The organism is Zhongshania aquimaris (genome assembly GCF_019312595.1).
GTDB lineage: Bacteria > Pseudomonadota > Gammaproteobacteria > Pseudomonadales > Spongiibacteraceae > Spongiibacter > Spongiibacter aquimaris.
The window spans coordinates 287,524-345,194 of record NZ_JAHWDQ010000002.1 but is presented as its reverse complement, the minus strand read 5'-3'; the positions used below and the strand labels follow the sequence as shown (position 1 = coordinate 345,194).

Genomic DNA, 57,671 nt, shown 5'->3' with positions numbered 1-57,671 from the left:
TTTTCGCGTATGTCATTGGCCACAGGGGTATCCATTAACCTGTCGGCAATACAAATTCGCTCCGAAGAATTGATTAGCTATATTGAAACTTTATTTGCAAAACAGGGTTACGATTACTGCCATAATATTCACGTTGAAATCGCGGAGCCACTGGTCTTTGAGAAAGACCCTGTAATACTGGACAATTTAAATCGCTTAACTGATCTTGGCTTTCAATTAACTCTAGACAATTTTGGTAGGGGCAATTCCTCTATCTATGCACTTAAGCGTATAAAATTTTCTACCGTCAAAATAGACCGCGTCTTTCTTGAATCAATGGGGAGCGAAGATTCCCAAGACGCGCAGATTTTAACGGGGCTGATACAGTTATTACATAATTTAGATGTAAAAATTATTTGCGAAGGGGTGGAGTCTCAGGAGTACGTTCACTTCCTGCTAGATCGCGGCTGCGTGCTCGCCCAAGGCTGGCTTTTTTCCGAAGCCATGGCCAAAGGAAAAATCCTGCAGTATCAGCGCCAACTTACCTAACACTACTCCTCTGCGCTGCAAATCGACTATACTCCTAGACAGAATGCCAAATTAGTCGGATTTTCACTTCTTCACTCCGCTAACTTTTAAGAGGTTACAGTGACTAAACAAGGCGCGAATGTCCTTATCGTCGACGATGAACCCGCATCGCTAGAGTCACTGTGCGTGATTCTAGAGCATGGCTGTCAATTATTCTTGGCAGAAACTGCTAAGGCTGGACTTGATTACCTTGCCAAACATAAAATCGACTTAATACTGCTGGACGTAGATCTGCCAGATCAAACCGGATTTAGTGTTTGCAAGCAGATAAAGGAGCACCCCGATACCAAGCATATTCCGGTGATTTTTTTGACAGGTTACGACGGTTTAGTTTTTGAAGCTCAGGCATTTCAAGCTGGCGCCGTTGACTTTATTACTAAACCCGCCAGCCCATACCGCGTATTAATGCGGGTCAATGCCCACCTCAAACCCGAGTATCATATCGAGATGCAAAGCGACAAAAAATAAGCTTAATTCTCGTCTTCTGGTACATCCACATATACTCTCAATATTTTTATTGCCTGCTTAATCGCATCAAAAAGAGGCCTTAGTGAAAGATTAGGGTCCTTAGATGCTTGCTCAATCATTTCGCTGTTTAGTTCGGCCAAGCGGACAGCACCAACCGAAGCAGCGGCACCAGTTAGCCTGTGAAACAGGCGCTGCTGATCGCGGATACTAAGCTCGGGATTATTTTCACAAGACACCAGTTCTTTTTCCATATCCTTAACAAAGGCGACCGCTACCCGTCGGTACGCCTTTTCACCAATATATTGATACATTGGGTTTACTGAGGTGAACTCCGGCATCGCAAACAAGCCGTCAAGAGATAACGCACTGCCACTGCCCACTTCTTTCTTAAAAGATTGCGTTCCAATTTCCGGCGACGCGGAAAGCGGCGTCCAATATTGGAGAATAGTATTAATCAACTTTTCTACATTGATTGGCTTGGCAATATGGGCATTAAATCCCGCAGCGACTGCCTCTTCAATATCACTGTCAAAGGTGGCCGCCGACAGGGCAATAATAGGTAGTTCTGTCTCCGAGTACACTTTACGCATGGCCCTTGCTGCAGTCAGGCCATCCATAACTGGCATCTGAATATCAAGAAACACAATATCAAACTGCTTATTCTGTACCTGTTTAAGCGCCTCCATCCCATCATTCACCATTGTTACGCTCAAACCAAAGCTGCCGAAAAGCTCTTCCAGTAAAACGCGGTTATAGGCATTGTCATCTGCCAGAAGAATTTTAGGTGCACTGGCCCAACTTAACTTCTCGCGCAAAACGCCAATCAGCACCTCTACTAAATCTGATTCAGTTCCAGCAGCTCTAATCAATGAAATTACATTCTTTTTCCCAAGCGCCTCCAGCAAGCGCGACATGGTCACCGGCTTTTGCAGAATTGTGACTCCTGCCAAGTCTGGCGCGCTCAGCACCTCGGCGTGATCGACTTCCAAAGCCATTAATATTTCTTGGGGACGGGCATGGGCCCGAGAGTCAAGGTAGGTATTGATTCGCTGAATTAAGGCGGCGCCATCAGTCTCCGACAGACGCTTTTCCACAATCAAAAGATCGAATTGCTCACCCGAGTCCGCTCGCTCAACAACCGCATAGAACGCAGCCTCGCTGCTGAACAATGCGCTTGTTTTGCATCCCCAATAGGAAAACATTTTATCGAGAACCTCACAGACCCTAGGATTCTCCTCAACAATTAACACCCTTTTTGGCAATTCCGTTCGCAGCTTAACGATCTCGGCACTGAGCTCCGCTACTACCGGCAGCCGCAGAATAAAAGAAAAGCGTGAACCTTCGGTCAACCTACTTTCAACGTGTAACTGGCTATCCATTAACTCAAGCAAATGCCGAGTGATAGATAAGCCCAAGCCGCTACCGCCGTATTTACGCGTTACCGAAACATCCGCCTGTACAAAAGGTTCACATAGCTGGCTTAGTTCCGCCACATCAATACCTATGCCGGTATCCGCCACGCAAAACTGTATTGTGGCGCTATTATCGGACCTTGCTATTAAATCAACACTAACTGTTACACTGCCCTTCGTCGTAAATTTAACCGCATTGCCAATAAGATTATTAAGCAATTGCTGTACGCGTAGTGCATCGCCACTGAAACTCAAACTAGATAGTTCGGGAGCCACCTCAGAAATTAATTCAATGCCCTTTGCTTGCGCCTCATTAGAAAATAGCACCATGGAACTATCAACCAAGGGGTCGATCGACAACTCGCTGCTTTCAAGCTTAATCCGGCCAGATTCTACTCTGCTTAAGTCGAGAATATCGTTAATCAATAACAGTAAGTTCCTCGCCGCGGCGCTTGCAACATCAATATTGCGGCTTAAGTTTTCAGCATCGGGATTACGACGAATAATTTCCAGTAATCCCATAATCGACGTTAAGGGCGTGCGGATTTCGTGGCTCATATTTGCCAAAAAATTCGACTTGTATAAATTGACCTTTTTGACCTCGTCTACCTGAAATTGAAGGTCACTATTCAGCTCGTTGAGCTTGCGATCATAACGATACACATAGACCGCAACGGCAAGAGAAAACAATAGGAGTAGAATCAATATCGGCAGTTGCCCCAGCAGGGCATCACGACTTAGTTTGTGTAAATAACTATCACTCAAATAAGTATGTATATAGTAGGTTTCCTTACCTGTGCTCAACAGGCCATTTAATCTTTCCAGCCTCTCGGTGTCGCTGCGATGCTGATCGACAACATCGTCATCTGCCAGTGCAATCAATTTCTTTAAATGGGCCTCGCGATCAATATTTCGCTTCGGACCCGATAGCCCAAGCAGCGACGCCCATGCGCTATCTGAGTCATCTGTATCGATTAATAAATTGCCAGACGAATCAAGCAAGCGGAACACCACGCCAGCGCTTGCAGATGTATAAATTGCATCAAATATCGACGTCAAATCGACATTTAACACTATGAGCCCCTCCGTGAGCCCATCTTCTTTACGGGTAGGTATGGCCATTCGCAACGTCGGCTGAAATGGCTGCACTATTTTTTCCTGCTCAATATTCAAGTCAATTGGCGAAATATAAATCGCTTCCTCCAACTCACTCATTGCTTCTACATAGTAATAGCGGGAGGATTTGTCCTGTAAAACTTCCGCCGAAATAAACGCCTCACTCGCTCTTCCAGCCCTATCGATTCGGGCTCGTTCCATTCCGTTTTCGTCTATCCAACGAATTTGAGAAATCAATCTATTACTTGAATAATCTAATAAAAATGTTTCTAAAGACTGGCGATCGAGCGACGCATTCGGCTTCAATATCTTCTTGCGGATGATGCCAAGTTTGATATCAAAAAGCACAAAACCCAACTTGCCTACTTCATTCTCGAAGACATTAATATTGCGATCGCGAATAGTATCTAGGTTTTCCAGACTGCGGCTGTACACCGTATTTCTATCTTGGTTGTACAGCATGCCAATGATGATCACTGAGAGTATCGACAATGCCACAAACGAGCCGATAGCGCGTAATATAAAAATTCCTTGAGTCACAGCACTTCCCTCTCATCAACTAACTGCTATAGCATTGACTGCAGAAAGCCACAGCAGCTATTTAGAGCACCACATGCACCACTCTTCTATGGCTTTAACTATTGCCTATAAACCATATCTATACCAAGCCCTATCATTACATATACAGCAAACTATATCTAACGCCTACACTATAACGCCGATTAGGTGCTTTGTGATTTTGGTGCGTCACACTGAAATATAAGTGACCCAGAACCATTCGCAACACAGGGAATGCATCACTATCACTAGGGATAATTTACATTCCACCATGCTCACTACCGCGTAGACAAAATTCGCCGAATATTAACATGACGAAAAGGAGGGAGGCGTCGCAATTAAAGTTTGAACTCACGGAAATGTGTATGAAATATTATATTCTATTCCAAAAATCACTGAAAAAGAAAAAACACTCACTCTTTTATATCTGTACGCAGCACCTGCAAACCTTTTTCTATTGTCTTCAAATGCTCGCGCACACCCGCCTTGCTGTGCGAAATTCCTACCGCCAGAATATCCAGCACCGCCATATGCGCAAGGCGCGATGGCAAAGGGGTGTAGTCGCCCTCGTCCATGTCTACGTCGATATAAATGGCGAGGTCTGCTTCCGCAGCAACAGGTGACCCGCTCGGCGCGAGCGCAATTACCGGCGCACCGTTGCGTTTGGCTAAGTTTATGGCATCCAATAAAGCCTTGGTTCGGCCCGATTGGGAAATGACCACCACCACATCTTGCTGGCTCAGAGACATGGCCGACATGGCTTGCACATGGGGATCGGAATACACACTGGCCGATATTTGCAGTCGAAACAGATTGTGCTGGGCGTCGGTGGCGACGGCAGCCGAGGCGCCAAAACCGTAAAACTCAACGCGACGGGCGTTGCTTAGTAGTTCAACTGCTTGTTCGATTGCAGAGACCTCGATGCTGTCGCGGACCTTTTTTAAGGCCTCCATCGTGGAATCGAACACTTTAAATGTGTATTGGCGTGCAGAGTCCTCGTCGCCAAAGCTAAATTCTTCGTACTCGGGGCTGTGGGCAATATGCTGAGCTAGCGCCACTTTAAAGTTCTGAAAGCCGTCGCAACCCACCGCGCGGCAAAAACGCACGACGGTGGGCTCGCTAACATGCGCTTCCTGAGCAAGGTCAACAATCCGCATATGAATGACTTCTTTGCGGTTTGCCAGAATATAGTCCGCCACTTTGCGCTCAGAGCGGCGCATTTGCTCTCTGCAAGTTTCCATGGCTCGGATGATATTTCTCGGTCGCAAATTTAACTCCGGCATCTCGAAATTATTAGGCTTGGGCTTTCATTGTAACTCAGCCTATGAGCATTGGCCTCTACTCGTCACTAAACGTCGCCCTCCCCAATATTGGGGAAGCCTCTTCGCGGAATAAGACTTAGCCTTAATCTTAACCTCACACCGAATGCAAGCTATGTATTTTGAGTAGGTCTTTTCTAAAAATAGTATTGATATTGGAGTAGCTGTAATGAAGTTAAAATTGCTTGGTTTAAACTGTGTGCTTCTTATCACCGCGTGCGGCGGTGGCAGTGGCGGCTCTGGCAGCGGTGGTTCCGGCGTTCCCAGCGATAGCCTCAAAGGTATTTTTACCGATAGCCCAGTATTCGGCGTGAAGTACCAAACTGATAGCTTGGAGGGCCTGACCAACGCCCTAGGTGAATTCGACTACCGCGAGGGAGAGTCAATTGTATTCTCTATTGGCGATCTGCAGTTCCCCAGTATCAGCGCAACACAGCAAATCACGCCAACTGACCTCGCCCAGGGTAATAGTGAAGTTCGAACTAATATCTTGCAGCTACTGCAATCACTAGACGACGATGGCAATCCCGACAATGGCATTTCAATCTCAGCAGAAGCGGAAAACGCCTTTAAAGATAGTACCTTAGACTTAGCCAGTGCCAACTTCGACAGCGAAGCCCAAGCGATACTGGATACCATCGGCGACGGCATTGAGCTGGTCAGCGAAGAACAGGCTGAGGCACATTTCCTGAACGCCCAGGAATCCCAAATCCTCGGTAGCTGGCTATACAGCGAAGGTGACGGCAAACGCAATATTCTGACCTTCATTGATACAACTCGATATATCATCATTCACGAGCATAGCGATGACGGCGATCAAACCGCTGGCTCGGTTGAGTTTGGAAATTACACATGGGATGTCGACAACGGTGATTTCAGCACATCGCTCATCGCCCAGTCCGATAACTCAGGCGGGCTTTACGACGATGGAAGCTCCGTATCGACTGCCACCGTCACTGGCGACACCCTAAGCCTCACCTTTACCGATGTCGACAGTGACACGGTCGTGTTTAGCCGCGTAAAAAATCTGAATCAAGAATTACAAGGCGCATGGCAACTCTATGAAGCCGATGCGGATAACCTAAATATACTGACTTTTCTATCTGACAGTGAGTACGTCATCGCCCACACCAACAATCTAGAAAACTATGATGGCGAACCCCAGCAAGCCTTATCTGGCGAGTTTGGTACATTCTCAATAAATGAAGGCAACTATACTTTCACAGCCAATGTCGACAGCGACGGAGATGGTGGCCTATTCAATAAAGACGATCTGGACGACAACACTAGCGCATTTACTGTTGAGCGGTGGGGTGACTTAAAATTCGTCGACGAGGGAGATGAGATATTCTTTGCTCGGGTAGGACAGTTCACAACCACTCTTGTTGGTGATGGCGAAAACTTGGTAGACATCCTCGTTAATCGGTACACCGGATTTGATGAGGCAGAGTTAGTCGGCAATTGGCAGATCACATCTACCTCGCCGTCTTATCATGACAAGGTCGGCTTTGTGGAAAGCTTCAGCATTCAACTTAAGGACGATGGCACAGGCACCGTGACTTTCGACGAAGATGATGTCACGACCTTGGTTTGGAATGTCAACTCCGCAGGCACTCTGTCTTACACTGAGACAGACGAGTTTGGCGACACATGGTTTCTCAACTTCGCACCCGTAAAAGGTGCAGCGAATAGCGTGTTAATCAACAGCAAGAGTCCCGCTGGCCAAGAAGATTTCGCCGATGTACTCGTTGAAGCTAGCTTTACGCGTATTGCAGATGAAGGACCAATTAGTGAGGAAATAGCAGCTCAAAAATGACCGCATAGGGCCCAGCCCACAATAAGTTCATAACGATATCTCTACCAATTAGCCGCTAGATATTATGTCCCAGCAGACATGATGCCTAGCGGCTTCTTATTTCTCAGCGACAGCATCACTACCGCTACCCCCATCATTTAATCCCGCCAAAGTAGCGCTCATTACTAATATTGCTGCTCACTCGTCGCTAATCACATTTTAGCGGTGCCAGCGCCGGCGAATCCCAGTAGAATATGCCGCCATGGACGTATCTTATATTCTTGATGATCTCAATGACGCGCAGCGCGACGCTGTTACCGCTGACAGCACCGGCACGCTGGTACTGGCTGGCGCAGGCAGTGGCAAAACACGGGTTTTAGTACACCGCATTGCGTGGAAGATAAAGGTTGAAGGTCTGTCTGCCTACAGCATTTTGGCGGTGACCTTTACCAATAAAGCCGCCCGTGAAATGCGCGGCCGCATCGAAGCGCTGCTGGATGGCAACGTAAACCACGGTATGTGGGTGGGCACGTTTCACGGCTTGGCGCATCGCTTACTCAAAGCCCATGCCCGCGAAGCTGGCTTGCCCGATAACTTTCAAATTCTGGACAGCGACGATCAGCTGCGCCAACTCAAACGCATTCATCGCGAATTGGAATTAGACGACACCCGCTGGCCGCCGCGCCAATCGCAATACTTTATTAATGGCCACAAAGACGAGGGCCGCCGGTCTGCGCATATCGACGACTTTGGCGGCGATCACTATTTAAGCACCATGCTCAAGGTTTACCGCCGTTATGAAGAAGTCTGCCGCCAACAGGGGGTTATCGACTTTGCCGAGCTATTACTGCGCGCCTTAGAACTCTGGCGTGACAATCCAGCGATTCTTGACCACTACCAGCAGCGCTTCAAGCATGTATTGGTAGACGAATTTCAAGACACCAACGCAGTGCAATACGCATGGCTGCGCTTATTGACCAGCAAAGGCATGGCGATGACCGCCGTGGGCGATGATGACCAGTCCATTTACGGCTGGCGCGGCGCGCGCATAGAGAATATACAGCAGTTTTCAAAAGATATTCCAAACACCCAAATCGTGCGCTTGGAACAAAACTACCGCTCTACCGGCACCATTCTAAAAGCCGCCAATGCGCTGATTGCCAATAACAGTCAACGCATGGGCAAGGAGCTGTGGACCAAGGGCGAAGACGGCGACAAGATTGCGCTGTTCGCTGCCTTTAACGAGCAGGACGAAGCCCGATTTGTCACCGACCGCATTGACGAATTACTGCGCGACGATTATCGCCGCAGTGATATCGGCGTGCTGTACCGCAGCAACGCTCAGTCCCGCGTATTGGAAGAATATTTAATTCGCGCCGGCGTGCCCTACCGTATTTACGGTGGTCAGCGCTTTTATGATCGTTTAGAAATCAAAAACGCCCTCGCCTATTTGCGAATCATTGCGCTGCGCGACGACGACACCGCCATCGAGCGAGTCATTAATACCCCGACCCGCGGCATTGGCAATCGCACGGTCGAAATCCTGCGCGAATACGCGCGCCAGCATCAGCTATCACTGTGGCGCTCTGCGGTAGCGATTATTGAAAATGGCATGCTCCCCGCCCGCGCCGGCAATGCCCTGCGCAGCTTTCTATCGCTTATCGAAGATTTATCCGCTCAGTGCCAGGACTTGCCGCTGGACGAGCAAGTGAGTATTACCATCGACAAATCCGGCTTGATCGCGTTTCACGAGAAAGAAAAAGGCGAAAAGGCCCAAGCACGGGTAGAAAACCTCCAGGAATTAATCACCGCCGCACGGGGTTATAGCTCTGAAGACGAGGAAGCCGAACCCCTGCGCGCGTTCCTGGACCAGGCGGCGCTTGATGCCGGTGATCAACAAGCTGACGAACACGAAGACAGTGTGCAGTTAATGACCTTGCACTCGGCCAAGGGTCTTGAGTTTCCCGCCGTGTTTATCGTTGGCGTAGAAGAAAACCTCTTCCCCCACAAAATGTCGATGGAAGACCCAGAGCGCCTAGAAGAAGAGCGACGCCTTGCCTATGTGGGTATTACCCGCGCCGAACAGAAATTATATTTAAGCTACGCGGAGTCTCGTCGCCTGCACGGCCAAGAAAGTTTTAATAGCTTGTCGCGCTTTGTAAGAGAAATTCCCAATGAGCTTATTGATGAAGTGCGAATTAATAACACGGTCACTCGCCCAAGTAGCTACGCTCAGAGCACCACCACTTCGCAGCAAGCCGCAGCGGCGTCTATTGGCTTCGGTTTAGGTCAGCGGGTGCTACACAGTATTTTTGGTGCCGGCGTGGTCATCAGCTTTGAAGGTCAAGGTGCCAGTGCCCGCGTACAGGTGAATTTTGAAGATGAAGGCAGCAAATGGTTAGTGCTGCAGTACGCGAATTTGCAGTTATTGTAAGACAGGAATAATAACAATGAAGCAGGCGACCAAAGCCAATACCTCACCGCTTGTCATTTTAGCACTGCTAGCCGCTCTCGTTGCCATGAGCTGGTTATATGTGGGTGAGCGCAGCAAAGACACGCGAGCTGATCAGCAAAGCAATGCCACGGGGCAACAGGTTTTCCACTGGAAATTAGTCACAACGTGGCCAAAGGGATTTCCTGGGCTCGGCACTGCGCCGGAAAAATTTGCCGCCATGGTCAATAAAATGAGTCAGGGACGCCTACTGATTAAAGTCTACGGCGCTGGCGAGTTAGTCCCTGCCATGGGCGTTTTTGATGCAGTATCTACCGGCAGTGCCGAAGCGGGTCACGGCGCCGCCTATTACTGGAAGGGCAAATTAGCATCATCAATATTCTTCACCGCCGTACCCTTCGGCATGACCGCCCAGGAAATGAATGGCTGGCTATACCACGGCGGCGGCTTAGCATTATGGCGCGAAGCCTATGCACCCTTTAATTTAGTGCCCATGGCGGGGGGCAATACCGGCGTGCAAATGGCGGGCTGGTTTAACAAGGAAATTAATTCCGTCGCCGATGTGAAAGGCCTGAAAATGCGAATTCCCGGCTCCGGTGGTGAAGTCTGGAATCGCCTTGGCGGCACCTCGGTAACCCTGCCCGGTGGCGAACTTTACACTTCTCTGCAAACCGGGGTCATCGACGCAACCGAATGGGTAGCACCGTACAACGACCTCGCCTTTGGCTTTCACGAAGTCGCAAAATATTACTACTATCCCGGCTGGCATGAACCAGGTTCGACACTAGAACTCATCATCAACAAACAGGCTTTTGAAGCGCTACCAGACGATTTAAAAGCCATGGTAGAAACCGCAGCGCGCTATGCCAATGCGGATATGTTAGACGAGTACACGGCGAGAAATAATGCCGCCCTTCGCGAGCTCGTCGACGTGCACAATGTGCAACTGCGAAAATTACCTGATGATGTTATCCGCGAGCTGCATAAAGCATCTGATGCGTATTTAGAAGAACTAGGAAATAGCGATCCGCTTACTAAAAAGGTCTATACCAGCTGGAAGAGTTTTATGGAAGGTGCCAAGGAGTACCATCATATTTCCGAGCAGTCGTATATCAATTCGCGGGATTTATAAGCCCCGCGAAATACTCAGGCTAACTTTAAATACGTTTTACTTACCTGCCAAAGCCGCTCAGCCGCCGCGTCATCTTTTGCCCACGGTTTCACGCGCTTGGGTTTACTATCTGAAAAATACTCACCACTGATATTATCTAAACTTGGCGAGGTAGCGACAAAAATAGAGGTCGCTGCACCCTGCGCTGGCGTGCGGAAAAATGGCTTCAAAATAAAACCAACTATCTTGCCGATAATCACGTGATCTTGATGGCCTAAGCCGGTATTCACGGGACCTGGGTGCACGCAATTCACGGTGACACCTGTGCCTTGTAATTGCTTAGCAAGATGCCGCGTCCACAAAATATTGCACAACTTTGAGTGGCCGTAGACTTTAAAGGTTTTATACGGCGTTGTCTCAAACTCAAGATCGTCAAACTGCACCCCTTTAACGAAGGTGTGGGCTTCTGACGCGACACTCACAATACGGGCAGGCGCGCTTTGTACAATACGGTCACGCAATAATTCTGTTAGTAGGAAATACGCCAGGTGATTTACCGCAAAGGTTTCTTCAATGCCGTCACCGCTGAGTTTGCGATGGGTGTTTACCACCCCCGCATTATTCAGCAACAAATGCAGTGGTTTATCGGTCGCGAGAAAATCCTGAGCAACGCGATGAATATCCGCTTGCTTACCCAAATCGCCCAGTAGCAAAGTAACCGCACAGTCCGGCGACGCCGCTTTAATTTCAGCAATTAAGGCTTCGCCCTTTTCGCCGCTGCGGCAAACCACAAACAACTCTGCACCTTGCGCCGCCAGCTCAAGCGCGGTTGCCCTGCCTATTCCGCTCGTGGCACCGGTGATTAAACAAACCTTATTAAGCATCGACATTATTATTCTCCATTATTGTCGTAAGCTTTAAGTCTGATCTATTTTTAAGCGCGTTTACATCGTCTCTCTGTAGCAGGTAAAACCTTAGTCCACTACGCGGGTACGACCATTGCCATCTATGGCAACAAAAACAAACTCGCCTTCTGTCACTTTCGCCGGCTCATCTTGATGCAAGCTGGTAATCCAGACTTCAACGCGAACACGAATGGAGCTGCGGCCAACATCAAGAATTTCGGTGTAGCAACTCACAACCGCACCAACCCGCACTGGGGTCATAAACGCCATCGCATCAACGGCCACGGTTGCCACTCGGCCCCCAGCTCGTCTAGACGCGGTAATGCTGCCGGCTAAATCCATTTGCGACATTAACCAACCACCGAAAATATCCCCACTCGGGTTAGTATCGGCAGGCATCGCCACAGTTTGTAGGGCGAGTTCGCCAGTTGGTTTGGGCGTGTCGTCGATGTCACGCATAATAGATAATCTCTTGCTAGTAAACGTTAAAGACGCACAGTTAACGTGTGCCTACGGATATTGTCAATGTATCACTTATTATTATTGGCCACGAATGATAGACGGCAGCCACGTTGCCAATGAAGGCCAAATAGCCAACAAAGTCAGCATGAGTAATTGCAGTGCAATATACGGGGCAACGCCACGATAAATATCGGAGGTCGTGACCGATGGTGGTGCAACACCACGCAGATAAAACAGGGCGAAACCAAATGGCGGCGTTAGGAAAGAGGTCTGTAAATTAAGCGCAATCATAATTCCCAGCCAAATCGGATCTACGCCCATGGCCAGCAATATCGGACCAACAATGGGCACCACCACAAACGTAATTTCGATGAAGTCGAGAATAAAGCCCAGTAAAAATATTACCAGCATAACGATTAGCGTGGCGGTCATAACGCCGCCGGGCAGTTGTGCAAAAAAATGTTGGATTAAGTCGTCACCACCAAAACCTCGAAATACCAATGAGAACACGGCGGCACCGATCAAAATCATAAACACCATGCACGTCACTTTTAGCGTTTCCCTTGCCACCTCGCCCAGCCGCACAATATTCAGTTCACCCTTGGCGGCCGCCATTAATGCGGCACCCAGCGCACCGACTCCAGCCGCCTCCGTTGGGGTGGCGGCCCCCACTAAAATCGATCCCAATACCGTGAGAATTAAGGCAATAGGCGGCACTAAACCCTTTAGTAATTGCATCAGCGGTGGCGGATCAAGGTCGGTCGCCGCAGGCGCACTCTCAGGTCGCGTCATGGCGACAAAACCCATATAGAGCAAGTACAAAACGACGAGTAATAAGCCCGGCACCAACGCACCAATGAACAAATCACCTACCGATAGGGTTTTAGGACTAAACACACCGAGGTCTAACTGCGCCTGTTGATAGGCGCTAGACAAGGTGTCACCCAACAGAACGAGCGCAATAGAAGGCGGAATAATTTGGCCCAGGGTGCCTGTCGCGCAAATCGTGCCGGTGGCTAGGCTCGGCGAATACCCTCGCTTTAACATGGTCGGCAGCGACATGAGCCCCATGGTGACCACAGTTGCGCCAACAATACCGGTGCTCGCGGCCAGCAACATGCCAACCAGAATAACGGAGAAACCCAAACCGCCTCGACGCCGACCAAATAGGGCTGCCATATTACTGAGCAGGTCTTCAGCTAATCGGCTTTTTTCCAGTAGCACCCCCATTAAAACAAATAGTGGCACGGCCAATAGCGTGACATTCGTTATGGTGCCGAATAAACGGCCCGACAAGGACGACAGGAAGGAGGCATCAAAATGACCAATACTGATGCCAATACCGGCAAATAACATGGCGGTGCCGGCAAGACTAAACGCAACGGGATAGCCGAGCATCAGCACTAGGCAGATGACGGCAAACATCAGCAGTGGCAGAAACTCAATCAGCATGGACATTGGCCTCACTACCCACCAAGACCATGGCATTTCGCAGTAATTCAGCAAAGCCCTGCATCGCCAGATTGATCGCCATCAGCGGCAATAATGTTTTTAAAAGGTAGACGAAGGGCAAACCACCGGGTTCGACCGACGTCTCATGAATAGCCCATGCGTTTAGGGTGAAATCCCAGCTGGTAATCAAAATCAATCCACAGAGTGGCAGCAGAAATACAATACTGCCGATACTGTCGACCCACGCCTTGGTGCGCGGTGAGAACCTTCGATAGAAAATATCTACTCGAACGTGGCCGCCGTGCTTTAAGGTATAGGCCGCACCGAGCATGAAAACTGTGCCGTGTAGATAGCTGACCGACTCTTGCAGCGCCGTCATGCCCTGACCAAAACCGTAGCGCATCACTACCACGGCGGTCGTACCGAGCATCATTAAGGGAATTAACCACGCAAGTAAGCGTCCAAGTCGCTCAGTTAGACTATCTATCAAATAAACACACTGCTTCACTATGTTGGTATCCCTAAATTAGCTACGCATTATAGCTATTCTGCGGACACAGATGCCAAGGAGACACCATGCGTTCTATTATTATTTTCACCCTGTCCACGCTTAGCGCCACACTGTGCTTTGCTAGCAATGTTCAGGCAGACATTGTTGCACGCTACGCCATAGGCAATGAAACCCTTGTACTGAGTTACCGAGACGATCAACATATTCGCGTAGATCGCGGCCAACTTGGCTACTCAATAATCAACGGTGACCAAGCCATCGCCGTACTCCAGCAAGGTGGCGCCCGTGTCGTCATGAATGTGGACGAAATGGGTGGCATTATTAACGGCGCGCAAGAAGGGCGAGCGCTTAGCGTGCCAGAAGCCAGCGCCGTAAGTTTGAGCCCCACTAATCAATTCAGCGACATCGCGGGTATTAAAGGTCGAGTTTACACGGCTAGCGACGGTCGCGCTAAATACCTTGCCGTACTCACAGACAGAGCCGATGTTACTAGGGCCAGCGATGGCCTGCGCCACTTCTTTCGTCGCTTTGCAAGCTCGATGAAGAACGAGCGCGGCAACAAGCTGCTGGCACTAGAAAACGCGTTTAAACATCAATCAGACCGAGGGGTGTTGCAGGTTGAGGGCGGCTTTAAATTATTAGACATCCGCTCACAAGAGCGCGCGGATAGCTTTTACATTCCCCCGCCCATCGGCATCCATTTCCCAAATCAGTAACACCCTCGGCGGGAATAGGCACCGTGCGGTGGGCCGATAAAATCGGTATCATTGCCCACCAATACACTGAACCGCGAAGTAATACGTTAAAGCCTATGACCGACGATGCCCCTTTTGCCGATCAGGAAACCCTGCTGGAGTTGTACGCCGGCACCCACCCTGTCAATAACCAACCGATTTTCGAGAAAGTTCTGGCGACCCCACTACAGAACAGCGGTGATTATCGCCTGTTAAAATCGCCCTTATTCGTTCGCGGTGTCGCGGCATTAGACAGCATCAATATTAACCCGGACTCCCGTGGCCGCTTTATTGTTGTCGAGCGCAGCGGCAACCTCTGCATTCGCGTATTTTTCCGCGAGCCCAATGAAGCGCTGGAAATGCAGCTAACTGCCGAAATAGAAAAGCTGGCCGGCTGCCTGGATATAAAAACTGACCGCGCCTTGGTCTATAGCATCCATTTCGGCGTAGGATTCAGTGCCATAGAACAGCTGATGAGCAAGTGGATTAACGGCGACTCGGCAAGCTGGATCTACGGCAATGTATACGATGCCGATAGCGGTGAACCACTGAATTGGTGGCAGGCGCTGCTGCAAGCCTAAGCACTGCTCATATTAACCAGGAATACCCATGCTACTTGTTATATCGCCGGCGAAGACGCTGGATTTTGAAACCCCGGCTCACACCGAACAATACAGCCAAGGTGCTTTTTTAGCCCGCTCGCAAACGCTGATTTCGCAATTGCAAAAACTCAGCCCGGACGATATCTCAGCGCTAATGAAAATTAGCCCAAAGCTCGGCGAATTAAACCACCATCGCTTTATGAATTGGGCTCGCCCCTTTACCCCCGCAAATGCCAAAGCCGCCGTGCTCGCCTTTCGCGGCGACGTGTACACGGGACTCAATGCCGACAGCTTCAATGACGATGATTTTAATTTCGCGCAGCAGCATTTACGCATTTTGTCTGGCCTCTACGGTCTGCTAAGACCGCTAGACTTAATTCAGCCCTACCGCTTAGAAATGGGCACGCGCTTTGAAAATAAAGACGGCAAAAATTTATACGAGTTTTGGGATAACAAAATAACCTCAGCAATTAATAAGCAGTTAACTGCCATAGATTCAGAGGTATTGGTCAACCTTGCATCAAACGAATACTTTAGTGCGGTTAAAGCAAAGACCTTAAAAGCCGACATCATTACACCGGTTTTTAAAGACTTTAAAAATGGCAAATATAAAATTATTAGCTTCTATGCAAAAAAAGCGCGGGGCTTAATGGCGGCTTATATCATTAAGCAACGCATCTCAGATGTTGATCAACTTAAAGCCTTTGATAGCGAAGGCTATTATTTCTGTGCGGAGCAATCTAGCGCTAGAGAATGGGTGTTTTTAAGAGATACACCGGCCTAATATTTACACTTAGACCATAGACAGTATTTGCTGCCACTCTTCATTACTGACTGGCATAATTGACAGCCGACTGCCTTTTTTAAGTAGCGCCATTTCGCTCAAAGCCGGCTCTGCCTTGAGTTCTGACAGCGGAATAAATCGCTTAAATTTACGCTCAAATTTAACATCGACCATAAACCAACGTGGATTTTCTGCGCTCGCCTTAGGATCGTAGTAGCGCGACTCTGGGTTTTGTGCGCTGCCATCGGGATAGGCTTCTTTAACCACTTTGGCAATACCCGCTATACCTGGTACGGGGCAAGACGAGTGATAGAAAAAGACCTTGTCGCCACAGCGCATCTGATCGCGCATCATATTCCTAGCTTGGTAGTTACGCACGCCATCCCAGTGCTCGGTGCTGTTTGGGCGACTGCGCAAATCATCTAAGCTGAAGGTATCGGGCTCTGACTTCATTAACCAATAGGCCATTGTTGTACTCCCGTCATAAACGCTAAACTGGTTTTTTATCTATGGGTACTATCAAGTTGCTAGTACGCGAACGCGAGATTCCCGCTATGAACGACGCTAAACCCTTCTCGCAGGCCTGCGAAAACAATAAACAGCCGATACTGTATCACTTAAAACCAGTGCTGCAAGAATGCCAGCATGTTTTGGAAATCGGAAGTGGGACGGGGCAACACGCTGTGTATTTTGCCGCCAATATGCCGCAAATAGTATGGCAGTGCAGTGATCGCAGCGAAAATATTCCCGGTATAAAAAGCTGGCTTGCGGATACCTCACTAGCACCACCGCTCACCTTAGACGTTCGCGATTCGAATTGGCCCACGCAGCAATACGATGCCATTTTCTCTGCCAATACCCTGCACATCATGAGCTGGGCAGAGGTTGAATTATTCTTTGCCAAAGTAAATACCCATTTAAAACCGACGGCACTACTTTGTATTTATGGCCCCTTTAAATATCATGGCGAATTCACTTCACCCAGCAATGCAGACTTTGAGCTCTGGCTAAAAGGCAACAACCCCTTAAGCGGTATCCGTGATTTTGAAGCCGTCAATTCACTTGCCCAGCACGCAGGTTTAAATCTGCTCGCAGATCACAAAATGCCTGCCAACAACCAATTGCTTGTGTGGCAGCGCCTCGGCTAGTCAGCAAATTACCGCTCTATAAAACTTGAGGCATAAAAAAACCCGGCCGAAGCCGGGTTTTTTCTAAACTAACACTAAGTGCGTAATTGCAAATTAGTAATCTAGTTCATCTTCAGACATTTCATACGGCTGATATTCTTCTTCAGCAGCAGGTTCATCCATTTCCATTTCTTCTTCAACAGCGGGCTCTTCTACTGCGCTGTCGTCAAGCATTAGCTCGTCTTCTACCATAGGCTCTTCAACCATAGGCTCGTCGTAAGGCATTGGCTCAGCTACTGTGTCGCTACCCAATACTTTCAGTTCAACGCGACGGTTTTCCGCACGTCCTTCTTTAGTATCGTTGCTAGCAACAGGTTGCTCTTCACCATAACCAGTCGCAGTCAAACGGCCGCTGTCAACACCATTGCCAACCAGATAATTTTTCACTGATTTAGCGCGGTTTTGTGACAGGTTCATGTTGTAGCTATCGCTGCCTGTGCTGTCAGTATGACCTTGCAGCTCGACATTGAAGCCTGGAGAGCTAGTCAATGTTGTAGCTACATCGTTCAGGATAGTCTCAGCATTCATGGTCAACTTCGCGCTGTTTAGCTCAAAGTTTACACCGCGCAGAATAACCGCCTGATCTTTAGCACAACCATTAGACATTACAGGCTGACCAGCTGGTGTATCTGGACATGCATCGTCTGCATCGACAACACCGTCGTTGTCACCGTCTAACGGACAGCCAACCGCATTCACTTCAGCACCAGCTGGCGTGTTAGGGCATTGATCCAAATAGTCAGCTACACCGTCGTTATCGCCATCAAGTGGGCAGCCAACGCTGTCAACTTGAACACCACGTGGAGTGCCTGGGCATTCATCCATTTCATCAGAAACGCCGTCGCCATCAGCATCTTGTACGCCGTACTGGGCATCAAAGAAGTTATAACGCAGACCAACTAGGACGCTTTGCGCGCTGTATTCGATCTCAGTTTCAGTTGGACCTGATCTGAAGCTTGCGTCTTCGCTCATACTGTAGCGGTAACCCGCATCAATCGCTAAACGCGGTGTCATGTAATAGGTAATACCGGCACCTAGCTGACCAATCATGACGTCGTCATCAGCGTCACCGAAATCAAGGTTAGCTTGGCCCAGACCGAAACCTATGTATGGACGCAGACGCTCACCGGCAGAGAAGTCGTACCACAAGTTACCCATGATCGAGGTCACTTCTAGCGCACCGTCACCAGCTACCGAAACACCGCCAGTGCTTACCTTGTCTATATCGTTTTCGCCTTGACGATATTCGAGTTCAAGACGGTATGGGCTTTCAAATTTATAACCGAAAGTAGCACCGAAGCTGAAATCGGTATCGTAGCTATTTTCGAAGTTGCCGCTAGCACCTGCGCCGCCACCGCCGCCCAACAAGCCGTTCAGCAAGCCGCCGAGTACAGGTATATCGCTTAGTCCGGGAATACCGCCTGCGGCTTCGGTCTTAACCGTACCATCGGCATCAAATACGTCATTGTAAAAAGCATTACCACCGATGTAGTAACCTTTTTCTTTTTCTGCTTGGGCCATTGCCGCACCCGCTGCTGATGCCAATATCACACCGGCAGCAAGAGCAGATTTCCATTGCTTGCTCATAAACATCCCCTGAATCATTAAAGTTATACCTTTTGAGGTGCAAATTACCACGTCATCGCGAGGCTTAATACACACTTTAAGGCATAGTGGACAATAATAGCGTAAATTTTTTATTTAAAATGCGTGCAAATTAACGTTTGAAAACACCGAAATCCTAAACTCTCTAACCTAAACAGTAAAGCAACAGTTAATCACAATAGACATTTTTCCCGTATTTCAGCCTTCGCAAATCGTCCTAGGGCAGAGCGCGAATTACGCGAAGTGCAACCCGGCGATTGCGGGCACGGCCTTCCGGACTGGTATTTTCGGCGATCGGCATAGTGTCGCCGTAGGCCTGAACGTCGATTCGACTCGACGCCACGCCCAATTCAAGCAGCGCCGCTTTGACCGCATTGGCGCGAATTCGCGACAGCCGGTAATTGAAATCCGATGTCCCGCTATTATCGCTGTGACCCTGCAGCGCTATGCGAAAATTAGGTGAATGGCGCATTAATTCAGCAATGCCGGCCAACCGCTCTTGCACCTCTGTAGTGATTTCAGCGCCGCCGTGCGCAAAGAACACGCTCTCTAAGCCGACCGCTTGCCGAGCCGAACAACCGTTGCGCATGACTCGCTCACCACGCTCAGTGCGCGGACATTGATCTTCTCCATTCTTGATGCCGTCGTTGTCGCTATCTAGGCACCCATACTGGTCAACCATGTTCTCTGGCGGGGTATTGGGGCATTGATCAACCGCGTCAATAACGCCATCACTATCACTATCTGCGCAGCCATAGCCATCCACACTTATCGCGGCAACTGTCGCCGGACAGCGATCATCAACATCGGCAACGCCGTCGCCGTCGCTATCACTGGGTGACGTCACCCCAGCAGCACACGCGGACAAAAGCAGCGGCAACATCAATATTCCCAGGCATTGAGTACAACTAAATTTCAATGTGATATTTCCTAACACGCTAAATCTTCAAGGTTCACGAAGTGTAGCTAACAGACGGACACGTCACCAATAGCGCAGAATACCTATGTTTGCGCTACCATAGTGCCGCTTAACTTCAAACACGACAAAAAGGCCTTTGCACGATGATTCCCGAACTCCTGTCACCCGCCGGCAGTCTCCGCAATATGCGCTACGCCTTCGCCTACGGTGCAGATGCAGTCTATGCCGGTCAACCACGCTACAGTTTGCGGGTGCGCAATAATGAGTTCAAAGACCTGGAAACCATGGCCAACGGCATAGAAGAAGCCCATCGCCAAAACAAGAAATTCTATTTAGCGTCTAATATTTCACCTCACAACGATAAAATCCGCAGCTATCTTCGCGATCTCGCACCCGTGATGGAAATGAAGCCCGACGCGCTCATCATGGCAGACCCAGGGCTAATGATGCTGGTGCGGGAAAACTGGCCAGACATGCCAATTCATTTATCTGTGCAAGCCAACGCGGTGAACTGGGCCTCGGTTAAATTTTGGCATCAAAATGGTATTCAGCGTGTCATTCTCTCCCGCGAGCTAGCGCTGGATGAAATTGAGGAAATTCGCCAGCGCGTACCCGAAATGGAAATAGAGGTCTTTGTCCACGGCGCATTGTGTATTGCCTACTCTGGTCGCTGCTTGTTATCAGGCTATATGAATCACCGCGACCCCAATCAAGGCGCCTGCACCAATGCCTGCCGCTGGAAATACCAAGCGCACGAAGCCAAAGAAGATGACAGCGGCGATATTGTCGCCGTGCAAACCTATATTCCCGAGCCAGAGCCCCAGCGTGTCACCGAACCGGTGCTCCTTCAGCAAGCCCAGCGCCCCGGCGAATTTATGCCCGCTTACGAAGATGAGCACGGCACCTATATTATGAACTCCAAAGACCTTCGCGCCGTTCAGCATGTCGAACGCCTGACGGCGATGGGGGTGCATTCGCTGAAAATTGAAGGCCGCACCAAGTCACACTACTACGTTGCCCGCACGGCGCAGGTCTATCGCCAAGCGATAGACGATGCCGCCCACGGCAAACCCTTCAATATGCACTTGATGGATGAACTGGAAACCCTGGCCAACCGCGGTTACACAGAGGGCTTTTATCGTCGCCATCCGCCCAAGGAATACCAGAATTACGAAATGGGTTTAAACAATGCGCAACAGCAGCAATTTGTCGGCGAGATCATCGACGCCCGTGACTCGGTTATCACCGTCGATGTTAAAAATCGTTTTGAAACCGGCGACACCCTGGAGCTGATGATGCCCGGTGGCAACACCCGTTTTACCCTAAACACTCTGAGCGATAAACATGGCAAAGCAATAAGCGCCGCGCCCGGATCAGGCCATCAGGTGAAAATCCCCCTGGATCAATCGCTTGCTGAATCTGCACTAAAATATGCACTGTTGGTCAAAGATATTCACGCGTAATAGACCAAATAAGATGGGGAGTCACAATGGAACGAAGTAAACTGCGCATACTCCGAGGACTGGTAAATATAAGTCTAATTAGCTTGGTATTCGGCGCCATTTTAAATTTACTTACCGACATACTCGGCAACTACTATGTACTCACCATTGGTTTCTTAGTGGTGCTAATTACCTTTTATTGCTACCGCAGAGCCGATAGCGAAGCGGCCTCCAGTATGAGTTATTATCTGTGGCGCTATCTGCCCACGCTCATTTTTATTGCCATGCCGATCGCAGCCTATTGGTTTAGTCGAGACAGCCAGTGGACGCTAGAAAATATGATTCAGGCCGTGCAGATAAGCTGTAGTTTTGTACTACCTATCCTCTGCCTGCTTTACGTTGAGCGCGTGTTAAAAAACGCTCAACAGTAGTCATGACAGCAGGCGGATTTAAACACCGTCTGCTTTCTTGAAAGGCAACATCTCACTGGCTTCACGCAAGTAATTTCCAATATGAACCTGCTCTTCATCCAAAAAACGCTGCACGGCGGCTGAAAAATCGCCGTCCGCCAACCAGTGATTTGAATAGGTTAAAATGGGTGTGAAACCACGCTGAATTTTGTGTTCGCCCTGCGCGCCGGGGTCAAAATGTCGCAAGCCTTCCCGCAGGCAATACTCGATACCCTGGTAGTAACACGCTTCAAAGTGCAAAAACTCATACTCTCTTATGCAGCCCCAATAACGACCGTATAAGGTGTGCTGATCACGAAAATTTAGGGCCACCGCGACCGGCTCATCGCCGTGACTGGCGAGCACCATGACCAAGTGCTCCGGCATGCTGGTCGCCAATTCAGTGAAAAAGGACTCCGGCAAGTAACCGCCATGACCACTGCGCTTAGCGTAGGTAAGCTGATAGCAGTGAAAAAAGAAACGCCACTGTGCTGCGCTAATCTCCGCCCCCGTCAATACTTGAAGATCCAAGCCCTGCTCGGCCACGACCCGGCGCTCTTTGCGCAACCCCTTGCGTTTGCGCGAACTAAACGCCGCTAAAAAGCCTTCAAAATCACCGTAATCGCGATCATACCAATGGTATTGGGGGCCTATGCGCTGCATCAAACCGTGCTGCGACCACATAGCCGCCATGTCTGCTTTTGAAAATAAAATGTGGAGGGACGACGCGCCGATATCATTGGCGTGTTTTGGCAAGGCCACCGCCAAAGCCGCCACAATGTCATCGCGCTCACCCTCATCAATCAGGCAAAGACGTGGGCCAGTTGCCGGTGTAAACGGAATAGCCGCCAATAATTTGGGGTAGTAGGGTCGACCGTGGCGCTGATATGCGTCGGCCCAGGACCAATCGAACACGTATTCGCCGTAGCTATGGGTTTTGATGTACAGCGGCATAACGCCGACTAATTGATCCTGCCGACGAATAATAAGGTGGTGAGCCTGCCAGCCCCTATCCGGAGCAACCGCCCCGCTTGCCTCTAATGCGTGCAAAAACTCAAAGCGGGTGAATGGGTAATCACAAGCCGCTGCGCGATTCCAATCGCATTCAGCAATCTCGGCAATAGCGTCGACAAACTCTAGCTGCAGGTTCGCCAAGGTCTATTTCCCTATTAAAAAGTGCAGAACAATACCTGCAAAGACGACAGCGCCAACCCAGTTGTTATTCAAAAAGGCCTTGAAACATTTTTCCGGCTGCCGATAACGAATAAGTTGCTGCTGGTAAATAAACAGCCCACTGGCGGCGATAAGCCCCGCGTAGTAGATAAAGCTCATTTCAAAGCGCGGCCCCGCCATCACCAGAACAATAATGACGCAAATCTGCAGCATAGCCGTGATGACTTTGTCGTCCTCACCAAACAGGATGGCGGTCGATTTCACCCCAATTTTTAGATCATCTTCGCGATCAACCATGGCATAAAAAGTATCGTAGGCGACGGTCCATATCAGCACGCCAATATATAGAAGCCACGCCGCTGGCGGCGGCAACTCGCCGCTTTGCGCGGTAAAGGCCATGGGGATTCCCCACGCGAATGCCGCACCCAATACCAACTGGGGCAAATGGGTATAACGCTTCATAAAAGGGTATGTAGCCGCCAAAGCAACAGCGCCAAGGGAAAACAATACGGTCAAGCCATTGGTGAACAAGACCAGGGCAAACGCCAGCAGACAAAGGCCGGCAAACAATAACAAGGCTTCTTTTTCAGTTACCTTACCCTGCGCAAAAGGGCGGGCTTTGGTGCGACTGACGTGGGCGTCGATCTTGCGATCGGCAAAATCATTGATGACGCAGCCTGCTGATCGCATCAAGAATGTGCCCGCCACAAAAATCAGCAGCAAATGCCAAGCGGGAAACCCTCCTGCAGCCAACCACAGCGCCCACACGGTTGGCCACAACACAAGGTAAGTACCGATAGGCCTATCCACACGCATCAGCGCGAGGTATTGGGGAGTTTGCTGCTTTAGATGCTGGAACAATGAGTTCATACAGTGGCCAATAAATGCTTGTCGCAAAAGTATATCAGTACGACTGAGGCGGATGGAAAACTACCAGGGCCGAAATGCCGGTAAAAATATTTCACTGACCATAATTGGGTGGCCGCTGAGCAGAAAACGGGAGCGCCTGCCCCATAAGTCCTCGCTATTTTGCTGTGAGGAAGAGCTTGCCAATGCCGCCGCAGGGACGCGACAGATCTCATAGCGATCACGGGACATATGCGGATCGGTAAACAATAGATGACCTAAAGGTCGATTATCCAGTGTTCGCAAGCGATCCAAACGCCCCACCAAAGACGTAGCCGGCAGCACGCTGCGGGCATAGACCCAGGGCTGATTATGGCAGTGCAGACGCACCTCGCGCACCAAACCCCAGTCGCGATCACCCATTCCCAGCAGTCGCCGCTCCGATAAACGTGGAATCTGCCAGTGCTGGAACATAACCTCAACGTGAAAATGGCCAGCCGATACCCGCCGTAAATGGGCAGTTAATGAGCCGGTATCCAGCAACCAACGCGCATCGGCAGCAGGCAGCGCCGATTTAGGGTATTTCTTACAATCAAGCCACTTAGGCTCTTGCGTGTGGAATCGTGATGTTTGAAAAGCGTACAATACTCGGCTTCCAGTGTTGAAGGTCACTGAACTTAAGTGTCGCCGCACTGTAAACGAGCGGTATTCAAGCTTAAGTGTGGCGGCAGAATGCGTGAATCATCAGCGACTTGCAAGCACTGACATCGGCCAAACAGGCGATGATATCGAATTAAATAATACCGTAAGCTTCGGTAAAAGAAGCAAATAGCTTAGAGGAATTGGCTCAATGAGTAAGTGGGAATGTATTGTTTGTGGCTGGGTTTACGACGAAAAAGTCGGTGATCCTGATTCTGGTATCGCCGCGGGAACCCGCTGGGAAGACATTCCTGATGACTGGCTTTGCCCCGACTGTGGCGTGGGTAAAGAAGATTTCGAAATGATCGAGAAATCTGAGGAAAGCGACTTACCCCATCACGAAGAGCCGGCGTCCGCCAGCAACCAAGCTGCCATTGTTATTATCGGCACCGGTCTTGCTGGCTATGGTTTGGTGCGCGAGCTGCGCAAATACGACAAAGACAGCCCGGTGATCATGATCACGGCAGATGATGGCCGCGCCTACTCTAAGCCCATGCTGTCCACCGGGTTCACCAAAAACACCGACGCCGATGCACTGGCTCAAAAAGACGCCGGCGGTATGGGCGAAGACCTTAACGCCAGCGTGTGGACGCTGACCAAAGTCACCGCCATCGACACCACCGCGCAAATCATCACGATTGGCGACCAGGAAACCCAAGTTCACTACAAGAAATTAGTACTGGCACTGGGCGCAGATGTAATCCGTCCGCCAATCCAAGGCGATGCGCAAAACTACGTTTATTCGGTAAATGACCTGCTGGATTACGATGATTTCCGCACTGCCATCGCTAAAAACAATGTGAAGAAAGTGTGCATCATCGGCGGCGGTCTAATCGGCTGCGAATTCACCAATGATCTTATCAACGGCGGCTTCGAAACAGAAACGGTAGACCCATTAGGCTACTGCCTACCCACTTTGCTGCCAGAGGCAGCGGGCAAAGCGGTTCAAGCCGGATTGGAAGCCAAAGGCGCCAAATTCCACTTTGGTCCACTGGTCACCGAAGTCAATAAATCGGCTGACGGATTGGAAGTGAGTCTGAATAACGGCGAAAAGATTAGCTGCGATTTAGTTCTGTCGGCAGTTGGCGTACGTCCGCAAATCAAGCTAGCGCAAGACGCGGGCATTACCGTTAATCGCGGCATTGCCACTAACCGCTTGCTAGAAACCAGCGCGGCAAACGTTTACGCCATGGGTGACTGCGCCGAAGTCGCCGGCCACGTTTTAGTCTATGTTGCGCCGCTGATGGCCCAAGCTCGCGCGCTGGCAAAAACCCTCACTGGCGAGCCTACCGAAGTGAGCTACCCCGCCATGCCCGTCACCATCAAAACCCCAGCCTGTCCTGTCACGGTAAGCCCCGCTCCCCGCGACGCCAAAGGCACTTGGGAAATTGAGCAAGACGGCGTCAATGTGGTGGCACGCTTTGTCGGCACCGACGGCGAATTGCTAGGCTTTGCGCTAACAGGCGAAGGCACCAAGCAAAAGATGGCCCTGCAAAAACTGCTGCCGGCGATCATGCCTTAACTGTCTGTATTAGCTAGTAAGCGACCAAGGGTGGAGGCACAAATTCCACCCTTTTTATTTCCACTTCCCTATTTATCCCATACCTCGCTGCTTTTTCTAGACCGCTCATGCAAACCGATTAGCTCGGCCATTCAACGTTGAAGTGCGTATACAAATCATCCGCAGATTGCTAATATTCGCGCGCTCTCATTGTGCCTATGCCAATTGAGGGTTCTCAGGGCGGGGTGAAAGTCCCCACCGGCGGTAATCATGCTTTGCATGTAGCCCGCGGGCGCTTATTGAACATCACCGGGTGATGCAGCGATAAGGACAGCAGATCTGGTGTGATTCCAGAGCCGACGGTTAGAGTCCGGTTATGAGAAAAGATCGTCACACCACTGCGCGCCTAGCCTCCATCGCTACGCCAACGCCTGGTCTGCCAGCTCATCTTTGCCCTGCCGTATTCATTTGGGACAGAAAATGACCATGACAGACTCATCATCAAAACCAACCGTCGCCTTTATTCAAGCCTGCTGGCACCGCGATATAGTCGACCGCTGCAAAACATCGTTTCAAAAAGAGATCGCCGAACGCAGCGATCTAAACGTCGAATTTTTTGAAGTACCCGGCGCATTTGAAATTCCACTGCACGCGAAGCTGCTGGCACAAAGTGGCAAATACGCTGCCATTGTCGGCGCCGGCTTAGTCACCAACAGCGGCATCTACCAGCACGAATTTGTCGCCCAAGCGGTTGTTTCCGGTCTCATGCAAGTGCAATTAGAAACCACCATTCCCGTATTTTCAGTGGTGCTTACCCCCCACAATTTCCACAATAGCGAAGATCACATCAGCTTCTTCAGTGAGCACTTTGTTATCAAAGGTGCAGAAGCGGCATCGGCTTGTATCGGAACCCTAGCTAGCTTGGCAAAACTAAAAGCATAAAGTAGCCCTAGGCTGCGCTGGTGCGTCGGTATATCCTTGGCGACAAAATCGATATACGGAGAACATGCTATGGGCTTTTACGATAATAAAATACTGCCCGTAATCATCGACAAAGCCTGCTCGATGAGCACCATTATGACACTGCGCGAAAAAGTGGTGCCACTCGCCAGCGGTGTTGTGTTGGAAGTAGGTATGGGCAGCGGAATCAATTTGGCGCTGTACAAGCCAGACATTGTGGACTTTGTCTGGGGCTTGGAGCCTTCCATCGGTATGCGCAAAAAAGCACAGCGCAATCTCGACAATTCCCCCGTTGAGGTAAAATGGCTGGATCTACCCGGTGAGGCTATTCCACTAGAGGATGAGAGCGTAGATACCGTATTGCTAACCTACACACTCTGCACCATTCCGGACTGGCAAGCTGCTCTGGCGCAAATGCATCGTGTACTTAAGCCCAGCGGCAAACTGCTATTTTGTGAACACGGTTTAGCCGACAGCCATGCAGTGCAACATTGGCAAAACAAAATCACCCCCGTGTGGAAAAAATTAGCGGGGGGTTGTCACCTCAATCGGCCGATCGCCGAGTCCATCGCAAGCTGCGGATTTACCATTAATAAACTCGACACCTGCTACGCCGACGGCGTGCCCAAGATCGCGGGCTATATGTATTATGGGGAAGCGGTAAAATCCTGAGGGGTGGGCGCGTACTAAACACGCCCATTATCAATGACGAGCATAAGCTCGAAGCAAGCTTAGCTAATCCGATCCCTGGCCATAACCGTCGGGGTTACCACTTTGCCAGCGCCAGGTATCTGCCATCATCTGTTCTAGCGAGCTACCGGCAATCCAATTTAATTCTCGTTCGGCCTTGTCTGCATTCGCCCAAAACGCCGGCAAATCACCGCTGCGACGCGGCGCAATTTTATATGGCACCGCTTGACCCGTTACCGACTCGAATGCCTCGACCATTTCCAAAACAGAAACACCCTTACCCGCACCCAAATTAAACGCGTGCAGTCCTGGTTTCTGTAAGGCCAGCAAAGACTGGCAATGGCCTGCAGCTAAATCTACCACATGCAGATAATCGCGCAGGCAGGTGCCGTCGGGCGTCTCGTAATCACTACCAAAAATCGATAACTCGGCCAATTTACCCACCGCAACTCGACTGATAAATGGCATAAGATTATTTGGAATGCCCAAAGGGTCTTCGCCGATCAATCCCGACGCATGCGCGCCTATGGGGTTGAAGTAGCGCAGCGCCGCCACCGCCCAACGCGGGTCTGATGCGCACAAATCCGCCAGCACTCTTTCTGCCATGGCCTTTGACGCCCCATAGGGACTGGACGGCTGACCCAATGGCATCGACTCTTCATACGGTACCGGCGCGTCCGGCCCATACACCGTCGCCGACGAGCTAAATACCAATTTAAATACACCGGCATCCGTCATTGCCTGACATAAGGCCATGGTGCCGCGCACATTATTATCGTAGTAGCGAAGCGGTTGCTCAACGCTTTCGCCAACAGCTTTGAGTCCCGCAAAATGAATAACCGCATCGATCTTGTAGCGGGCAAACACCGCCGCAAGTGCCTCCACATCGCGAATATCTGCCTGAACAAATTCAGGGGCGATACCAGAAATTTTCTCAATCCGTGAGATAACCGCAGGGTTGCTGTTTACGAGGTTATCGAGAATAACAACTCCGTAGCCTGCTGCCTGCAACTCTACGACGGTATGACTACCGATATACCCAGCGCCACCCGTAACCAATATGGTTTCCATGTTCTACTTCCAAACGATAAAACAGCTATTCTAATTGAAGTTGTAAAGAATAGTTAACTGAGTGGGCCTTTTTGGAGTCGGATGTCGGACGTTAAAGGCTTTCGCTTGCTCACATGGATCCCCGATCGGGGTCGGGGATGACGTAGTTTTAAAAGATCGGGGATGACGCAGTGTGAAATCGCCACCCTCAACTTGCCAAGTGCCAGACGCCGGACGTCCGACGTCTGGCGCACGCACACCCACACCCCACACTTCACAATCTCCGTCAGTCTTTCGGCTGGTCATTGCTTTGCTAGCACGCTAGAGTAATGGCTTTAGCACTCTCACCGTTCAGCTGTTTTAAGTGCTTTTCCCACAGTTTTAGCAAAAGAGTCATCGTCACTATGCGAAATATCCCCCTGCACTGGCAAATTGTTGCGGCCATTCTTTTAGCAGTTGCTGCTGGGATCTTTGGCGGCGCAGATGCAAGCATCGGTAGTTTACCCTTCACTGCGGTTTACGCATTTTTAGGTACGATGTTCCTCAACGCATTAAAAATGCTAATCGTGCCACTGGTGGTGTCCTCGATTATTAGCGGCATGGCTGGGGTGGGAGGTGACAAACTCGAAAAGCTAGGCGGCAAAACGCTGTTGTTTTACGCGTCGAGTAGTCTTATCGCGATTTTAATTGGTCTCGCCGTCGTCAACGTCATCGCCCCCGGCAGCGGCGACAATCAAGCGCTAGCGGCCACGATTAGCAGCAGTGACCCAGCGCTTAGCGACACACTGGCTAAGGTGGAAGGACGCGGTACCGGCGACATCGTCGAAGTTTTTGTGCGTATGGTGCCGACTAATATTGTTGCGGCGGCAGCCAATGGCGAAATGCTGGGATTGATATTCTTTAGTTTATTATTTGGTTTTTTCTTAGCGCGCAGCAAATCAGATCACGCCGCGACGCTGATGCATTTTTGGCAGGGCGTGATGGATATCATGACCGAAATCACGATGTGGGTGATGAAGTTTGCGCCTATTGGTGTATTTGGTCTGGTCGCTAAAACTGTTGCCATTACCGGCTTCGTTGCCTTCAAGCCGATGCTGCTATTTTTCATTACGGCTTTGCTTGCGCTACTAATTCACGCCTTTGTTGCGCTGCCATTAGTACTTCGCTTTATTGGTGGCGTCAGTCCGAAGAAACACTATGCCGCCATGACACCGGCACTACTTACCGCATTTTCAACTGCATCGAGCTCCGCCACCCTGCCACTGACCTTAAAGAGTATTCAAGAGGAATCTGGCGTTTCCAAACAGGTTAGTGGCTTTGTGCTGCCACTCGGCGCCACGGTGAATATGGATGGCACCGCGCTCTATGAGTGTGTGGCTGCCATGTTTATTGCGCAGGTTTACGGCTTGGAGCTGGGCTTTGTTCAACAATTCACCATTGTCATGATCGCCCTGCTGACCTCTATTGGTGTTGCCGGCATTCCCGCCGCGAGCTTAGTCGCTATTTCCGTCATTTTGGGTGCCATCGGCCTGCCACTAGAAGGCATTGGGCTACTGCTGGTGACCGACCGCATACTCGATATGATTCGCACCGCTGTGAACGTATTTAGCGACTCCTGTGCCGCCGTGGTTATCGCCCGCAGCGAAGGTGAGGAAACCCTCATTGCAATAAGCAAAGGCTGATATCGACGCCAAAACCCATCGAACATAACAATAAAGTGGATGCCGTATGAAAGAGCGTAAACCGATCCCCAAAATTAAAGGTGATAACTACTCCGAGGACGCCGCTGCGCTGCGACGCCAATTTATTGAGCAGGAAACCGGCGTATCACTAAAACATACCAGTCACTACTCCATCGACCCACACAGCGTAGAGGGCAATGCCGAAAACTTTATTGGTGTGGTGCAAATGCCCGTCGGCGTGGCCGGCCCCTATCTAATTAATGGCGAGCACGCCAAAGGCGTGTTCTATGTTCCCATGGCCACCACCGAGGGAACCTTGATCGCTTCTTATAGCCGTGGCATGCGAGTGATTTCCGAGTCCGGCGGCGCAACGGTTACCGTTATTGAAGAGTTTATGCAGCGTGCACCTCTCTTTGAATTTGCCAGCGCCCGCGAAGCCCGTGATTTTTCAAATTGGCTGGATCAAAGCCACGCCAATATTTGCCAGCAAGCAGAAACGACTACGTCGATCGGCAAATTACAGCACATTCAGAAGTGGGTCATTGCCAACAAACTTTATACACGATTCAACTACACAACCGGTGATGCGGCCGGCCAAAATATGACCGGCAAAGCTACCCACAAGGCATGCCAGTGGATACTTGAAAATTACCCTGGCACCATAGAAAACTTCTCCCTTTCGAGTGGCATAGAAACTGATAAAAAACACTCGCATATGAACCTCTTACACAGCCGCGGCAAGAAAGTGGTCGCCGAAGCCACTATTAGCAAAGATGTATTAAAAGCGTTAATGCGCGCCGATCCAGAGCGTATGTTTCGTCTTCGTCAGCGCACGGTTTTGGGCAGCCTACTTGCGGGATCCGCTTACAATGGGCCGCACTCCGCCAACGGTATCGCGTCTATGTTTATCGCCACCGGCCAGGATGAAGCCAATGTGGTGGAATCTCATACCGGCATCGCCTTTATGGATCTCACCCCAGCGGGCGATTTGTATTACTCAGTCACCCTGCCCTCGATAATTTGCGCCAGCTACGGCGGCGGCACCGGCTTAGCGACTCAGCGCGAATGTCTTGAAATGATGGACTGCTACGGTCAGGGCAAGGCTCGCAAGCTCGCTGAAATTGTGGCGGCAACTGTGCTCGCCGGCGACCTCTCATTAGCCGCGGCAATTGTTGCCGACGAATGGGTCTCTAGCCACGACCAGCTCGGCCGGAACCGACCCTGAACTTCTTCGCTCCGTTTTAAGCAACGGGGCTAAGCAACAACACATAACAATAGATACGCAAATCATGCACATCGATAAAATAGATCCACAACTTAGAAAACTCTATGGCCGAATTCCGAGCGTGCCTTTTCACAACAGGCTGTTCCTTTCTTTATTTCAACTTCTCTCAAAACTTCAAGGCAAACCGACATCTCTGCTCGGCATAAACATTAGGGATTATGACTTCGGCGACAGCGGGGTGCGCGTTTACACGCCAAACGGCGAGTCATCGGGCGCTGGTTTGCTGTGGATACATGGCGGCGGCTATATCATCGGAAACGCAAATATAAATGATCGCGACTGTGCGCTTTACGCCAAAAACCTGAATCTCACCGTTGTGTCCGTAGAATATCGCTTGGCGCCAAAGCACCCTTTTCCCGCCGCCAACGATGACTGTTATGCGGCGTGGCAATGGTTTCTAAACCATGCCGACGAGCTAGGGGTATCACCGCACCGGATTGCCATATCTGGACAGAGCGCGGGCGGCGGACTGGCGGCGGGTTTAGTACAGCGAATACATGATGCCGGCGGAATTCAGCCCGCAGGACAAGCTTTATTCTGCCCCATGCTAGATGATCGCACGGCCACGCGAACCGAATTAGACAGTCTTAAACATCGACTTTGGAGTAATAAAAATAATCGCGGCGCCTGGCGCCATTATCTAAACCAGGAACCAGGCCTAGAATCCGTGCCAACTTACGCCGCCCCCGCGCGCCGTGAAGACCTTAGTAATTTACCGCCAACGTGGATGGCAGTTGGTGATATCGACCTGTTCTTTGACGAGAATCAACAATATGCAAAGCGTCTACAAGAAGCGGGTGTTGAGTGCGAATTCTGCGCAGCACCAGGCGCCCCACACGGATTTGAGGGACTGGTACCGGACGCGGATATTAGCAAAAACATTCTTCAATCAAACAAACAGTTTTTAAGCAAAATATTAAATCTATAAATATTTCGCGGACAAACTGACATCGAGTTACTCGTTTTATGGTCGACACCGCAGCATCGTTAAATAACCCGACATCAAATCAAGGGGTTGCTAATAAAGGCCCCTTGCATGGTATTCGAATTTTAGAATTAGGCCAGCTCATTGCCGGCCCGTTCACCAGCACCATGCTCGCTTATTTCGGCGCCGAGGTTATCAAAATTGAGCCACCGGAAATTGGCGACCCGATTCGCCGCTGGCGCAGTATGAAGGGCGACACCTCGCTGTGGTGGTACAGTATTGGTCGCAACAAAAAATCGGTTACCGTTGATCTTCGTCACCCAGATGGGCAGGCATTGGTGCGTGATCTCGCCACGCAGTGCGATGTCCTGATCGAAAACTTTCGTCCCGGTGTCATGGAAGATTGGGGACTCGGGCCCGAGGATTTAAAAGCCGCCAATCCCGCGCTGGTGTACACCCGCATTTCTGGCTACGGCCAAACCGGTCCCAATGCGGAAAAGCCCGGCTTTGCATCAGTATGTGAAGGTTTTAGCGGCTTCCGCCACCTCAATGGATTTCCCGGCGAAGCGCCGGTAAGACCTAACCTGAGTCTCGGCGATAGCATTGCGTCTCTGCACGCCATCATTGGCATATTGATGGCCCTAAATGCCCGCGATCGCGGCATACACAATGGCCAAGTGGTCGATGTTGCCCTATATGAAACCATGTTTAATATGTTGGAATCGGTGGTGCCCGAGTACGCGGAAGAGGGTATTATCCGTGAAGCCTCCGGCACGACACTAACAGGCATAGTACCGACCAACACCTATCGCTGCCTCGACGATAAATTTGTCATTATCGGCGGCAATGGCGACTCCATATTTAAACGCCTCATGACCGAAATAGGTCGTAAGGATTTTGCTGATGATCCCGCCATGGCAGACAATGCGGGCCGCGTTATACACCAACAGAAAATAGACGACGCCATCAGCCAATGGTGCCTTGGCCATCCGATAAAGTCTGTCATTGAAAAATTGGACGCGGTGCGCGTACCCGCTGGGCCAATTTACAATGCCGAAGACATGGCTAATGACCCGCATTTTCAAGCGCGGGGCTTATTTGAAAAAGTGGGCTTGGACGACAGCAGCACGGTCACCATTCCCGGCATGTCGCCAAAACTTGTCGGCACCCCAGGCGGCACGCAGTGGGCCGGCCCTAAACTTGGGCAACACACTGAAGAGGTGTTAACCGAACTACTTGGTATGACGGCTGAACGCTTAGTGTCATTAAAAAATAATGCTGTGATTTAAATCGTCGTAGCCCAACAATACCTTGTGGATTTTTAAAAACTGACCGTTTATTGGCGCTTTCTTTTTCCTATCGGGTAAACACATTTTTAATTGCTTTCTTCGTGCGCGTTTAAACACAATTGCATTAAGCAAACTGCCTATCCTGAGAATTATTTTATGCATTTAGACAAAGCAAAAAAGCGTATCGCTAAGCAGCTCAAGAAAGGCTTCCATGGCTACCCTTCAATCACTTTGGAATATTTTGGCGCAACGCCCGCGATGGCGAGCGAACTTGTGATTTCATTTATTACAGAAGAAGGCGCTGAGCCGCAAATTCAAAAATTTGTATGTGATCAGGATGCAAGAGAAGATGAAACCATTCAAACAACGCTGGTAAAAATCATCGAAAGAGCTGAGGTCGTCAGTTTGACCGAGGTCAGCGGAGTTTCCATTATCAAGGGCTAAGGTGTTGATATGGCGAAATTCTACTAATAGAATTTCCGCAAATTACCTCGTAATAGCCCACTTTACAGACAAATACCCTGTATTGCTGCATACTGGCACTCATCCTTGCAAGCCGTTTGGTAACGACACGGGAAATTTCCCTGCAGGATCAGCATCGCCAGATTATTCAAACACATCGATAGTGCTATGGACATTGCCTTACGGGATTAACGTAAGCGCGCCGTGCAGATCTAACACTATATACACCGCCGCGTGCTGCGCTCTCCATCAGCAGACAATGGTGACATCTACTTTTAAGGACACGGTTTTATTATGCAAGACAAGATCGCAGCGATACTAGATTACCTAAATGAAAACAAAACCCGCTGCAGCAACAATGCGGCAGCTGAAGCATTAGGTATTACCGCGCCGGAGTTAAAAAAACTATTGGGTGAACGTCGACCAGAGACCTCTTGGCTTGTCAATTACGGTACTGGGGAGCCGGCGGGCTACACAGCTGAAAACAAGCACCCCGACCTTTACCGAACCAAGCGAATCATTAAATCTGCCGAAGTGTTAACCCGCAATCTAGATTTGTAAAATGTAGATCGACGTATTGGCGCTTTTTTTCCAAAAATCATGGAGCGGTTTTGATGCTAAAGCCCTGGTTTTACGCCGCACTAATATCGTTTACTGCCATTGCCTGCACAGCAGAATCCACGACGGCGAATTGCACAATGGACGGCAGCCAGCGCGAATTAAACGTCTGCGCCGCACAGCAGCATCAAGCTCAACAAGCCGCATTCAACAATAGCCTTGCTGAAGTACTCGCCATGGCGAAGTCAAAGAACCAGGGCTTTGGCCCGCAAGCTGAGGACATTCAATCCGCGCAGGATGCCTGGCTTGTGTACGCCGGACAGCACTGCCGCCTGCTAATAAGCTGGGGAGGTAGTATGGCGGGAATGCAATATCACCTTTGCATGGCTGAGCTCTACGAACAGCGCCAGAAACAAATTCAGACATATATATGCCACCCCGCTCTGGGGGCTTGTTCGCAATAAATATAGCGATGGTAGAACATCCCACCATATTGGGTTTGATAAACCCCGTCGGGGCGCCCGAATCGGCGTCCAGTTTAAAACTTGTCGTTCCTCTACCCAAGCTACGAACTGCTTTCCTCGATCTAGATAGCGGTGCGATATTGTCAATCGCCCACCTGACACAAATAAAAAAGGCACGACATTTATGTCGTGCCTTGCATGGCTAGACCTAAAGAAACCTGCATTTAAACTTCTGGCGGTGCCTCTACCAATACAAACTTTAATTGCGTACCTGCAATTTCAAGCACATCACCGACGCTGAGTTGGCGAGGTTGTAGGCCGATCTCGACACCGTTCAGCTTCGGCGTCCGACCATCTACACCTTCAATATGCTCGAGATAATAGTCTTGCTGGCGGCGACTAATAGCCGCTACCTGGAAACCCACCTTACCCAATTTAGTTAGCGGTTTATTCAAGGTCATCTCACGACCCGCCGAACCGCCATTCTGTACCTGCAGCTTAGCAATCATCGCTACCGGTGCTGGCTCGGCGCGCTTACTACTTGGCCGCATCGCAATCGTCTTTTCGACCTCGGCTTCGCCGCCGCCAAAGGATTCGCTGTGAAAGGTAAGTGAATGCTTACCAATTGTGATGTAGTCACCATTGCGAAGCTGGTGGCGAGTGATCGCCGTACCGTTAACTAAGGTTCCGTTGGTACTGCCCAAATCAACTAGAAAGCAATCTTTAAGTACCGTTTCAACGGCTGCATGGCGGCCACTTACCGCCAAGTTTTCTATACAAATATCATTGTCGGGGGCACGACCAAGAGAGATTCTCTCCTTATTTAAGGGAAAATCCTCAAGTACTCTACCCTGAAAGCTGAGAACCAGTTTAGCCATAATCCTTATCCGTCTTTGACCTGCGTTCCCTTAATGAGGCACGGCAGCGTATCGATCTAGGGCAACTCTAATTAATTCGGTAATGTCTCAGCGGATTAATCAGAGATGCCCTGGCCTATTAACCCTTTAATCAAACCAGTCTAGCTCTTCCTCTGAAGAGCTTTCCTGCCCAGCGACTACTTTATCTACACACACAACAATAATCGAAATATTATCATTGCCGCCGGAATTATTCGCCATTTTCAATAATTGCTTGGCGGCTACTTCCGGATCAGCTTGGCAGTTAGCTAACACATCTGCGATCTCAGCATCCTCAACCATGCCTGTCAGGCCATCGGAGCACAGCAAATACAGGTCACCAGCACGCAAGAGGGATTCCAAAAGATCGACCTCAACAATATCAGCAAGACCTAAAGCGCGGGTAATCACATTTTTATTGCGGGAGTTTCGCGCGTCTTCTTCGGAATACACTTTGCGGTCGATCATTTCTTGAACCAAGGTGTGGTCGGTCGTGAGCTGATCTAAAAAGCCGTCTCTGAATCGATACAGGCGGGAGTCTCCAACATGGGCTACCGCGAGACAGCTGCCGTTAAAACTCGCTGATACCAAGGTGGTGCCCATGCCTTGGCGCTCCGGATTGCGCTGAGCGTCTCCGAAAATGATGGCGTTTGCCGCCTGCACCGCATTTCGCAGGGCGATGGTTTGCCCGGAAAACTCAGATATTTCTGCGACCGAGTCGTCGCCGTCGTGATCCGCTGCTAAAAACCGGGTAAAGCCTTCTATTGCCAAGGCGCTGGCCACTTCACCCGCGTTGTGGCCACCCATACCGTCAGCCACTAATACATACCCATGATCTTCGGCTACGCATATTGCGTCTTCGTTGTGACTGCGCACCCTGCCAATGTCGGTGACGCCAAAGCTGCGTATTACTGTTTTATCGTCCATTATTTTACGCTTATGCCGAGATGAGACCTGAGTATAGTCACCGGCTTTTAAAATGGTCAATGTCGCGGCTCGATATAAACCGAACGCCAGCTAAGAGTCAGGAAACAGAAGTGACCACGATGACACTTTGCCAACGAGTATACTCAAATCCTGTCTGGCCGGTTTAGCACAGGCTTGTAGCTCCGCACCCATCGGCATCCGCGCTGCCAGGGGAGAAAAATACAGCACTAACTCACAGTGCAAACGCTCTTTTGACTCATGGCGGTAGTACACCGCACACTGATCTGTGTTTATTGCATTGGCAAACACCGCCCTGGCCTGCGCTTCTATTCGATCCAGGGCCGGATCGGCCAGCATGGCATCACCAAGATTACAGCTATACCAAACATCGTCGATCATCGTGTTCACTACTAAGCTACTTTACGACACCGAGCTTTCTGTAAAGCGACCGCAGACTAATGCCCGCTATATGCGCCGCCCGCGCTTTATCGCCATCGCAAAACGCTAATAGTTCATTCAAGTACTGCATCTCTTTTGATTTTAAATCTTGCCACTTGTCTTCGTTGTTATCATTATGCGGACGAACATCTAGCATGCACCGCTCCAGTATTTTCACATCGATAATATTCGAATGCGCAAAAATAATTGCGCGCTCGAGCACATTGCGAAGTTCGCGAACATTTCCCGCAAAATTGCATTTTTCTAGTAATTTGATCGCCGACTCGGTCAGTCGATACATGTCTTTTTTGCTGAATTTTTCGAGTATCGATTTTGCAATCAATGCGATGTCGTCGCCACGCTCACGCAATGGAGGCAAGACGATAGGAAAGGCATTAATTCGATAATATAAATCTTCACGAAATTCGCCACTGGCTACATTGTTAGATAAATTTTTATGGGTGGCGCATATCAAGCGAAAATTTGCGCGCTTGAGCTCGGTGCTACCCACCGCTCGGTAGCTGCCCGTTTCAATTAAGCGCAGTAATTTCACCTGCATACCCAAGGGTACATCACCAATTTCGTCCAGAAATAAGGTGCCACCCTCGGCGCTTTCTAACAGACCGCGCTTGTTCGATGTTGCACCGGTAAACGCGCCCTTAACGTGGCCAAACAACTCACTTTCAAACAGGGTTTCCGTCAATCCCGCGCACTCAACCGTGATCATGGGTCTTGTACTGCGACTACTGGCCTCATGAATGGCTTTGGCCGCTAATTCTTTGCCCGTACCAGATTCCCCCATCAATAATACCGAGGTGTCTCTGCTCGCCACCAAATTAATCATTTCAACCAGCGCGTTAAAAACCGGACTGCGGCCAACCATATTTTGGGTGCTCAGCTCTGCACTGGCGATATGAACCGGCTTTAGAATTTCGACAAAATACTTCAGTTCGCCGTCTTCACCGTGAATTGGCAGCATTTCTACATCGACATGCTCCTTGCCTCGTGGCGTCGTGTGAACGTGTAGCACTCGCTCCTTGCTGCCAGAGCTTTTGCAGGCAAGTAAGGGACAACTTTCTCCCGCCTGATCACAGGGCACCTGATAACCGTGGGAGACTTGATAGCAGCGCGCCTCCTTGTCGACGTCAATTTCACCGAATGTTGAACGGTAGAGTTCATTCGTTGCCAGTATTCTGTAATCGGCGGACACCAATATGGCTGGGTAGTCGAAACCATCGAGCATATAGGCAACGTCTTTATCTGAGTCTTTTGCTATGAGCTGCATGGCATTGTCATTTCTGTCATTTATTTTTGTCAATAATGACAATTAAGCAAAGGTTTTACCAGCGCAAACTAGGCAAGGCTCTTCGGATTTATAAAATACTATATATAAACCAATGACTTACTGCACATAGCCACAAGTACTACATGCATGGCATGTGCATTGCTCTATGGTGGTAAGTACCACAGGCGAAGATTGTGACAGCCAGCGGATGAATCGAAAGCAAATGCGCAACTCACATTAGGATGATCAATATGGATTTCGACCCCTTCATTTTGGCCCGCATCCAATTTGCGACCAATATAAGCTTTCATATTTTATTCCCCGCCATCTCCATTGGCCTGGCCTGGGTTCTGTTGTTCTTTCGTTTACGCTTCACCCAAACCGGCGACCAAGCGTGGGAGGATGCCTACCTGTTTTGGGTAAAGATCTTTGCCCTGACCTTCGCGATGGGGGTGGTGTCTGGTATTACCATGAGCTTTCAGTTCGGCACCAACTGGCCGGGCTTTATGGAAAAAGCCGGCAATGTGGCCGGCCCCCTGCTGGGCTACGAAGTGCTCAGCGCGTTTTTCCTGGAAGCCTCATTCCTCGGCATTATGTTATTCGGCAAAGACCGTGTGTCTAACCGCATGCATTTAATCAGCTCGTTTCTGGTGGCCTTTGGCACAACCTTGTCGGCGTTCTGGATTCTCAGCCTTAACTCGTGGATGCAAACCCCCGCGGGCTATCACCTAGAGGACGGCGTGGTTATGGTAGACAGCTGGATGGAAGTGATCTTCAATCCGTCGTTCCCCTACCGCTTTTTCCACATGCTTATTGCCTGCCTGCTGACCTCTGCCTTTGTGATTGCAGGTGTGAGCGCTTGGCGGGCGCTGCGCAATGTCGACGGCCCCGCCACTTGGAAGGTGATGAAAACAGGCGTGATGATGGCCGCCGTACTCGCCCCTATTCAAATACTGGTCGGCGACTTTCACGGCTTGAATACCTTGGAGCATCAGCCCGCCAAAATCGCCGCAATGGAAGCGGTGTGGGAAACCGAGAAAGGCGCGCCCTTCACGATTTTTGCACTGCCCGACGATAACACTCGCAGCAACCGCTACGCGATTGAAGTGCCCTACGCGGCAAGCTTCATTCTTACCCACGACCCCATGGGCGAAGTAAAAGGTCTTAACGAATTTGAAGGCGAGCATCCCCCCGTCGCCATCGTGTTTTGGTCGTTTCGCGTGATGCTGGCGGTAGGCGGCTTGATGCTGCTAGTGTCGTGGTGGGCGGCTTGGCAGCTGCGAAATAACAAAACCCCAACAAAACCGCTGCTATATGCCCTCTCGGCCATGACCTTTTCAGGCTGGGTCGCCGTTTTAGCAGGCTGGTATGTTACCGAGATTGGTCGCCAACCCTGGATTGTGAGCGGTGTGCTCAAGGTGCAAGACGTAGTAGCAGACCACAGCAGCGCAACGGTTGGCGGCACCCTGATCGGCTATATCTTGCTCTATGGCTTTTTACTGGCCTCCTATATTGGCGCCCTGCTCAACCTGTCACGCAAACCCGCTGCGTCGCTTAGCCTCACAGCAGTGAGCGCACCCCAAACTACAAACAAGGAGGCCTGAGCAATGGAATATTGGCTGCCAATCATTTACATGGGCATCATGGGCCTCGCTCTGCTGATCTACGTCATTCTCGACGGCTACGATCTTGGCGTCGGTCTGCTTGTACCGCTGGCTGACGAAGCGGAAAAGGACATGATGATCGCCTCCATTGGGCCATTCTGGGACGCCAACGAAACATGGATCGTACTGGGTATTGGCGTGCTACTGATCGCCTTCCCCGTCGCCCACGGTATTATTCTCACCAGCTTGTATTTACCCGTGACCCTCATGTTAATGGGTTTAATTCTGCGCGGCGTCGCCTTTGATTTACGGGTAAAGGCGGGCGACCACCGTCGCGGCCTATGGAATAAGGCATTTTTCGGCGGCTCCCTGATTGCATCGGTCGCCCAAGGTTGGATGCTCGGCGCCTATATCACCGGTCTGCAAAGTTCCACCACCAGCCTATTATTCTCCGCACTCATCGCCATGACCCTACCCGCCCTCTACCTAATCCTAGGCTGCGGCTGGCTACTGATGAAAACCGACGGCGATTTGCGCAATAAAGCCATCGGCTGGGCGCGCATGGCAATCTGGCCAATGGGTTTGGGGCTTTTTATGGTGTCTATCGCCACTCCGATGGTGAGCAGTAGCATTGCCGAAAAATGGTTTACCCTGCCGAACGCCCTGTACTTAATGCCGATCCCAATGGTCTGTGTATTTTGCTATGGCGTCATTGTAGTGGCACTAAATAAGACTTCCGTTCTCAAGCAAGGCTATAGCTGGCTGATCTTTGCCTGCACCGTCGCTATCTGCTTAATGGCGAGCTTAGGACTGGCCTATAGTATTTTCCCTGACATCGTTATTGGTGGCCTCACAATATGGGAGTCCGCCGCCTCAGTGAAATCGCTGCAATTTACCTTAGTGGGCGTAGTCATCACCCTACCCGTCATTTTGTTTTACACCTTTTTTGTCTATCGAATATTTCATGGCAAAGCGACCGCGCTGTCTTACGAATAAACTTAATAGGATATTTATAATGAGCACACTAGCTTTTAACACTGACATGAGCACCAGCCCTGACGTGCTGGCTTTTTTTGACGAACCCACCAACACCTTTACCTATGTGGTAAAAGATCCGGCGTCAAATGCCTGCGCGGTGATCGACTCGGTAATGGAAATCGACTACGCCGCAGGCCGACTCAGCCTGCACGGCGCAGACAAAGTCATCGACTATATCCGCAGTCAAAACCTAGAGCTGCAGTGGATAATAGAAACTCATGTCCACGCCGACCACCTGTCTGCCGCGCCCTATATTCAAGAGAAACTGGGCGGCAAAATTGGCATTGGCGCCGAGATCACCACAGTGCAAAACACCTTTGGCAAAATCTTTAACGAGGGCACCGACTTCTGCCGCGACGGCTCCCAGTTCGATCATCTATTTAACGATGGCGACGAATACTTCGTTGGCAAAATGCGCTGCCACGCCCTGCACACCCCCGGCCATACACCGGCGTGTATGACCCATATCATGGGCGACGCGGGTTTTGTTGGCGACACCTTATTTATGCCCGACGGCGGCAGCGCGCGCGCAGACTTCCCGGGTGGCAACGCCAAAACCTTATACCAGTCCATCCAGCGCATTCTGTCCTTACCTGACGATCTTCGTCTCTTCATGTGTCACGACTACATGCCTAATGATCGTGACGTTGAGTACCAGACCACCGTCAAGCAAGAGCGCGAACATAATATTCATGTTCACCAGGGGATTAGCGAAAGTGACTTTGTTGCCATGCGTGAAAAGCGCGACGCAACCCTAGGTATGCCCAGACTGATTTTGCCATCCCTGCAGGTAAATATGCGCGCAGGCCATTTACCCAAGGCCGACACCAATGAGGTGGTCTACCTTAAACTGCCGCTGAACCTGCTCTAAAGCACCCACCCAAACGGTCAGGGAATTACGATGAACATTAAAGAATTAAATGCAAATATAAGCGTTTCCGATCAACTGCTTAGCAGTGATATTAGCGAGCTTGCCATACGGGGAGTTCGGACCATTATCTGCAATCGCCCAGACGGCGAAGGCCCGGATCAGCCGCTATTTTCTGAAATAGCAAAAGCCGCCGAGGAACACCATATTCAATGCCACTACCTACCAGTGATCACCGGTAAGGTGAGCGATGATGACGCCACCGCCTTTGGCAAATTACTTCAGCAAGACGGTCCTATTCACGCTTACTGCCGCAGCGGTATGCGTTCCACTACCCTGTGGGCGCTGAACCAAGCCAAGCAGCTACCGCTGGCTGACATTGTTGCCACGGCCAAAGAAGCGGGTTACGACATGAGCGGTGTAGCCGCTCGAATTGCCGGCAACAGCGGCGAAATGCAAGCGTTGAAAAGCTACGATGTGCTTATCGTTGGGGGCGGCGCAGCGGGTATCTCGACGGCTGCCAGCTTGCTAGCCAGAAACAAAGCACTATCAATAGCGATTATAGATCCGGCCGACAAACACTATTACCAACCCGGCTGGACCTTGGTTGGCGCTGGGATATTTACGCCTGAGCAAACCATGCGCGATATGGCGTCGCTGATTCCCAGAGGCGCCGATTGGATAAAGGCCGCGGTTGCTACCTTCAACCCGGACAGTAACACCGTTACTCTTGAAGGCTGTCGACTCATTAAATACCAGCGCCTTGTGGTTGCCGCCGGTATAAAACTAAATTGGGCTGGAATCGAAGGACTCAGCGAAACCCTGGGGCGCAATGGCGTCACCTCTAATTACCGCTATGACCTTGCACCTTACACATGGGATCTGGTTCGCAACTTAAAAGGGGGTCGCGCCTTATTTACCCAACCACCCATGCCGATTAAATGTGCAGGGGCGCCACAAAAAGCCATGTATTTGTCTGGCGACTACTGGCTCAAAAATCAAAACATAAAAAATATTAATATCGAATTTTATAACGCTGGCGCTGTGCTTTTTGGGGTGGCCGACTACGTCCCGGCATTAATGGAGTACGTCAAAAAATACCAGACCGAATTAAAATTTAATCACAAACTGGTCCGTATCGACGGCGACAAAAAGACAGCTTACTTTGAAACCACCACCGGCGATGGCAGCACCGAAATTATTAGCCGCGAATTTGATATGATCCACGTTTGTCCGCCGCAAACCGCACCCGATTTTATCCGCAGCAGTCCACTAGTAGACGACGCTGGCTGGGTAGATGTAGATCAATATACCCTTCGCCACAAGCGCTATAGCAACATCTGGTCGCTGGGCGACGTAGCCAATACCCCCAACGCCAAAACCGCTGCCGCAGCACGGGTACAAGCACCAATTGTGGCTGCTAATATTATTGCCGACATCAAAGGTGACCACCTCGTCGCGAAATACAATGGCTACGGCTCCTGCCCGCTAACAGTAGAGCGTGGAAAAATTGTATTGGCTGAATTCGGATACGGCGGCACACTTTTACCGAGTTTTCCGAAATGGATCATTGACGGCACCAAGCCAACACGCGCAGCGTGGTTTTTAAAAGAAAAATTACTACCGCCCATTTACTGGCGCGGTATGCTCAAAGGTAAAGAGTGGTTGGTAAAGCCAGTAATGAGCGATGAAGCCTAGGAAATATAAACTTGAAAATAAAAGCGATTAAATCCTACTTTCCGATTCTAACGTGGGTCGCGGACTATCAACGCGACACCTTGATTAGCGATCTGTTAGCGGCGGTGATCGTCACCATCATGCTCATTCCCCAATCTTTGGCCTATGCGCTGCTAGCGGGACTGCCTCCGGAAATGGGCTTGTATGCGAGTATGCTTCCTCTTGTGGCCTACGCTATTTTCGGCACCAGCCGCACGCTATCTGTAGGACCTGTTGCCGTTGTCTCCCTCATGACAGCGTCTGCCATCGGACATATCGCAGCGCCGGGCAGCGTCAGCTATATTGAAGCCGCACTTTTACTAGCGCTGCTTTCCGGCATGTTTTTGCTGGGTATGGGCATTTTACGGATGGGATTTTTAGCGAACTTTTTATCTCATCCTGTGATTGCAGGTTTTATTACCGCATCGGGAATTATTATTGCGGTAAGTCAGTTAAAACATATTTTAGGCATTAGTGCATCAGGCGAAAATTTATTTCATTTACTAACGGCATTACTCAATGAAATTGCGAATACCAATCTCTACACCCTAGCCGTTGGTCTTCCCGTACTGGCATTTTTGTTCTGGGTTCGCAGCGGCTTGAAGCCCTTGCTAATGCGATTTGGTCTAGGTGATAAAGCCGCTGGAATGCTGTCAAAAACGGGGCCCGTCATGGGTATCATTGCAACCAGTATTGCAGCCTACACCTTTGACCTTGGCCAGCATGGCGTGAAACTTGTCGGCGACATTCCAAGCGGTTTACCCAGCCTACAAATTCCAAGCTTAGACCATAGCGCGTGGCGTGAACTACTCGTCTCTGCCATATTTATTTCTGTTATTGGCTTTGTTGAATCCGTTTCTGTGGGCCATACCCTAGCCGCTAAACGGCGCCAAAAAATCACGCCAAATCAAGAGCTTATTGGCTTAGGTGCCGCCAATGTGGCTGCCGCATTTTCCGGCGGTTACCCTGTCACTGGCGGCTTTGCGCGCTCAGTCGTCAATTTTGATGCCGGCGCCGTGACCCCTGCCGCAGGCATATTCACCGCCGTGGGTATTGGACTAGCCGCCCTATTTTTTACGCCATATCTCGCCTATTTACCCAAGGCAACCTTAGCAGCAACGATCATTGTCGCGGTGCTATCGCTAGTAGATTTCTCCATACTGAAAAAAAGCTGGGGCTACGCCCGCAGTGATTTTATTGCTGTAAGTACCACCTTATTAGTCACTCTACTTGCCGGTGTAGAAAGTGGCGTTGCCTGCGGCGTGTTTGCCTCTCTCGCCCTACATTTATATAAAACCTCTACGCCGCATATGGCGGTAGTTGGCGAAGTTCCCGGTACAGAACACTATCGCAATGTGAATCGCCACAAAGTAATCACCCACAGTGACATTCTTTCTCTGCGCATTGATGAAAGCTTATATTTTGCCAACGCCGGATTTATCGAAGATAAGATTTACGAACTTATAGAAAAAAATTCCGCAATACGTCACGTTATTTTAATGTGTACCGCAGTGAATGAAATTGACCTTAGCGCTTTAGACGCGCTGGAATCCATCAACCAGCGATTAAGTGACAGTGAAATTAAGCTGCATTTATCTGAAGTTAAAGGGCCGGTAAGCGACATCCTTTTAACAACAGATTTTATAAAGCATTTAAGTGGTGAAATTTTTCTGTCTCACCACCTTGGCGTTCAAAAAATTCTTGCCCAGAATGCAAAATCGGAAGAGGGTGGCACACCGAACTGGACTATTTAGGGAGATGCTCCGCTCGATGCCTATGCGCCAACAGCGCTTGACTTTACCCGCCGGCAATGCGGCAATCATCCCTACACTTTTAAGCCGACTCCGCTATGCTCTTACTGCTGATTTATGTTGCCATCGCCTTAGGCGTTTCTTTTTTATGCTCTGTACTAGAAGCTGTCCTACTCAGCGTTACACCGTCTTATATCGCCGCAGAAGAGGAGCGCGGCCATCGCAACGGCAAACTGTGGCGCGTTTATAAAACCGACATCGACCGACCGCTTGCCGCCATTTTAAGTCTCAATACGATCGCCCACACAGTGGGCGCAGCAGGGGCAGGGGCGCAGGCAACAGCGCTGTTTGGCGAGGCCTATTTTGGGCTTATTTCGGCGGTGCTTACCCTATTAATTCTCTTCGTGTCTGAAATCATTCCAAAAACCCTTGGCGCCTTATTCTGGCGTCAATTGTCGCCGCCATGCGCGATTATTTTGCGATTTATCATGTGGGCGATGTCCCCATTGGTGGCAATGGCACAGGTGCTGACGCGCTTAATGTCGCGCGGAGCAGGGGCTCACTCTATCAGTCGCGAAGAGTTTGTCGCCTTAGCAGAAGTCGCCGTCAGCGAAGGCATCTTGGACAAGGAAGAATCCTTGGCGGTCGCCAGCTTAATTCGCTTTCGATCGCTGCAAGCACGCGATGTAATGACGCCGCGACTAGTCATTTTTAGCGTGCCGGAAACCGCGAGTGTCAGAGAAGTAGTGGAGGGCAACGACGCCATTCTATTTTCCAGAATCCCCGTTTACGCCGATGATCCCGACAATATTACCGGTTTTGTCCGCAAAGATGAGCTTATGCTCGCCATGTCCCGCAGCGCAGACGCGCCACTAAGCAGTTTGCGTCGCGAGCTATTCGTTGTTCCCGAAACGCTGCCAACACCAGAGCTGCTTAAAAACCTCACCGAAATGCGCCTGCAAATTGCCTTGGTTGTAAATGAATACGGCAGCGTAATGGGCCTGGTGACGATAGAAGATTTAGTGGAAACCATGCTGGGCATGGAAATTGTAGACGAAACTGACACCGCTATTGATATGCAGGCGCTGGCCCGCGAGCTATGGGCGAAGAGGGCGCGCCGCCTCGGTGTATTTGACGATGATAAGATTAGCGCCGCCACCTCGTGGCAGGCGCCCAGAACGAGTTAACGAACTGATTAATAGCTAAAGGTAAGAGGCTCGGTTTCCTGGTTTTTAACCGTGATCGGCAAACGAAAATCACCTGGCATTTTCTTTACCGTATACTGCTGGCCGCGCGACTTATGCACATAATTGAAGTAGCTATCGTCTAGGCCTTCGATTTTATATGCGTCGTAGTGCTCGGCCACGGTTGGATCGGCGGGTTTCATGCCTTCAACGGTAACCCAGCCACGGAAAATACGAAAATAGATATCGCCAGACACGCCCCAAAAACCAACCTCTGACTGCGAGCGCGCGGTGCCGTCGGCCGCCACAAAACGGAAATCAACACGGTATGTGCCATCGGCTGAACGCTCAGTCAGCCATTCTTTTTGGCCGCCGTCGGCGGTTTTGCGAATGCCATACCATTTGCCCAGTAACATCTGTCGCGACACGCTAGTCGCCAGCTTTTCTACGTCGCTGGGCTCAGCTTCTTGCTGATCTTCTTCAAGCTGCACAGGCTTTTGTAAATTTACAGGTGCAATTACCTTGGCCGTCTTGAATTGCGAGCAACCCATTAGCAGCATCGATATGAGTGTAAAGCCAAGCAGGTGTTTCATTTACAAAGTCATTCCTAAAATCGGCTCATACAAGCCAAATATATTATATTGTTTCACGAGCAAGGCACCGCCATACCAAGTCTAGACAACTTAGGCTTCATCCAAAACCAATAAATGCTGGTGGGCGGGAAAATACAAGGCCGTCGCAATCGCGCATTCTACCCCAGTTGCGTACAAAGCTTGCTGATAAATACGCATTTTTGTTTGATATCGCTCAGCTTGCTCTTCGAAAAAGCGTTTTACATTGCCTTTTGCGGTGGCCGTCTTGTAATCGACGATCCAACAGCGGTTCTGATCAATAAAAACCCGATCCAAAATCAAGGTCTGCCACTGCCCACCTATCATGCGACGAATGGTTTGCTCACTGGCCTGCCACTGGTAGCTGGACAGAATCCACTGACCTTTCTCACAATTTAAGGTGTTGCTGACCAAGCTCATTATCCGCGCAACACTCTCATCAAGGCCGGGCTCAGGATGACAGTGATGACGCAGGCGCTGAGTCACACCACGCTGCAAACGATCGTGGTCTGCAACCCATTGCTCGCGGTCATTTCTCCGTCCCAGTCGCTCCATCAGCTCATGAAACACAATACCCACCGCGCGATCTTCAATATTATCTTCTAATACCGCATTTTCAGTTTGACGCTGGGCGCGCTGCAAGGGCGACTCCGGCGGCATCGGCGGCTGCCAAACCGGCTCGCTAACACACTGCAAGTTCCGCAGACGAGGGGCCATTGGCACCCGCAGTGGTGCAATCGCGTCATCTGCCTCGATAATGTCGCAGCGTTCAAAATCGTCGCCAACACTATCCCACAGGCGATGCAAGACACTGCCGGACGTTGCCGCCACATCTCCCTTGCTATTCATTTTCGCCTGCCCGAACACATGCAATTCAATTTTTGCACGGGTGAGAGCCACATAGATTAAGCGGTCTATTTCTTCATCTAAGGCACGGGCCTGACGCTCGCTCATATAGCTATATAGCTTTTCCGCCGCAGGGTCCGCTCCCGAACTTTGCGGCTTGGGTGCAAATATCATGTGGCCGCGAATCCGCTGCCAAGCGAGCAGCTCGCGGTCGGCATTGCGACCGGCGGCACCGGTGCCCGGCAAGATCACCACATCAAATTCCAAGCCCTTGGATTTGTGAATGGTCATCAACTCAATATTGCTAGTCGGCGGTGTCGCGTAAAGTCTTTCGAGGGCGCGCTCCAAAGCGCGAATATCCTCTAACAATCCCGCCGGAGCGTATTCATCAAGCAAGGCCAATACTCGATCAATATCACCCTGCTGATGTGGCTCAATACAAGCTGGACCACCCAGCAAATGCCAAGCGCTGCGCAGTGCCCAGCGCAAGTCACGGCTCTGCGGACAAGACTCCAACCAATTAATAGTATCCCGAAGGTGGGTGAGCGCTCGCTTACCGTCCTCGCTTATTGGCGAGCAGGTCTCAAAATTCATCAGGGTATCGCGAAGCAAACCACCGGCCTCGCGCAGCGAGAGAAGGTCATCCCAACTCAAGCCCACAAACGGGGCGCGCAGCACCCGCGCCCACGCCACGTTGTCGGCCTCGTGCCACAGGGCGCGGAGCAGACCCATAAAATCCATGACCGCGGGGGTAGCGGTCAAGCTATCAATATCTTGACCAGAAAAGGTTATTCCAGCCGTTTTTAGGGCTGGGACAATATATTTTAGGTGGCCGCGATTACGAACCAATATCGCCACCGACGAGGTGCTACCCGCAATGCTATCGCGGGTTTGAACCCGCTGTATTAATTCTACAATTTCTTGCGCTTCCGCCTGACCGGCAGTCAGTTTGGCTTCCACTTTTTGACCCAGCACCTGCGGGTGAATGACAACCTTGCCGGCATTGTCTCGCTGGGGAAGTGCGGCCTCATAGTATCGGCCGCGGTCGGTGAACAATATTTTGAAGCAATCATTTACCCAATTAACCAGGTCGGGCGACGATCTAAAGTTTGCTTTCAACTGCAAGGGCAGCAAGGTTTTGCCAGCAAAACTACCGCGCTGTTGCAACTCATCAAACAGACTGACCAAGCTTCCGCGAAACGCATAGATCGACTGTTGCAAATCACCACAGAAAAATACGCTGCGACCGTCATCCTCTTCCCAGCCTTGGCAGAGTGCGTCTAGCAACTCAATTTGGCTAACTGAGGTATCCTGCATTTCATCAACTAAAATATGCTGCACCCGATCTTCAATTAATAGGGCGTCGCCGACCGCTTCTCCGTGCTCGGCACTGAGCGCAGTAATGGCTCGCTGGGCAATTTCGCCAAAATCGACACCACCTTTGTGTTCAAAGCTCAGGCGCAAATGCGCCAGCAAATAGGCGAGGGCGATTCTAAAATGGCCAACTAATTCCCGGCTACTGTCAGGAAAATACGGTGGCGGCAAACTGGCTATCGCGGCCAAGGCCTGTGATGCCTCACCAAACAAGCCCTCGTCTTCCAAGCCCTTTAGCCAACTCTTGGCTTCCGCGGTCCCCGGCTGGCCCGCTTTCAGTCCCGCGTAATTTAAGGAGCGGGGCTTATACAGCTCCCCTTTACCGCTGAGCATCGCGCTGGCTAATTGCTGCACCAAATCAAAATCGGTAATATCCAATTCGCCGGCGCTGCGCAAATCTGCAGCCCAAGCATGATCTTCGTTCGCCGCCGACGACGCCATAAATGCGCTGATCAATTGTTGAATATCTAGCTCTTGCAGCGACGCCCAAGCGGGTTCAAATTGCGATGTCACTTCGTCTGCCAAGGCGGATTCCATCAAGTCGAGATCGCCGCTAATCACGTCTCGCAGCCACTGATCCCGCTTGGACAGTAATGCCGACAACAAGGGCAGCAAGGTTTCTATACGGTTACTTCCGTAGGCCAATAATTTCTGCAGCGCGGTGGCGAGGGCAGGGGGGCAGCTACTTTCATCTAACTGGCGAAACAAACTCAGAATCGCCTCGCGATACAGCGCGTCGGCGTCGGTAAACGGCACTGCCGCCCCTAAGCCCGACAACAGTGGTAACCGCCTAACCAAACTGCCACAAAAACTATCAAAGGTCGTGATGCGCAAGCGCGCACTGTTCTTTAACAAGTGCCATTGATTTTTCTCATCTTTGGCCAGAACTTTACATACCGCTTCGCGAATATCGTGTTCAAAACCACTGCCAGCTGGCTCTATATCATCACCGTTTGCTGCGTTAACCAGAGCCTTGGCACCATCTTGCAAGGCCGACATTACCCGCTCTTTTATTTCGCCAGCAGCCTTATTGGTAAACGTAATGGCAACCACTGTCTCTGGTTGCTCAACTGCCAAAAGGCAGTGTAAATAACGCAATAACAGCACACCGGTTTTACCGGAGCCGGCCGGCGCTCTAACTAAAACTGAGTGGCGCGGGTCAACTGCCTGCTGGCGCTGATCTTGATCTGGGGGACGAGGATACTGGCTCATTGCGCATCCTCCTCAATACTTAAATCTCGCAGCAGCGGCAGCAAGAAAGCGCTAAACCCGCGACTGTGATTCTGACTAAAGTCGTGCTCAATATTGCCCGCTAAAATACCCTCTGCCATTTCTTGTAAGGCGCTTGACCACGCCTCTATTTCCGCCTGCCATTTTTCTGCGGTATCGACATCTTCGTCTCGCGATTTTTTAGCAACCACACTGTTCGCCCAGTTACTGCGCATATGGATTTTTAAATCATCGGGACTTTTAAGCTGCGCCAGCATCACGCCGTCTAGCTGCTGTGCTGTATTATTTTGCGCCAAAACATAGATCGGCAACTGTGGCTCCGTTAAATTATCAACACTGAGAGAACGGCCATCGATGGTGCCGGTTTTGTAGTCAATAACTAAGCGTTTGTCGCCTATTTGGTCGATGCGGTCCATGCGGATTCGCAGCGGAATTCCCATTAATTCGCTTTCCGTTAATTGCTCGGTGGATAGCACCGTAAAATCCTGCAGGCGACGACGTTCGTTTTTATTCATCCACGCGCACACCAAGGTGATAACACGCTCTTTTTCAATGCTTAACAAAGACTCACCAAATCGCAGCGCGCTTAACTCAGGATTTTCAAGAGCGCGCTCACAGCTAGTCCTGACCAGTGCCTCTAGTTGCAACTCGCTGCAGGCGTCCAGTGCCGCTTTGGTTTTTAGGGTTTCCCACACATGCTGCATAGTGTCGTGAATGAGAATACCCTGCACACGATGATCCAAGCCCTCAGCGGGTACAGGAAATTCTCGCAAGTTTAAGCGGTATTTTAGAAACGCGAAAAAAGGGCTGCTGGCATATTCTTTAAACAAACCTGTGCCGCCGCGCACCGTCGCTCGCTGCTCAGACTTAATGGCGCGCACCGCATCTGAGGCTGGCAGCGCAATATCGCCCCGCGCGACAAATTGATTTTCAGCAAACCACGCCTCATCTTCATCGTAATCCGCGAGTAAAGTACACGGCCCGAGCGGGCTGCCCACTTCGTTTTCACGGCAGTGACTTAGGTGCACCTCCGGCCCAGAGCGCAGAAGACTATCCAACAACCGCTGATCTCGCTGCAGACAGAGGCTGGGGTCACTGTCAGGGTATTTAGCCTGCTGCTGTAGTTCCAAAGGTAGAAAAGCTGAGGGCTCAACGCGACGCGGCAGAGCATGGTCATCCAAACCCATTATCCACACTGCATCGAAACTCAAACCCAGCGCGTCATCATATTCCATGATGCGTACCGGACAGGGCCAATCGCGACTGACAGAAAAACGCTTGGTACTCAAAATATGCTGTAGCCAAGCGAGCGCCGTGTCGTGTTTTATGTCACCTAGCTGCCGGTCTAAGGCGCGGAACACATCCATTGCCTGACTAAAGCCACGCCGACATTGCTGCACGACAACATCGTCATCACTGGCATTGGGCCAGCCCGCCGTGAGCAACAGTTGATCAAAAAATCTCACCCAGGCCGACGGTAGTTGACGGCCGGGCATGACATTGAGCATGGCCGCAAGATCATGCAAAAAATCACTGACACTGGGCTCATCCGCTTCCATGCTGTGGGCAAGGCCTAAGGCATTGCGCAAAGTGGTTTCTGGGCTGAGATACTCTCGCCAGCGAATGTCTAAGCTCGCTCGAATACTGCGCGACTCCGGCCAACCCCGCACAAAGCGTGAACGTAAAATTCGGCTGAGCTGCTCTAGCGGTAAGGCACGCGAACTTAGCGATATTAAGTCCCAGGCAGACATGATCAGCGGATAGGAGAGGAGAGTTTCACTGGACTCAAATAGCCACGGTTCGCGCGCCTCTTTTTCTACGTTCGGAAATAATCCATCAACATAAAATTGACGCTGCAAGACACTATTCAAGACGCCGCGATAGCGTTTCATATCCGGAACTACTATCGCGAACAGTGAATCCTGTAATGACTTTTCTGGGCCAGCCTCTGGAGCAAACTTTCCACGCAACCACGCGGCAACCGCTTGGCACTCCTGCTCTATTTGCTGGGCAGCGCTAAATCTCGGGAGAAGCGCTGAACTAAACATCTCGGCCAAGGTGGATACCGAGGTTTTTTCGGCGCAGCGATGTAAAAAGGCTTGCACGGCTGGACTGAGATCCAAACCTTCATTCAGCACTAAGTGATCGGGTAAATCTAAACCAGACTCATCGAGTAATTCACCTAAATGCGCAGGTAGTTGCTGGCCACTCAATGCCGACTGCCTATCCAATTGTTGCTGCATCTCCTGACGCCAGCGATAAAATGCCTGATACTCTGTTGAGAAGCGATAGTAGTCTTCATCGTCGCTGAGCAGGTATTCGGCGTGCAATTGAAAAGCATCTACAAACTGGCGGGTAATTGCCATGCTATTCAGGCAATTTTCTGGATAAAAATCGCTGCTCTCAATGATGTCCCGCGCCAAGGCCAGCAGCTGAATAGGGCGCAGAACTTGTTTAGAAGGGAAGGTGGCATCCCACAATTCCGCTAGCCACTGATCTACTGGCACTACCGTGACAGTTTCGATAAACGCTTGATCGTGACTGCCGCGCAAGCGCGCTATGCGGTCGCGGCACTGTCGCGCACTGGCGTCGCTGGGCATGAGTACAACACAGTGGCCGCTGAGACTTAATAGATCTTGTAATGCCATTGCCGCCACGGAATAGTCCCTTATTTAAAGTCTACAAAAGATTCAAAATTCATCTTACAAAATTAGTTGGCTTCTCAATGTCATAGAGTGCATCGCTGATATCCGCCAATTTATCTTCCAGCACCATTTTTGCATCGTTTAAACCGCGGTTATAAAAGTAGGCCCCCACTTCTTCAGAGAAGAAGTCAGTTAAAAACTCTGCATCGAATTTGCCAATATCCTGATGTAACTCGTCTTCAAAATAGCGCTGTACTTTCGCAATAATGATGTCTTTTTCTTCTTTTGAAAATTCAATAATGGCCATGCTACCTCCCTAAATGTTTAATCCGTTTTGCGAGCGACTGCGGCCTTCGCCGCCCACGCTGCCGTCGCGAAACAGGCTGTCAGTAAATAGCCTCCCGTCGGCGCTTCCCAATCAAGCATTTCACCTACGCAATAGGTATTCGGTATTTGCTTTAACATCAGCTTATCATCTAAGGCCGTAAAACAAATTCCGCCGTCAGTACTAATTGCTTCGTCTATATCGCGGACGCTGACAAAGGTTTGCGGCAAGGATTTTATCAAGCTGGGAATACCACCAATATCGGCCATTTGGACTTTGCTTGTTAAGGCCTTAAACAGCGCAAGTTTATTGCCATTAAGCCCACATTGTTTGCGAAGCACATTGGCGATAGAGTCTTTGCTTCTGCGCTTTGCTATCGCCTGCTGTAATTTTTCCAGCGAGCGATCGGGATCTAGATCCCAGTAGATTGTACATTGACCGTGACGCTCTATGGCATCGCGCATCGGCGCGGAGATTCCATATATAGGGCCGCCTTCAATGCCATAGGAAGAAATCAAGGCATCGCCGCGCTGACGCCACACCGCGCCATCGTCATCACAGATAGACACGGCGATTGATTTGAGGGGCGAGCCAAGATATTGAGTTTGGATATCCGCCTGCCAGGGATAATTAAATCCGCAATTACTAGGCCGAAATTGTTGGCACGCAACACCGCGATTTTCGAAGTGAGTTAGCCACTGGCCATCTGACCCCAGCGCCGACCAGCTACCTCCGCCTAGGGCAAAAAACACCATATCCGCAGATAGCGACAATATTTTATCTGAGCGTTGAACTTGCAGTTCACCGACGTTGTTCCAGCCCAGCCAGCGATGCCGACTGTGAATGCGTACACCCTTATCGCGAAGACGACTCAGCCACCGCCGTAACAAGGGAGCTGCTTTTTTCTCAACAGGGAAAACTCGCCCAGAACTGCCGACAAAGGTATCGACACCTAATTCTGCGACCCATTTGCGCAAATCGTCCGAGCTAAAACTATCGAGTGCGGGCTTGAGTAACGCAGCCTTATCACCGTAGCGAGCAACAAAATCCGGCCAGTTCTCATTGTGGGTCAGATTTAAGCCACCAATACCGGCCCGTAAAAACTTGCGGCCCACTGTGGGCATCGCGTCGTAGAGGTCCACGGCGACGCCGGCGTTACTAAGCTGCTCCGCTACCATTAAACCCGCTGGGCCACCGCCAATAATTATGGCGGTGATATGGCTGTGACTTGCGGGCATGACACGAACTCGAAAAAGAATAGTACGCAGATTGTACCGTAATCAAGTCGCTATTGAGACGTGAAGACGCTATAGGACAATATCGTCAATTCTGCTAGGACCCACTGTTGCTTGTGAGCGCCACAAGATACGAGAGATCGACAAGCCAAAATAGGCGCCGCTATTCCTTTTAAATAGTGGGCTGTCATCAAATGCCGCGTTATGCAGATCGTAATAGCCGACGTTGGCAGTCAACCGCCAGTTGTGATCGATTTTTATTGCCATAAACCCGTTGACACCGACGCTTTGATAGCCACGGTTGGCGCGATAGCTTGGCCGTGTTGCAGTGGCAAATTGCGGTGCCACACCATAAAAATAGTCGTGGTATTCGGCACTGCCATAGCGAACTTGTAATGACGACCCCAACACATAACGGTCGCCGTAATGACGGCGCCAGCGCAGCTCAGGATTGAACAACCAGCCCTCGTAATCAAGTGCCGGAAAATCATCGGCAGCCAATAACGCGCGCAAATTAAAACGCAGCTGGATTTTCTCATTGGCTTCGTCGACGAATTTCAAGCGCAATGAAGGTCCGAGTTCTAAGCTTACTTTAAGATCGTCCATGCCTTGGCGAGCGCGGTTATCGTCGCTATTTACCGGTAAACTACCGCCGGCTGAAATATCCAAATCCCAACGCTTGCTTTCGAACAACAGGCCCCTCAAACCTTCGCGTCCAGCCTTTAAGCGAGCGCCACGATAAATAACGTACGGGAAGGGCAATACGTAGCTTTGGCTCTGATCGGCTCCGGGGTAATCCGGCAAATTGACGGCAGCCAAGCCCAAGCCCAACTCCCATTTCGGTAGACGCTCAAGCTCGTCCGCACCGACGCCAATTGAAAGTAAGCTCAGCAGTAGTATTCTTATCATATTGCGCATAAACATTCCGTTCATCGGCTGAGTAATGCTGTGTTATTTGGCCAGCCAAAAGGGCTAGCCGTAATTTGTAGCATACGAAGCTTAAAAAGAAAGTAGATCAATTGGTCGCAAGATCCGTGACAAAAGCTTAGATTGCGGCCACTTTTTCTTTAAAGCTGGCCGGTACCTCACACACGGATTTACTAGCGTAATCAAAAAATAGCATGGTATTGCGCAGTCGCGCAGTTTCAATATTCTTAGTCAAATTGAACAAGCGGAAAACCAAGTCAAAACTTTTGGCCGTGAAATTGACTGCCGCCACATCAATCCGCAGCCGATCACCGTAGTCGGTTTCAGAAATGTAGGAGATTTCTGAGTGCGCCATGATGAGACCGGCTTCCTCAAAGGCGGTGGCTTGCTCGTAACCCAAGGCAATAATAAAACGCAGCTGGCCTTCTATCGCAATAGCGGGGATGCGGTCCGCAGCTAGGTGGTTAGCCACATTCACATCGGAGTACAACACCACATACTCGGTGCTGAATGGAAGCCTGTCAGGTAATTCTATGGTCTTTCTGGCCAAGGGAACTCGCTTTCAATTGTTGGAGAGGTGCCGTATGCAAGCCTGATTTTACCGGGAAATCAGGGCATTCGCATCATTGCGATGTCGAATTTACACGCGACGCGCGTAGCGCAGAAACCGGGCAGCGCTGCTCTACCCAACGCCGCAATTGAGGGTGATCAGTGATCGCTATCTTACCGTAGCCGACCTCGATCAGCCCGGTCGCTTCTAACTTTTTTAGCGCCTTGCCAATCGAAATTCGCGACACGCCAAAATTAAATGCCAGCACTTCCTGATTGCATTGAATTTCTTTCTTATTACTCGCCGATTCAGACATAGATAGTAGGAACTTGGCGACGTGGACGGGTAATGGTAGGCGTCGTAAGTCGTCAAGAAACTCCAGCAAACCATGGGTGCGATACACATTGATGGTAAGCAGCGCATGGGACAGACTCGGCTCCGCATTGAATAAGGCCAAAAACGGCTTGCCCTTAATTTGCAGCACCTGGGTTTCGCCGATAGCACTAATATCATGTGTGCGCGGCAAACCAGCAAACAGTGTGAACTCCCCAAAGCACTGACCGCGACCCATCACTGAACTTGTTAGAAACGTGCCTTCCGAACCCTGCAGGCCAATCATCACGCGCCCGTCAAGCACCACCGTAATTCCGGGCTTTTCATCGCCACGCATATGAATCATCTGGCCGTCTTGGTAGCGCTCAACTGTCCCAATGGCCTGAAGCTGACGCCATAACTCATCAGAAATCAGATCGATGAGGCTAGGCGATCCGTGTTGAAGTAAATCAAT

The 57,671-nt window shown here is 50.4% G+C and carries 52 protein-coding genes and 1 riboswitch (2 of these 53 only partly in view); of the genes, 27 read left to right on the top strand and 25 right to left on the bottom strand.

Annotated features, from left to right (window positions below):
* Window positions 1-528, top strand: the 3' end of a protein-coding gene (locus KXJ70_RS10395) for a sensor domain-containing protein (RefSeq protein WP_219043436.1). The gene continues 1,551 nt to the left of window position 1, outside the view; the window shows 528 of its 2,079 coding nt (coding positions 1,552-2,079); its start codon lies off the left edge, out of view; the stop codon is at window positions 526-528.
* A gap of 99 nt (window positions 529-627) precedes the next feature.
* On the top strand, window positions 628-1,035 hold the full coding sequence (locus KXJ70_RS10390) for a response regulator (RefSeq protein ID WP_219043435.1): 408 nt from the start codon (window positions 628-630) through the stop codon (window positions 1,033-1,035).
* 2 nt (window positions 1,036-1,037) lie between these two features.
* Here KXJ70_RS10390 and KXJ70_RS10385 read toward each other — a convergent pair whose 3' ends face one another.
* On the bottom strand, window positions 1,038-4,103 hold the full coding sequence (locus KXJ70_RS10385) for a hybrid sensor histidine kinase/response regulator (protein WP_219043434.1): 3,066 nt from the start codon (window positions 4,101-4,103) through the stop codon (window positions 1,038-1,040).
* 431 nt (window positions 4,104-4,534) lie between these two features.
* Window positions 4,535-5,362 carry an SIS domain-containing protein gene (locus KXJ70_RS10380; protein WP_219043433.1) on the bottom strand — a complete coding sequence of 276 codons (828 nt, stop codon included), beginning with the start codon at window positions 5,360-5,362 and terminating at the stop codon, window positions 4,535-4,537.
* 247 nt (window positions 5,363-5,609) lie between these two features.
* Between KXJ70_RS10380 and KXJ70_RS10375 the strand changes: the two genes are divergently transcribed.
* The 3 genes from KXJ70_RS10375 (at window position 5,610) to KXJ70_RS10365 (ending at window position 10,819) form a co-directional block, all read left to right on the top strand.
* Entirely contained in the window at window positions 5,610-7,256 is a 1,647-nt protein-coding gene (locus KXJ70_RS10375) for a hypothetical protein (protein ID WP_219043432.1), read from the top strand.
* Window positions 7,257-7,497: 241 nt separating this feature from the next.
* Window positions 7,498-9,669 (top strand): DNA helicase II, encoded by a 2,172-nt coding sequence (gene uvrD / locus KXJ70_RS10370; protein ID WP_219043431.1) that lies wholly within the window; start codon window positions 7,498-7,500, stop codon window positions 9,667-9,669.
* Window positions 9,670-9,685: 16 nt separating this feature from the next.
* Complete coding sequence (locus KXJ70_RS10365) at window positions 9,686-10,819, top strand: TRAP transporter substrate-binding protein (protein WP_219043430.1); 1,134 nt, start codon at window positions 9,686-9,688, stop codon at window positions 10,817-10,819.
* A 14-nt stretch (window positions 10,820-10,833) separates the two neighbouring features.
* Here KXJ70_RS10365 and KXJ70_RS10360 read toward each other — a convergent pair whose 3' ends face one another.
* The 4 genes from KXJ70_RS10360 to KXJ70_RS10345 form a co-directional block, all read right to left on the bottom strand.
* Window positions 10,834-11,688 carry an SDR family oxidoreductase gene (locus tag KXJ70_RS10360; RefSeq protein ID WP_255558401.1) on the bottom strand — a complete coding sequence of 285 codons (855 nt, stop codon included), beginning with the start codon at window positions 11,686-11,688 and terminating at the stop codon, window positions 10,834-10,836.
* Between the two features lie 84 nt (window positions 11,689-11,772).
* Window positions 11,773-12,162: an acyl-CoA thioesterase gene (locus KXJ70_RS10355; RefSeq protein WP_219043429.1), complete on the bottom strand. Its 390-nt coding sequence runs from the start codon at window positions 12,160-12,162 to the stop codon at window positions 11,773-11,775.
* Between the two features lie 81 nt (window positions 12,163-12,243).
* Entirely contained in the window at window positions 12,244-13,617 is a 1,374-nt protein-coding gene (locus tag KXJ70_RS10350; RefSeq protein WP_439655078.1) for a TRAP transporter large permease, read from the bottom strand.
* Window positions 13,607-14,107, bottom strand: a complete 501-nt coding sequence (locus KXJ70_RS10345; RefSeq protein WP_255558400.1) for a TRAP transporter small permease subunit — start codon at window positions 14,105-14,107, stop codon at window positions 13,607-13,609. Before KXJ70_RS10345 ends, KXJ70_RS10350 begins: the two co-directional genes overlap by 11 nt.
* Window positions 14,108-14,193: 86 nt before the next feature.
* Here KXJ70_RS10345 and KXJ70_RS10340 point away from each other — a divergent pair, with 86 nt between their 5' ends.
* Genes KXJ70_RS10340 through yaaA form a run of 3 tightly spaced genes read left to right on the top strand, consistent with a single transcriptional unit; the run spans window position 14,194 to window position 16,248 of the window.
* Window positions 14,194-14,844, top strand: coding sequence for a hypothetical protein (locus KXJ70_RS10340; protein ID WP_219043427.1), 651 nt, complete (start codon window positions 14,194-14,196; stop codon window positions 14,842-14,844).
* Between the two features lie 23 nt (window positions 14,845-14,867).
* Window positions 14,868-15,443, top strand: coding sequence for a DUF4265 domain-containing protein (locus tag KXJ70_RS10335; protein ID WP_369409769.1), 576 nt, complete (start codon window positions 14,868-14,870; stop codon window positions 15,441-15,443).
* Between the two features lie 28 nt (window positions 15,444-15,471).
* A complete protein-coding gene (gene yaaA, locus KXJ70_RS10330) occupies window positions 15,472-16,248 on the top strand; it encodes a peroxide stress protein YaaA (RefSeq protein ID WP_219043426.1) in 777 nt (258 codons plus the stop codon).
* 9 nt (window positions 16,249-16,257) lie between these two features.
* On the opposite strand, the gene KXJ70_RS10325 is transcribed toward yaaA, so the two are convergent.
* Window positions 16,258-16,716, bottom strand: a complete 459-nt coding sequence (locus KXJ70_RS10325; RefSeq protein ID WP_219043425.1) for an EVE domain-containing protein — start codon at window positions 16,714-16,716, stop codon at window positions 16,258-16,260.
* A gap of 41 nt (window positions 16,717-16,757) precedes the next feature.
* On the opposite strand from KXJ70_RS10325, the gene KXJ70_RS10320 reads away from it, so the two are divergent.
* Window positions 16,758-17,396 (top strand): DUF938 domain-containing protein, encoded by a 639-nt coding sequence (locus KXJ70_RS10320; RefSeq protein WP_255558399.1) that lies wholly within the window; start codon window positions 16,758-16,760, stop codon window positions 17,394-17,396.
* 93 nt (window positions 17,397-17,489) lie between these two features.
* Here the strand turns inward: KXJ70_RS10320 and KXJ70_RS10315 are convergent, their stop codons facing one another.
* The gene (locus KXJ70_RS10315; RefSeq protein WP_219043424.1) at window positions 17,490-19,022 is read right to left on the bottom strand and encodes an OmpA family protein; all 1,533 of its coding nucleotides are present in this window, start codon (window positions 19,020-19,022) and stop codon (window positions 17,490-17,492) included.
* Between the two features lie 235 nt (window positions 19,023-19,257).
* Window positions 19,258-19,959 (bottom strand): OmpA family protein, encoded by a 702-nt coding sequence (locus tag KXJ70_RS10310; protein WP_219043423.1) that lies wholly within the window; start codon window positions 19,957-19,959, stop codon window positions 19,258-19,260.
* A 143-nt stretch (window positions 19,960-20,102) separates the two neighbouring features.
* Between KXJ70_RS10310 and trhP the strand changes: the two genes are divergently transcribed.
* Window positions 20,103-21,422 carry a prephenate-dependent tRNA uridine(34) hydroxylase TrhP gene (gene trhP, locus KXJ70_RS10305; protein ID WP_219043422.1) on the top strand — a complete coding sequence of 440 codons (1,320 nt, stop codon included), beginning with the start codon at window positions 20,103-20,105 and terminating at the stop codon, window positions 21,420-21,422.
* Window positions 21,423-21,448: 26 nt separating this feature from the next.
* Entirely contained in the window at window positions 21,449-21,832 is a 384-nt protein-coding gene (locus tag KXJ70_RS10300; RefSeq protein WP_219043421.1) for a hypothetical protein, read from the top strand.
* An 18-nt stretch (window positions 21,833-21,850) separates the two neighbouring features.
* Here KXJ70_RS10300 and KXJ70_RS10295 read toward each other — a convergent pair whose 3' ends face one another.
* Genes KXJ70_RS10295 through KXJ70_RS10285 form a run of 3 tightly spaced genes read right to left on the bottom strand, consistent with a single transcriptional unit; the run spans window position 21,851 to window position 24,514 of the window.
* Window positions 21,851-22,996, bottom strand: coding sequence for a GNAT family N-acetyltransferase (locus KXJ70_RS10295; protein WP_219043681.1), 1,146 nt, complete (start codon window positions 22,994-22,996; stop codon window positions 21,851-21,853).
* 12 nt (window positions 22,997-23,008) lie between these two features.
* Window positions 23,009-23,893 (bottom strand): 4-hydroxybenzoate octaprenyltransferase, encoded by an 885-nt coding sequence (gene ubiA, locus KXJ70_RS10290; protein WP_219043420.1) that lies wholly within the window; start codon window positions 23,891-23,893, stop codon window positions 23,009-23,011.
* Between the two features lie 60 nt (window positions 23,894-23,953).
* A complete protein-coding gene (locus tag KXJ70_RS10285) occupies window positions 23,954-24,514 on the bottom strand; it encodes a chorismate--pyruvate lyase family protein (protein WP_219043419.1) in 561 nt (186 codons plus the stop codon).
* A 205-nt stretch (window positions 24,515-24,719) separates the two neighbouring features.
* Between KXJ70_RS10285 and KXJ70_RS10280 the strand changes: the two genes are divergently transcribed.
* The 3 genes from KXJ70_RS10280 (at window position 24,720) to KXJ70_RS10270 (ending at window position 27,701) form a co-directional block, all read left to right on the top strand.
* Entirely contained in the window at window positions 24,720-26,090 is a 1,371-nt protein-coding gene (locus KXJ70_RS10280) for an FAD-dependent oxidoreductase (protein ID WP_219043418.1), read from the top strand.
* Window positions 26,091-26,296: 206 nt separating this feature from the next.
* Window positions 26,297-26,459, top strand: a riboswitch (FMN riboswitch).
* 96 nt (window positions 26,460-26,555) lie between these two features.
* Complete coding sequence (locus tag KXJ70_RS10275) at window positions 26,556-27,011, top strand: 6,7-dimethyl-8-ribityllumazine synthase (protein ID WP_219043417.1); 456 nt, start codon at window positions 26,556-26,558, stop codon at window positions 27,009-27,011.
* 69 nt (window positions 27,012-27,080) lie between these two features.
* Window positions 27,081-27,701 (top strand): class I SAM-dependent methyltransferase, encoded by a 621-nt coding sequence (locus KXJ70_RS10270; protein WP_219043416.1) that lies wholly within the window; start codon window positions 27,081-27,083, stop codon window positions 27,699-27,701.
* 63 nt (window positions 27,702-27,764) lie between these two features.
* Here the strand turns inward: KXJ70_RS10270 and galE are convergent, their stop codons facing one another.
* Window positions 27,765-28,790: a UDP-glucose 4-epimerase GalE gene (gene galE / locus KXJ70_RS10265; protein WP_219043415.1), complete on the bottom strand. Its 1,026-nt coding sequence runs from the start codon at window positions 28,788-28,790 to the stop codon at window positions 27,765-27,767.
* A 383-nt stretch (window positions 28,791-29,173) separates the two neighbouring features.
* Between galE and KXJ70_RS10260 the strand changes: the two genes are divergently transcribed.
* The 7 genes from KXJ70_RS10260 (at window position 29,174) to KXJ70_RS10230 (ending at window position 35,434) form a co-directional block, all read left to right on the top strand.
* A complete protein-coding gene (locus KXJ70_RS10260) occupies window positions 29,174-30,451 on the top strand; it encodes a dicarboxylate/amino acid:cation symporter (protein ID WP_219043414.1) in 1,278 nt (425 codons plus the stop codon).
* 46 nt (window positions 30,452-30,497) lie between these two features.
* Window positions 30,498-31,676 carry a hydroxymethylglutaryl-CoA reductase gene (locus KXJ70_RS10255; protein WP_219043413.1) on the top strand — a complete coding sequence of 393 codons (1,179 nt, stop codon included), beginning with the start codon at window positions 30,498-30,500 and terminating at the stop codon, window positions 31,674-31,676.
* 64 nt (window positions 31,677-31,740) lie between these two features.
* Complete coding sequence (locus tag KXJ70_RS10250) at window positions 31,741-32,664, top strand: alpha/beta hydrolase (RefSeq protein ID WP_219043412.1); 924 nt, start codon at window positions 31,741-31,743, stop codon at window positions 32,662-32,664.
* Between the two features lie 38 nt (window positions 32,665-32,702).
* Window positions 32,703-33,950: a CaiB/BaiF CoA transferase family protein gene (locus KXJ70_RS10245; protein ID WP_219043411.1), complete on the top strand. Its 1,248-nt coding sequence runs from the start codon at window positions 32,703-32,705 to the stop codon at window positions 33,948-33,950.
* A 156-nt stretch (window positions 33,951-34,106) separates the two neighbouring features.
* On the top strand, window positions 34,107-34,394 hold the full coding sequence (locus tag KXJ70_RS10240) for a hypothetical protein (protein ID WP_219043410.1): 288 nt from the start codon (window positions 34,107-34,109) through the stop codon (window positions 34,392-34,394).
* A 312-nt stretch (window positions 34,395-34,706) separates the two neighbouring features.
* Window positions 34,707-34,973, top strand: a complete 267-nt coding sequence (locus tag KXJ70_RS10235; protein ID WP_219043409.1) for a hypothetical protein — start codon at window positions 34,707-34,709, stop codon at window positions 34,971-34,973.
* Window positions 34,974-35,026: 53 nt separating this feature from the next.
* Window positions 35,027-35,434 (top strand): lysozyme inhibitor LprI family protein, encoded by a 408-nt coding sequence (locus tag KXJ70_RS10230; protein WP_219043408.1) that lies wholly within the window; start codon window positions 35,027-35,029, stop codon window positions 35,432-35,434.
* Window positions 35,435-35,658: 224 nt separating this feature from the next.
* Here KXJ70_RS10230 and KXJ70_RS10225 read toward each other — a convergent pair whose 3' ends face one another.
* The 4 genes from KXJ70_RS10225 to KXJ70_RS10210 form a co-directional block, all read right to left on the bottom strand.
* Complete coding sequence (locus tag KXJ70_RS10225; RefSeq protein ID WP_219043407.1) at window positions 35,659-36,312, bottom strand: FHA domain-containing protein; 654 nt, start codon at window positions 36,310-36,312, stop codon at window positions 35,659-35,661.
* A gap of 126 nt (window positions 36,313-36,438) precedes the next feature.
* Window positions 36,439-37,257, bottom strand: a complete 819-nt coding sequence (locus KXJ70_RS10220) for a Stp1/IreP family PP2C-type Ser/Thr phosphatase (RefSeq protein ID WP_219043406.1) — start codon at window positions 37,255-37,257, stop codon at window positions 36,439-36,441.
* A 90-nt stretch (window positions 37,258-37,347) separates the two neighbouring features.
* Window positions 37,348-37,665 (bottom strand): hypothetical protein, encoded by a 318-nt coding sequence (locus KXJ70_RS10215; protein WP_219043405.1) that lies wholly within the window; start codon window positions 37,663-37,665, stop codon window positions 37,348-37,350.
* A gap of 7 nt (window positions 37,666-37,672) precedes the next feature.
* Window positions 37,673-38,980, bottom strand: coding sequence for a sigma-54 interaction domain-containing protein (locus KXJ70_RS10210; protein ID WP_255558397.1), 1,308 nt, complete (start codon window positions 38,978-38,980; stop codon window positions 37,673-37,675).
* Between the two features lie 251 nt (window positions 38,981-39,231).
* On the opposite strand from KXJ70_RS10210, the gene KXJ70_RS10205 reads away from it, so the two are divergent.
* From KXJ70_RS10205 to KXJ70_RS10180, 6 genes are all read left to right on the top strand, one after another.
* The gene (locus KXJ70_RS10205; RefSeq protein ID WP_219043404.1) at window positions 39,232-40,584 is read left to right on the top strand and encodes a cytochrome ubiquinol oxidase subunit I; all 1,353 of its coding nucleotides are present in this window, start codon (window positions 39,232-39,234) and stop codon (window positions 40,582-40,584) included.
* Window positions 40,585-40,587: 3 nt separating this feature from the next.
* Window positions 40,588-41,580 carry a cytochrome d ubiquinol oxidase subunit II gene (locus KXJ70_RS10200; RefSeq protein WP_219043403.1) on the top strand — a complete coding sequence of 331 codons (993 nt, stop codon included), beginning with the start codon at window positions 40,588-40,590 and terminating at the stop codon, window positions 41,578-41,580.
* Between the two features lie 19 nt (window positions 41,581-41,599).
* A complete protein-coding gene (locus KXJ70_RS10195; protein ID WP_219043402.1) occupies window positions 41,600-42,493 on the top strand; it encodes an MBL fold metallo-hydrolase in 894 nt (297 codons plus the stop codon).
* Between the two features lie 30 nt (window positions 42,494-42,523).
* Window positions 42,524-44,188, top strand: coding sequence for a bifunctional protein tyrosine phosphatase family protein/NAD(P)/FAD-dependent oxidoreductase (locus KXJ70_RS10190; RefSeq protein ID WP_219043401.1), 1,665 nt, complete (start codon window positions 42,524-42,526; stop codon window positions 44,186-44,188).
* 11 nt (window positions 44,189-44,199) lie between these two features.
* Window positions 44,200-45,960, top strand: coding sequence for a SulP family inorganic anion transporter (locus KXJ70_RS10185; RefSeq protein WP_219043400.1), 1,761 nt, complete (start codon window positions 44,200-44,202; stop codon window positions 45,958-45,960).
* A gap of 95 nt (window positions 45,961-46,055) precedes the next feature.
* Window positions 46,056-47,144, top strand: coding sequence for a CNNM domain-containing protein (locus tag KXJ70_RS10180; protein WP_219043399.1), 1,089 nt, complete (start codon window positions 46,056-46,058; stop codon window positions 47,142-47,144).
* An 8-nt stretch (window positions 47,145-47,152) separates the two neighbouring features.
* Here KXJ70_RS10180 and KXJ70_RS10175 read toward each other — a convergent pair whose 3' ends face one another.
* From KXJ70_RS10175 to KXJ70_RS10140, 8 genes are all read right to left on the bottom strand, one after another.
* On the bottom strand, window positions 47,153-47,734 hold the full coding sequence (locus KXJ70_RS10175; RefSeq protein WP_219043398.1) for a putative periplasmic lipoprotein: 582 nt from the start codon (window positions 47,732-47,734) through the stop codon (window positions 47,153-47,155).
* A gap of 90 nt (window positions 47,735-47,824) precedes the next feature.
* On the bottom strand, window positions 47,825-51,184 hold the full coding sequence (locus KXJ70_RS10170; RefSeq protein WP_219043397.1) for a UvrD-helicase domain-containing protein: 3,360 nt from the start codon (window positions 51,182-51,184) through the stop codon (window positions 47,825-47,827).
* Window positions 51,181-53,850 (bottom strand): PD-(D/E)XK nuclease family protein, encoded by a 2,670-nt coding sequence (locus tag KXJ70_RS10165; RefSeq protein WP_255558424.1) that lies wholly within the window; start codon window positions 53,848-53,850, stop codon window positions 51,181-51,183. Before KXJ70_RS10165 ends, KXJ70_RS10170 begins: the two co-directional genes overlap by 4 nt.
* A gap of 49 nt (window positions 53,851-53,899) precedes the next feature.
* Complete coding sequence (locus KXJ70_RS10160) at window positions 53,900-54,154, bottom strand: DUF2164 domain-containing protein (RefSeq protein WP_219043395.1); 255 nt, start codon at window positions 54,152-54,154, stop codon at window positions 53,900-53,902.
* A gap of 17 nt (window positions 54,155-54,171) precedes the next feature.
* Window positions 54,172-55,410, bottom strand: a complete 1,239-nt coding sequence (locus KXJ70_RS10155; RefSeq protein WP_219043394.1) for a TIGR03862 family flavoprotein — start codon at window positions 55,408-55,410, stop codon at window positions 54,172-54,174.
* A 69-nt stretch (window positions 55,411-55,479) separates the two neighbouring features.
* Entirely contained in the window at window positions 55,480-56,325 is an 846-nt protein-coding gene (locus tag KXJ70_RS10150) for a MipA/OmpV family protein (RefSeq protein WP_219043393.1), read from the bottom strand.
* A gap of 127 nt (window positions 56,326-56,452) precedes the next feature.
* Window positions 56,453-56,884: a thioesterase family protein gene (locus tag KXJ70_RS10145; RefSeq protein ID WP_219043392.1), complete on the bottom strand. Its 432-nt coding sequence runs from the start codon at window positions 56,882-56,884 to the stop codon at window positions 56,453-56,455.
* Window positions 56,885-56,957: 73 nt separating this feature from the next.
* Window positions 56,958-57,671: the 3' portion of a Crp/Fnr family transcriptional regulator gene (locus KXJ70_RS10140; protein WP_219043391.1), read on the bottom strand. The gene runs 3 nt beyond the window's last position; 714 of the gene's 717 nt are visible here — the last part of the coding sequence; the start codon falls outside the window, past its right edge; the stop codon is at window positions 56,958-56,960.

Excerpts from the sequence above, each read along its gene's own strand:
- KXJ70_RS10280 (WP_219043418.1), top strand. The coding sequence starts at position 24,720 with ATGAGTAAGTGGGAATGTATTGTTTGTGGCTGGGTTTACGACGAAAAA.
- KXJ70_RS10200 (WP_219043403.1), top strand. The coding sequence starts at position 40,588 with ATGGAATATTGGCTGCCAATCATTTACATGGGCATCATGGGCCTCGCT.
- KXJ70_RS10195 (WP_219043402.1), top strand. The coding sequence starts at position 41,600 with ATGAGCACACTAGCTTTTAACACTGACATGAGCACCAGCCCTGACGTG.
- KXJ70_RS10205 (WP_219043404.1), top strand. The coding sequence starts at position 39,232 with ATGGATTTCGACCCCTTCATTTTGGCCCGCATCCAATTTGCGACCAAT.
- KXJ70_RS10220 (WP_219043406.1), bottom strand. The coding sequence starts at position 37,257 with ATGGACGATAAAACAGTAATACGCAGCTTTGGCGTCACCGACATTGGC.
- KXJ70_RS10260 (WP_219043414.1), top strand. The coding sequence starts at position 29,174 with ATGCGAAATATCCCCCTGCACTGGCAAATTGTTGCGGCCATTCTTTTA.
- KXJ70_RS10270 (WP_219043416.1), top strand. The coding sequence starts at position 27,081 with ATGGGCTTTTACGATAATAAAATACTGCCCGTAATCATCGACAAAGCC.
- KXJ70_RS10230 (WP_219043408.1), top strand. The coding sequence starts at position 35,027 with ATGCTAAAGCCCTGGTTTTACGCCGCACTAATATCGTTTACTGCCATT.
- KXJ70_RS10180 (WP_219043399.1), top strand. The coding sequence starts at position 46,056 with ATGCTCTTACTGCTGATTTATGTTGCCATCGCCTTAGGCGTTTCTTTT.
- KXJ70_RS10165 (WP_255558424.1), bottom strand. The coding sequence starts at position 53,850 with ATGGCATTACAAGATCTATTAAGTCTCAGCGGCCACTGTGTTGTACTC.
- KXJ70_RS10320 (WP_255558399.1), top strand. The coding sequence starts at position 16,758 with ATGGGTACTATCAAGTTGCTAGTACGCGAACGCGAGATTCCCGCTATG.
- KXJ70_RS10250 (WP_219043412.1), top strand. The coding sequence starts at position 31,741 with ATGCACATCGATAAAATAGATCCACAACTTAGAAAACTCTATGGCCGA.
- KXJ70_RS10240 (WP_219043410.1), top strand. The coding sequence starts at position 34,107 with ATGCATTTAGACAAAGCAAAAAAGCGTATCGCTAAGCAGCTCAAGAAA.
- ubiA (WP_219043420.1), bottom strand. The coding sequence starts at position 23,893 with ATGAACTCATTGTTCCAGCATCTAAAGCAGCAAACTCCCCAATACCTC.
- KXJ70_RS10155 (WP_219043394.1), bottom strand. The coding sequence starts at position 55,410 with ATGCCCGCAAGTCACAGCCATATCACCGCCATAATTATTGGCGGTGGC.
- KXJ70_RS10150 (WP_219043393.1), bottom strand. The coding sequence starts at position 56,325 with ATGCGCAATATGATAAGAATACTACTGCTGAGCTTACTTTCAATTGGC.
- KXJ70_RS10340 (WP_219043427.1), top strand. The coding sequence starts at position 14,194 with ATGCGTTCTATTATTATTTTCACCCTGTCCACGCTTAGCGCCACACTG.
- trhP (WP_219043422.1), top strand. The coding sequence starts at position 20,103 with ATGATTCCCGAACTCCTGTCACCCGCCGGCAGTCTCCGCAATATGCGC.
- KXJ70_RS10175 (WP_219043398.1), bottom strand. The coding sequence starts at position 47,734 with ATGAAACACCTGCTTGGCTTTACACTCATATCGATGCTGCTAATGGGT.
- KXJ70_RS10300 (WP_219043421.1), top strand. The coding sequence starts at position 21,449 with ATGGAACGAAGTAAACTGCGCATACTCCGAGGACTGGTAAATATAAGT.
- uvrD (WP_219043431.1), top strand. The coding sequence starts at position 7,498 with ATGGACGTATCTTATATTCTTGATGATCTCAATGACGCGCAGCGCGAC.
- KXJ70_RS10160 (WP_219043395.1), bottom strand. The coding sequence starts at position 54,154 with ATGGCCATTATTGAATTTTCAAAAGAAGAAAAAGACATCATTATTGCG.
- KXJ70_RS10190 (WP_219043401.1), top strand. The coding sequence starts at position 42,524 with ATGAACATTAAAGAATTAAATGCAAATATAAGCGTTTCCGATCAACTG.
- KXJ70_RS10350 (WP_439655078.1), bottom strand. The coding sequence starts at position 13,617 with ATGCTGATTGAGTTTCTGCCACTGCTGATGTTTGCCGTCATCTGCCTA.
- KXJ70_RS10170 (WP_219043397.1), bottom strand. The coding sequence starts at position 51,184 with ATGAGCCAGTATCCTCGTCCCCCAGATCAAGATCAGCGCCAGCAGGCA.
- galE (WP_219043415.1), bottom strand. The coding sequence starts at position 28,790 with ATGGAAACCATATTGGTTACGGGTGGCGCTGGGTATATCGGTAGTCAT.
- KXJ70_RS10225 (WP_219043407.1), bottom strand. The coding sequence starts at position 36,312 with ATGGCTAAACTGGTTCTCAGCTTTCAGGGTAGAGTACTTGAGGATTTT.
- KXJ70_RS10210 (WP_255558397.1), bottom strand. The coding sequence starts at position 38,980 with ATGCAGCTCATAGCAAAAGACTCAGATAAAGACGTTGCCTATATGCTC.
- KXJ70_RS10375 (WP_219043432.1), top strand. The coding sequence starts at position 5,610 with ATGAAGTTAAAATTGCTTGGTTTAAACTGTGTGCTTCTTATCACCGCG.
- KXJ70_RS10315 (WP_219043424.1), bottom strand. The coding sequence starts at position 19,022 with ATGAGCAAGCAATGGAAATCTGCTCTTGCTGCCGGTGTGATATTGGCA.
- KXJ70_RS10360 (WP_255558401.1), bottom strand. The coding sequence starts at position 11,688 with ATGTCGATGCTTAATAAGGTTTGTTTAATCACCGGTGCCACGAGCGGA.
- KXJ70_RS10245 (WP_219043411.1), top strand. The coding sequence starts at position 32,703 with ATGGTCGACACCGCAGCATCGTTAAATAACCCGACATCAAATCAAGGG.
- KXJ70_RS10365 (WP_219043430.1), top strand. The coding sequence starts at position 9,686 with ATGAAGCAGGCGACCAAAGCCAATACCTCACCGCTTGTCATTTTAGCA.
- KXJ70_RS10355 (WP_219043429.1), bottom strand. The coding sequence starts at position 12,162 with ATGCGTGACATCGACGACACGCCCAAACCAACTGGCGAACTCGCCCTA.
- KXJ70_RS10235 (WP_219043409.1), top strand. The coding sequence starts at position 34,707 with ATGCAAGACAAGATCGCAGCGATACTAGATTACCTAAATGAAAACAAA.
- KXJ70_RS10380 (WP_219043433.1), bottom strand. The coding sequence starts at position 5,362 with ATGGAAACTTGCAGAGAGCAAATGCGCCGCTCTGAGCGCAAAGTGGCG.
- yaaA (WP_219043426.1), top strand. The coding sequence starts at position 15,472 with ATGCTACTTGTTATATCGCCGGCGAAGACGCTGGATTTTGAAACCCCG.
- KXJ70_RS10255 (WP_219043413.1), top strand. The coding sequence starts at position 30,498 with ATGAAAGAGCGTAAACCGATCCCCAAAATTAAAGGTGATAACTACTCC.
- KXJ70_RS10275 (WP_219043417.1), top strand. The coding sequence starts at position 26,556 with ATGACAGACTCATCATCAAAACCAACCGTCGCCTTTATTCAAGCCTGC.
- KXJ70_RS10325 (WP_219043425.1), bottom strand. The coding sequence starts at position 16,716 with ATGGCCTATTGGTTAATGAAGTCAGAGCCCGATACCTTCAGCTTAGAT.